Source organism: Arcicella sp. GW821-FHT09D11, assembly GCF_059416265.1.
The window spans coordinates 57,672-115,342 of record NZ_JBWKOV010000006.1; the positions used below are offsets into that span (position 1 = coordinate 57,672).

General features: G+C 36.2%; 31 protein-coding genes (2 of these 31 cut by a window edge). 22 read left to right on the forward strand and 9 right to left on the reverse strand.

Annotated features, from left to right (window positions below):
• The 8 genes from AC07N0_RS17425 to AC07N0_RS17460 all read right to left on the reverse strand — a co-directional run.
• Positions 1-1,544, reverse strand: the 5' portion of a protein-coding gene (locus AC07N0_RS17425; protein WP_494590199.1) for an exo-alpha-sialidase. Its footprint begins 301 nt before the window's first position; the window shows 1,544 of its 1,845 coding nt (coding positions 1-1,544); it begins with the start codon at positions 1,542-1,544; the stop codon falls past the left edge of the window.
• Positions 1,545-1,554: 10 nt separating this feature from the next.
• Positions 1,555-2,478, reverse strand: a complete 924-nt coding sequence (locus AC07N0_RS17430) for a glycoside hydrolase family 43 protein (protein ID WP_494590200.1) — start codon at positions 2,476-2,478, stop codon at positions 1,555-1,557.
• A gap of 7 nt (positions 2,479-2,485) precedes the next feature.
• Complete coding sequence (locus tag AC07N0_RS17435) at positions 2,486-3,895, reverse strand: glycoside hydrolase family 140 protein (RefSeq protein ID WP_494590201.1); 1,410 nt, start codon at positions 3,893-3,895, stop codon at positions 2,486-2,488.
• Entirely contained in the window at positions 3,892-7,065 is a 3,174-nt protein-coding gene (locus tag AC07N0_RS17440; RefSeq protein ID WP_494590202.1) for a DUF6298 domain-containing protein, read from the reverse strand. The genes AC07N0_RS17435 and AC07N0_RS17440 overlap by 4 nt, the downstream gene beginning before the upstream one ends.
• A gap of 447 nt (positions 7,066-7,512) precedes the next feature.
• Positions 7,513-9,153 (reverse strand): polysaccharide lyase, encoded by a 1,641-nt coding sequence (locus AC07N0_RS17445; protein WP_492803811.1) that lies wholly within the window; start codon positions 9,151-9,153, stop codon positions 7,513-7,515.
• 315 nt (positions 9,154-9,468) lie between these two features.
• The gene (locus tag AC07N0_RS17450) at positions 9,469-11,298 is read right to left on the reverse strand and encodes a RagB/SusD family nutrient uptake outer membrane protein (protein WP_494590203.1); all 1,830 of its coding nucleotides are present in this window, start codon (positions 11,296-11,298) and stop codon (positions 9,469-9,471) included.
• Positions 11,299-11,373: 75 nt separating this feature from the next.
• The gene (locus tag AC07N0_RS17455; protein ID WP_494590204.1) at positions 11,374-14,658 is read right to left on the reverse strand and encodes a SusC/RagA family TonB-linked outer membrane protein; all 3,285 of its coding nucleotides are present in this window, start codon (positions 14,656-14,658) and stop codon (positions 11,374-11,376) included.
• A gap of 275 nt (positions 14,659-14,933) precedes the next feature.
• The gene (locus AC07N0_RS17460) at positions 14,934-15,626 is read right to left on the reverse strand and encodes a DUF3826 domain-containing protein (RefSeq protein WP_494590205.1); all 693 of its coding nucleotides are present in this window, start codon (positions 15,624-15,626) and stop codon (positions 14,934-14,936) included.
• A 451-nt stretch (positions 15,627-16,077) separates the two neighbouring features.
• Here AC07N0_RS17460 and AC07N0_RS17465 point away from each other — a divergent pair, with 451 nt between their 5' ends.
• The 3 genes from AC07N0_RS17465 (at position 16,078) to AC07N0_RS17475 (ending at position 19,118) form a co-directional block, all read left to right on the forward strand.
• The gene (locus AC07N0_RS17465) at positions 16,078-16,947 is read left to right on the forward strand and encodes an AraC family transcriptional regulator (protein ID WP_492803805.1); all 870 of its coding nucleotides are present in this window, start codon (positions 16,078-16,080) and stop codon (positions 16,945-16,947) included.
• Between the two features lie 367 nt (positions 16,948-17,314).
• Positions 17,315-18,259: an AAA family ATPase gene (locus AC07N0_RS17470; RefSeq protein WP_494590206.1), complete on the forward strand. Its 945-nt coding sequence runs from the start codon at positions 17,315-17,317 to the stop codon at positions 18,257-18,259.
• Position 18,260: 1 nt separating this feature from the next.
• Positions 18,261-19,118 carry a hypothetical protein gene (locus tag AC07N0_RS17475; protein ID WP_494590207.1) on the forward strand — a complete coding sequence of 286 codons (858 nt, stop codon included), beginning with the start codon at positions 18,261-18,263 and terminating at the stop codon, positions 19,116-19,118.
• A gap of 86 nt (positions 19,119-19,204) precedes the next feature.
• Here the strand turns inward: AC07N0_RS17475 and AC07N0_RS17480 are convergent, their stop codons facing one another.
• Entirely contained in the window at positions 19,205-20,605 is a 1,401-nt protein-coding gene (locus tag AC07N0_RS17480) for a replication initiation protein (RefSeq protein ID WP_494590208.1), read from the reverse strand.
• A 1,391-nt stretch (positions 20,606-21,996) separates the two neighbouring features.
• Here AC07N0_RS17480 and AC07N0_RS17485 point away from each other — a divergent pair.
• From AC07N0_RS17485 to AC07N0_RS17575, 19 genes are all read left to right on the forward strand, one after another.
• Positions 21,997-22,587, forward strand: a complete 591-nt coding sequence (locus tag AC07N0_RS17485; RefSeq protein WP_492803800.1) for an RNA polymerase sigma factor — start codon at positions 21,997-21,999, stop codon at positions 22,585-22,587.
• Positions 22,588-22,648: 61 nt separating this feature from the next.
• Positions 22,649-23,776, forward strand: a complete 1,128-nt coding sequence (locus AC07N0_RS17490) for a FecR family protein (protein WP_494590209.1) — start codon at positions 22,649-22,651, stop codon at positions 23,774-23,776.
• Between the two features lie 211 nt (positions 23,777-23,987).
• Positions 23,988-27,449 carry a TonB-dependent receptor gene (locus tag AC07N0_RS17495; RefSeq protein ID WP_494590210.1) on the forward strand — a complete coding sequence of 1,154 codons (3,462 nt, stop codon included), beginning with the start codon at positions 23,988-23,990 and terminating at the stop codon, positions 27,447-27,449.
• A gap of 19 nt (positions 27,450-27,468) precedes the next feature.
• Positions 27,469-29,358, forward strand: a complete 1,890-nt coding sequence (locus AC07N0_RS17500; RefSeq protein WP_494590211.1) for a RagB/SusD family nutrient uptake outer membrane protein — start codon at positions 27,469-27,471, stop codon at positions 29,356-29,358.
• A 28-nt stretch (positions 29,359-29,386) separates the two neighbouring features.
• Positions 29,387-30,091 carry a DUF3823 domain-containing protein gene (locus AC07N0_RS17505; protein ID WP_494590212.1) on the forward strand — a complete coding sequence of 235 codons (705 nt, stop codon included), beginning with the start codon at positions 29,387-29,389 and terminating at the stop codon, positions 30,089-30,091.
• Positions 30,092-30,216: 125 nt separating this feature from the next.
• Positions 30,217-31,749: an MFS transporter gene (locus AC07N0_RS17510; protein ID WP_494590213.1), complete on the forward strand. Its 1,533-nt coding sequence runs from the start codon at positions 30,217-30,219 to the stop codon at positions 31,747-31,749.
• A 49-nt stretch (positions 31,750-31,798) separates the two neighbouring features.
• The gene (locus AC07N0_RS17515; protein ID WP_494590214.1) at positions 31,799-35,368 is read left to right on the forward strand and encodes a PVC-type heme-binding CxxCH protein; all 3,570 of its coding nucleotides are present in this window, start codon (positions 31,799-31,801) and stop codon (positions 35,366-35,368) included.
• A gap of 34 nt (positions 35,369-35,402) precedes the next feature.
• Entirely contained in the window at positions 35,403-36,173 is a 771-nt protein-coding gene (locus tag AC07N0_RS17520; RefSeq protein ID WP_494590215.1) for a ThuA domain-containing protein, read from the forward strand.
• A 37-nt stretch (positions 36,174-36,210) separates the two neighbouring features.
• Positions 36,211-37,338, forward strand: a complete 1,128-nt coding sequence (locus tag AC07N0_RS17525) for a Gfo/Idh/MocA family protein (protein WP_494590216.1) — start codon at positions 36,211-36,213, stop codon at positions 37,336-37,338.
• A gap of 11 nt (positions 37,339-37,349) precedes the next feature.
• Positions 37,350-38,276, forward strand: a complete 927-nt coding sequence (locus AC07N0_RS17530; RefSeq protein WP_494590217.1) for a sugar phosphate isomerase/epimerase family protein — start codon at positions 37,350-37,352, stop codon at positions 38,274-38,276.
• A gap of 342 nt (positions 38,277-38,618) precedes the next feature.
• Positions 38,619-41,381, forward strand: a complete 2,763-nt coding sequence (locus tag AC07N0_RS17535) for a family 78 glycoside hydrolase catalytic domain (protein WP_494590218.1) — start codon at positions 38,619-38,621, stop codon at positions 41,379-41,381.
• Between the two features lie 22 nt (positions 41,382-41,403).
• Positions 41,404-42,507 carry a glycosylase gene (locus AC07N0_RS17540; protein WP_494590219.1) on the forward strand — a complete coding sequence of 368 codons (1,104 nt, stop codon included), beginning with the start codon at positions 41,404-41,406 and terminating at the stop codon, positions 42,505-42,507.
• Between the two features lie 29 nt (positions 42,508-42,536).
• Positions 42,537-44,948 (forward strand): beta-galactosidase GalB, encoded by a 2,412-nt coding sequence (gene galB, locus AC07N0_RS17545; protein ID WP_494590220.1) that lies wholly within the window; start codon positions 42,537-42,539, stop codon positions 44,946-44,948.
• 74 nt (positions 44,949-45,022) lie between these two features.
• On the forward strand, positions 45,023-48,448 hold the full coding sequence (locus tag AC07N0_RS17550) for a glycosyl hydrolase (protein WP_494590221.1): 3,426 nt from the start codon (positions 45,023-45,025) through the stop codon (positions 48,446-48,448).
• Between the two features lie 235 nt (positions 48,449-48,683).
• On the forward strand, positions 48,684-49,757 hold the full coding sequence (locus tag AC07N0_RS17555; RefSeq protein WP_494590222.1) for a mandelate racemase/muconate lactonizing enzyme family protein: 1,074 nt from the start codon (positions 48,684-48,686) through the stop codon (positions 49,755-49,757).
• Between the two features lie 53 nt (positions 49,758-49,810).
• Positions 49,811-53,098 (forward strand): glycoside hydrolase family 2 TIM barrel-domain containing protein, encoded by a 3,288-nt coding sequence (locus tag AC07N0_RS17560; protein WP_494590223.1) that lies wholly within the window; start codon positions 49,811-49,813, stop codon positions 53,096-53,098.
• Between the two features lie 28 nt (positions 53,099-53,126).
• Positions 53,127-55,160, forward strand: coding sequence for an aceric acid hydrolase (locus AC07N0_RS17565; RefSeq protein ID WP_494590224.1), 2,034 nt, complete (start codon positions 53,127-53,129; stop codon positions 55,158-55,160).
• A 7-nt stretch (positions 55,161-55,167) separates the two neighbouring features.
• Positions 55,168-56,412, forward strand: a complete 1,245-nt coding sequence (locus AC07N0_RS17570) for a ribulose-bisphosphate carboxylase large subunit family protein (RefSeq protein WP_494590225.1) — start codon at positions 55,168-55,170, stop codon at positions 56,410-56,412.
• Position 56,413: 1 nt separating this feature from the next.
• On the forward strand, positions 56,414-57,671 hold the 5' portion of the coding sequence (locus tag AC07N0_RS17575) for a four-carbon acid sugar kinase family protein (RefSeq protein ID WP_494590226.1). 83 nt of this gene lie beyond the right edge of the window; 1,258 of the gene's 1,341 nt are visible here — the first part of the coding sequence; its start codon is at positions 56,414-56,416; its stop codon lies beyond the right edge, outside the window.

A 57,671-nucleotide genomic window follows, 5' to 3' on the forward strand; every position in this document is an offset into this window, starting at 1 on the left:
TTGGCTTTAAAAGCACTATCAGCATCAAATATTAATCTTACTGCTGGTGTGCCTTTGGCATCTACAAAATCTATATGCAATAGTCCTTTATCTGATTGTTGAGGAATAATGGTAAATTCAACGGCTACCTTCTTAGATTCTGGAATGACTCTTTCAGCTTTGGCAAAATCAAATTTATCTTTATCTCTTAAAACCAATGCTTTTGAACCATCACCAATTTTTTCGATAGCCACAGGGGCATAAATAGGGCTGAAAATATTCCAATACTTTAACTCTTCCCCATTTTTCATATTAGCGAAAATTTCGTTAACATGGTTTTTTACTTCGTCAACTATAGGTACTGGTACTTTACTAACCCAAAGGTCTTCTTTATTCATACTGTAGGTAAGCCACATATTTCCATCAGGCACTACGCCATCACCTTCTATGATTCCACGTACATATTGCGGTCCATAAGACTTAAAGTTTCCGCCATAACGCATCGAAGAAATTTCACCATTGACCAACAATAAATTAGTATAATTTAAGCCATCCTTGCTAGTAGAAACAGCCAAAGGCCAGCGAAATTCAGAAGGATTATACACGGTAGCATATTTACCATCCGATGTTTTTTGTCCCCAAATTTTGGCATTACTATTTACAAACCCCGGTGCTCTTAATGGATTATACTGCCAAGTTTTGCCTTCGTCCGTACTAATTGAAGTAAGAGCGTGTTTCCATAAACCCACTACCCTATTATCAGGCAAATGATAATAACTAAATGCTTTGGCTTCTCTTTTCAGAGGAATCAAAGGGTCATCTCTATCGGCTTCTTCTACCCATTGTTGCATCATTAAAGGGGTAGCCAATAGTTCGTCACAAGCTTCTATGAATCCTTTGTCTTTACTGGCTGTATATAAAGGATAAATAGATTTACTTTTATCCCATGAAGCATTGTTTCTAATAAAATATATTTCTCCAAATTTACCGTCTGCCAGAACTTCTCTCACTACCCTTCCAATGCCTTTCCCATCATTAGGGTCATCTTTTGCATCCATTGTTATGCCATAGTAAGCTAACGTCAATAAACGTTTTTTCTTTGATACATAAAAGCCCATTCGTTGGTGCATGACGGCATATAAATCTTTGGCTACGCCTTTATATCCTGTCTTAGTCCAACCGTCTGGGATTTTATAAGGTGGAAAAATAACCGTTGGGGTCGACCAATGATAGCCGTCTTTTGACGTTAACAATAGGGTTTGTCCGGGTGGAATATGCTCGCCTGCAGGATTACTCAAGTATTGTAAATAAAAAGTATTATTCCAATATGCCAACATTGGGGCATGATTATATGTCCAATTATTACCTCCTGCTAATACAGGATTTTCTCTATTCGCATGAAATACCTGAATATTGTGTACGCCAACCGCTGGACTTAGTTGCCCGTGATGATAATCTACATTTGAAAGTGTTTCTCCAGTATAACGCACTGTATCTTGGGCTTTAGTAACTGTAAAGCTCAAGATGATAGACAAACAACTTAGTATATATTTTAATCGATTCATATTTATATGGCTATTGTTTGGTTGGCTGAACCTCTTTTTGTAATGATTTAAAAATGCTTTTTTTAACTTTAAAAATGGTTCCATGCTTATGCCCTTCAGGAACAGAAGTTTGTGACGAGACTTCTGTGAAATTTTTAAAGTCACTCGTTTTCATTGAGCCATAGTTTTTATCATGATACGAGTCGTAATAAATCAACCAATCATTCCCTACTTTCTCTACGCTTGGTCCTTCTGTGAAATTTTTAGTAAAGGGTGCTGAAACGTTGGTATAAGGTCCAATGGCACTTTCGCCAAAGGCAACTTTTATATTTCTATTGGGACGAGTATTGTCTTTTAAAACCAATACATAATCTTTTGCCTTTCGTTTTACAATTACCGCATCTATCACACTAAACTTTGGATCAATTAATAATTTAGTCGGCGAGAAGTTTTTAAAGTCTGTCGTAGTCGTATAATACATTCTATGATTATTATCTTCTGCTTCTTGGTCTTTTGGAAAACGAAAAGGAATACACGAAGCCCAAATGATAATAAACTGTTTGGTTTCGTCATCATAAAATAATTCAGGAGCCCATACATTCACAGTAGTAGGTTCATGTTCCATGACTGGTATCATTTTTTGTTCTGACCAATGGATTAAATCCTTTGAACTAGCATAACCAAAGCCTTTATCCCCTTTCCAGCTACTCGTCCAAACTAAATGGAAAGTGCCATCTGGCCCTTGGACGATGGATGGGTCACGCATTACTTTTTGATTTCCAATCGTAGGTTTCAAAAAAACATGGTTCATATCTATCCATTTGTAACCATCTTCGCTATATAGAAATCGTAATCCATCAGTAGCTGGCTCATGAAATGAACTAAACATATATACCTCTTTCGAGCATGAACTCAATAAAAGACTGAGCAATAATATTCCAACTATTTTTTTCATGAAAGGCTTATTTTGAATCTAATACCAATACCCAGTCATTTCCGTCTTTTGGTTCCGCAGGAGGATTAAAAGCTTGTTCTCCTTTATTTTCAAGTACTCCTATTTCAATACTTTTCCCATCTCTTGGGCTATACCAAGATGCCTTCACTTGGTCGCCTGCTATTTTACCCATGCTTACTTTGAAATTTCTGCCTGTATACGTATAGACTAAGACCGTATTCTTTGATTTTGTGGCCAATAGATAATTATACCTTACTCCTTGATCAAGTATCAAACTTTGGTCTGGAACAAAATCAAAAAAATCTTTAGAAAGCATCAGGTTTTTTAAATGAATCATCTGGCTTGAACCTAATGCTTTCATCCCAACCGACCATTTTTCTCTTGGTCCAAAAGAAGTAGATGCTGAAAATCCTTTATGCATTTGCATCACTTCATTTTGTCCATAAGTGTATCCAAAAGCCCCCGCCAAAACTGACCAATATGCATATCTGCGAACATCGTCTGCTGTCCATCTTGTAGCCAACGAGTCATGTAATCCATGTGGAATTCCCTCATAAGACGGTTCACCATCAATTGTTGGTTTAGTAGGTTTTAAGCGATAATCATCATTGATAAATTTCCAATTATCTTCCCCAAAATGACGTGTTTCATTCGCAGAAGTATCTTGTTCATAAGATTTATGCCCCGACTGCACCATATTGAAGTCTAGCCATTTTTCATTATGAAACCAGTCTGATGAAGACGTTCTACCTCTTGGATGAAAAGTAATTAAATGTTTATCATCAATCTCATTAATGGTTTTTCCAATCGTTTTCCAAACAGCCAAAGAGTCACTTCCTTTAATATCACCACCATTCAGCCAAATAATATTTGATTGATTCTTATAACGATTTGCCAAAAATGCAGCATATTTTTCGCCCTGCTTTTGTGAAACATGACCTGCTTTTACATTACCACCCCAAACAGGTACTAATGCGATATAGATACCTTTTTCCTCAGCTTTTTTGATTACAAAGTCGATATGGTCCCAAAAATCATATTGTTCAGCATTCGCAAAATCATTGCCCTCTGTCACTTTAGTATTTGTTACATCTTTTTTTACCAAGGCAGAATCACCGTATACATTCACAGCTTCAACAGTATGTAACACCATTACTTGAATCACATTAAAGCCTTTTTGCTTTCTGTCTTCAAGATACGTTTCGGTTTCTTCACGGGTCAATTTATTGAATAATAACCAGCCTGTATCTCCCAACCAAAAAAATGGTTTTTCATCTTTAGTAGCAATAAATCTTCCGTTGGCAGATACTTTTAAGTCTGGCAATTGTCCCACCTCTTTCACTGGCTTGCATGACGCCATAGCCATTAGACAACAAAAAACGATGATTAAACCTTTATGCATAGCATTGTATTTCATGATATTTTTCTGAGCCAAATCACCTCTGTTTCTGATGATTTATTTTTTAGTTGAATAATCTTTCCTCCTTTTAATTTTTCTTCCTCTTTGTTAATTTGTCCCGTTTTCGGATTAATATAGTTTACTTTGAAGGTCGATTTTTGTTGGGTCAGGTCAAGCTTTATCACATTTTGAGGGTCATTATAAATGATAAAGCCTTTCTCTGGATTTCCTAATGCCCATTGACTCGCTGTTTTATCCGTTAATTCAAAAGGCTTCATTGAGCTAGCATCTTGTAAAAATTGTGGATTCTCAACTACAGGGATATTTGCCAAAGAACCTCCTGCCATCAACACTGCCCAACCCATCGCATCAAAACTATCTGCTGAATAGATGACAGCTTTCTCTGGAAATTTTTGTCGGTATTCATCTACAGCACGGTATACTTGTTCAAATGAGCTCTTTTTAGGATTTAGTAGTCGAGCATGTTGACGAGGTGCTAAATTTTGTCCTCCCAAGGGTGCATAAGCATTGCCATTTGCTTGAAAATGCCAATAACGAATATCTATTAAATTAACAACAGAGGCTCTCTCAGCATCAGCGAGAATCGCATCTTGCACATCTTTTGTCGTACTTAACCCAACAATTACCTTTTTACCCGTCTCTTTTTCCCATTCCTTAATAACATCAATCCAGAACTGAACAAAATGCAGTGGTCCCGTATATTCAGCACCGATTAATTGAATGACACCAGTATTATCTTTGAAATTATCGAGACACTTACGTATATACGCTCTATGGATTTCTCGACGAATAGGATTTGAAACATCATAAAACTGTTCTGCCATAAAAATTCGCTTATCTCCTGCATAAGGCACTGGTTCAGGAAAACCAGTATTATTAATATTATTAGCAGGACGCCAAGGGAAATCGGCATAATGCGCTCCTGCCTCAATGATATTGTGTTGGAAATAATTCTGATGAATCAGCAACAATCCTTTCTGATCAGCTAAATCAGCATATTGTTTTAATCTGTTCCAATACCATTTATTATATTTTGTCAAATCATATTTGCTCAACCCATCATAAGCTGTTTCTTTCCCACTTCTGGCAAAAGGTAATTCATAAAATGGAGGCCAAACATCGCCATCAATTCTACGGATTCGCTCATGGTCATCACGACGACGCTCATACCAAAGTCCATAGTTATGGTCAATAGCTTTTATATTATTGGTTTTCATCCAATTTGTTAATTCTTCCAGATTATCCGTCAAACCTTTTCCTGTTTGTCCTGGTACAAAACGAGTAATATGGGCTTTAGCATTTTCTAATCCATAAGGTCTAGCACTTCCCGACCACCAAGGCACTTCTTGTTTTCTTCCAATAATCAACTCTTTCCCACGCACTAGCCAACCATTTGTAATTTGTAAAGCTTCTGCTTTTGTAATTAGCGTAGATTTTTTAAGCCCAAGTTGTTCAATCGTTGGCACAGTTGCTTGAGTAGGAATATCTTCTCTGTCTTTTGCTTGTGCAATAAATTCTTGTAATGTTTGGGCAGGCTTTTTCGCCTGTTCGGTCAAAGACATGGCTACTTCAACTTTCGGACTACTAGATGCCTCAGATGGTATTGGTAGCAAAATAGCTCTATTGCCTAATTTGCTACCAATACGGTCTTTTAGTTGTGCATAATATAAACTTCGGGGGTTAATATGTTCGTTAGACATATCCCAATAGCCATTTCCAGTAAATTGTGACCATGTACCAAAAGCCCAGTTTTGTGCAGTAGGAGCTTGAAAACAATCGACTCTTGAAGCAGAACACTGCCATAAAACAGAATTGGCGGCTGTCCAGCCTGCTCCTTGTCCATCTTGCCCACGATTAGTATAGCTTAATGCTTGTCCATCGATATTTACTACATCAAACAAAACACCCGAAGCCCAACTATCAATTGTTCCGCTAAAACTAAAAGGCAAATGCGCTTCGCATTGTACGAAAGCATTTGGTCCTGCGGCACAAAAACCAAGGGCATAATCATGATACCCAAATTCTGAATATAATCTTTGAAAGAGCGTCTGTTGACCTGTAGTAAAAAAAGTGAAACGACGCTGCCCACCGATTTCTGAAATCGGCGCTAGTGACTGACAATCTTCAACAGTAATGCGTTTACCCGTTTCTAAAATATTTACAGCCGAACCTGCAAAATGTTTGAATACAATTTGTCTAGCCCAAGCATCAGTAACATTTTCAAATGAAATTGCCCCCCAGCGATGGTCTTCATCTTTTGGATTATTTAAATCATAAGTAGATGCTAACCTCATATTTTCTACGCCAACCTGTGCAATTCTGCCATTCCAACTATATTTTGAAAGATAAGCACCGCCATAATTAGCATCCAAGGCTGTAGTGATGGGTGCGTCTAATGTAATTTCATTATCATTAATGGCAACGATTGTTCTATCCCAGAAAACATCTCTTTGACCAGCTTTCCATCCTAAGGCAGTTACTCCACCACCAAAATGGTCTGCTCCTAATTTTTCAATCCAATCTTTCGTCGATGGTCTATGAACAATTACTTTATCACCAATCTTGAAATGACCATTTGCATCAACTTTTACTTTCGCTGAATTAACAGGAACGTAAGTATCAATAATTTTTACTGCGCCCTCTAATACTTTATCATTTTTTCCAGCAACAGTAATCAACGTCTCACGGATGTCACCTTTCCCTAGTATGGTTGTTTCGCTCTCTCCCATTCCACTTCCACGCAATACAATTCCAGAGTTATTGATTCTTAAATTACCTGCTACTTCATAAATGCCTTTTTCTAATAAAACTACCCCTCTAAAACCATCTTTATTTGGCGTTAAAGTAGCCACGTAATCAATAGCAGATTGTATCCTAACCGTCGCATCACCAGTTTTTACAGGAACAATAACTTTTATAGCTACATTGGGAATGGCTTCTTCTCCTGCCATATAACCACAATATGAAAAATCTGGAATACGATTTCCCTGTTCGTCTGGCGTGTAACCTAACTTCGCATTTGCTTCAAGATAAGCAGGTGGAAGAGGTTTAACAACTTTAGCTTTCTGAGCAGAAAGCTGGATACTGTTCAGTAAAACAGCAAGGCATACAAATGTTATTTTCTTTATTAAACTCACCATATTCATTTGGTAATTTCTACCAATCAATCCTTTTAAAATTCAATTACAATTAAGCATTTAAAGTCAAGAATAATCATTTCATCCTTAAAGAATATCATTTATTTTATTTATTCTTTTGCTATTTCTATACCTCAACACAAAATTAGAAAGAATCAATCTCATGTATTTATATCATTTTCTCAAGCTATTATACAATATTATCAAATCCTTTCTAGTATAAGAACCCTATAAATCAGGTCAAAAATAAGGGGAGTTACTTTCTAAGTTCATCTTATATTCCCTATAATTTCTTTAAATATTTCAATATATACTGATAATCAGTGTTTTATTACGGATTTATCAATATATAGTAAGAAGCGAAAAAACATCATCTGTATACTGTATTTTTGGGTAATTTCTTATAGGATTATTTAAAAAAAGTAAAAGGGAGACTGATTCAACAATCTCCCTTTTACTTTTAAAAGCTTTTCAATATTATGGTTTTACCGTTTTTAACGTAACCACGCTATTTAAATATTCTTCAATGTTTGTGTAACCATCTTTGTTTCTATCTTTGGCTGCATCAGAAGCATCTTTAGGGTTTAATCCATTTTTTAGCTCCCAAGCATCTGGCATACCATCATTATCTGAATCCTTGTATGCTACTCCTTTATACTCAGGGTATCCACCCACTTGACTAATTTCAGTAATAATACCTTGCTTGTATGAGTCAATTGGTAAACGACGGTGCTTAAATTGAGTTTCTGGTAATTTAACACCTTCTGTATACTTAATTTTTCCTGTACGAACTTGTTCAATTACACGAGTATCTACGGCATCTCTGATAGGTAATATTGCTCCTGCATTGGCTAATACATAATCACGTGCTTGTGTTGCAGGTAAGATTGTTAGCTTAGGCATTGGTAATGGACTATTCCATTTTATATCTGGTGTATATTTGTCTGCATTCGCAAAATTCTCTACTTGAACTCCGCCGTCCCAGTTATCCTTGGTTACGCGTTCATTGCCTTCCATAATGTTACCATGCACATAAGCACGCCCGAACGTTAAATAGCCTAATTTACTTCTACCAGACTCAGGCTTTAAGATACGATATCCAATCGGCGAATCCTTTGGTGTAAGCGGTCCTGGCTTATAATAGTTATTGATAATATTATACATGGCACGGTAGTCTCCTCCATCTGTCGAACGGTGTACCCAGTTGAACATTACATTGTTTACAAAATTGAAAATACCAAACCATCCGATTGAAGGATTACGACCAGCATTATCTGCCCAAAGGTTTCTCATAAACGTACAGTTTTCACCACCTAACGTACTTCCAAAAGCGTGATTCCAAGTATCTAATGCTTCAGAGAAAATAGAGTTTTGAATCGTAATGTTAACAGTAGGTAATTTATCTTCAATTTTACCAGTACTATCATTGTACATGTGACGATACATCGACATATTTTCATCCAAGCCCCAACTTGCTGAAACGTGATCAATCATGATGTTACCAATTGGATTTCCTCCGATTGAATCATCACGACGGCCAACATTGGTTTCTCCTCTTCTAAAACGCATAAAACGAATTACTACGTCGTGTGTATTAATCCAAACAGACTCACCCGCCACACACACACCGTCGCCCGGAGCTGTTTGACCTGCGATTGTGATGTAAGGAGCACGAATGATAAGCGGTGTTTTTAAACGAATAATACCCGAAACATTAAAAACAACTGTTCTTGCACCACCTTGCTCACACGCTTCACGCAAAGAACCTGGACCATTATCTTCAAGACTTGTTACGACATATACTTTTCCGCCACGACCACCAAAAGAGTAAGCGCCACCACCTTCAGCACCCGGAAACGCAGGAATACTTGCTTGCGGTAAATCAATAGGACGAGCAGCCCAAGGAATATAGGGTTTACCTTCACGCGATTCTTTCTGAATAATAGGCAAAGCCTTTTGCCAAGCAATATCAGATTGTTTTCTACTTGCATTAAGTAACGAGTCGCTTTGTTTTTGGATATCGGCTGGAATTTGAGGATACTGCGCCAAAACCGATTGCTGTAATGTTAGCATAACCAATACTACTCGGAGTATTGTTGAGAAAGAAATCTTTTTCATCTGTGATTGTTAATAAATTTAGTATTGATTATCAGCTACAAACCTCTTCATATGACTATCAAAACCAAGCATGTTGAGTTTATGAAAACTTTCGCTAAACCAATAATTATAATTAGCTAAAAAAGTATATTATTTCCAAAATTAGTACTAATTAATGATAATTATCTATAAAAAATTTTCAATTTAATGTATGATATTATCTCTATTTTATCCTGTTTTTTTATGAAATAATCAAGACAGAGCAGGACAAATATAACAAAAAATAAAGGCTTCGAATGAAGCCTTTATTTTAATATCAACAAGATTTAACCATAATTATTGTAGAGGGTCAAACGATCCTCCCCAAGTATTATTTTGAATAATCAATGGATTATTATTGATAGCTGCTTGTGGAATAGCAAAATAATAGTATTCTGGTTTCCAAGCAATCGCATTTCTAGTCATTAATGCATTTGGCGTTATTGTAACGGTAAAATAGTTGGTATAAATATCATCTAATTTTAAACCATCACGAATGGCAGCAAAATCAGCTGGTACACCTGTCGTTTTCAATGCTATCACCACTTTTGTTCCTTTAGTACCGTTCAATGTTTTTTCGATAAGTTTCCAACGTCTCAAATCCCAAAAACGTTTTCCTTCAAATGCAAATTCAATTTGTCTTTCATCTAAAATAGCTGTAAACATTTCTGCACGAGTCATATTTGCTTTCAAACCATACAAACCATCAGTACCTGCTTCAATGCCCGCTCTGGCACGAATAGCTTTCAATTGCGTATAAGCTTCATCTATTTTTCCCACGCCATTCGCAGCTTCTGCTAAGTTTAATAATACTTCTGCAAAACGAATTTCCATCCAATCTGTCCCTGAATAAATAGTGTTTGAAGCATCAAGCGTTGAACCTGCTACATCTGATGTTTGAAGGGCTTTTTTGCAATAGAAACCTGTATTACTACCGTTTGTTCCACCATTTTCGATACTCTTACCAGCTACTTGGTATGTCCATAATCTATTATTAGTTACGTTAGTCATTGGCCAAGTTGAGCCGTTATAAGCGATTGTTTTCTCAAAACGTGGGTCACGGTCTTTATAGAATAGCTGGTCTGAATAAGTATATTTTGTAGAAGTACCTGCTTTCTTACCATCTTTCATTGGGTAAGCTTTCACTAAATCCCATGAAGGAATGTTTGACCCCCCTCCTGAACCAGTAGAATATTTTGGTCTTGTACTTGCTTCCCATCCGCTATTTCTTTTTTGTTGATCTCCGTTCGACGTATTATAACCAGTTAAAAAAACTGCCTCTGTATTACCCACCTCTGTGAACCACATTTTAGCATAGTCTGCAAAAAGTTTTGAGCCACTCGCAGTTAATACATCATAAGCTTGTTTATTAACATCATAAGCTGTTTGCCATTTAGATACCACGTCGTTTGGATTAAACTGAGGGCTAGCAGCATACAATAATACTCTACCTTTCAAGGCTACTGCTGCTCCTTTAGTAACTCTACCCCAGTTAGCACTTGGTGAAGGCCAAACTGTTGGTAAATATTTCGTTGCTGAATCTAAATCTGCCGCTATTCTATTATAGCACTGTGTTGTTGTATTTCTAGGAATAAATGATGCATCACGTGCTTCTTGTCCTACGGCATCTTGAGGGGTTAATACCAAAGGCACACCACCATACAATTTAACTAGTTCAAAATAACGCCAAGCACGGAAAAAATATGCTTGAGCCAACAATCTGTTTTTGGCACCATTATCCATCAATTTATCATTTCCTAAATCGAAAAGAAAAGAATTGATTGTTCTGATTTTTCCATAGTTGTTGGTTGCATTCAATGCCGTTCCAAAATCCGAAACGTCTGCTTGTGTAAGCGTTCCTTCTAAATATTTATTTTCAGAACTTCCTTGGTTATAAGACTCTTCTGAATAAACGCTGCCACCAAGACTACTGACTGCTGTTACTCCACCCCAGTCAGGTAAATTTTGGTTATAGACATAGTTCAATGCAATGTTGGCTAACACAGAGTCTCCTGCAATTAAATCTGGAGAGGCCGCGCCTAAATCGGTTTTATCTAACACACTTTCGCAACTCGCTAGAGCAAGCATTGAACAAAGTGCTGTATATAAAATATATTTCTTTTTCATTTTTCTGTAATAATTAAGTTTTCAATATCATTGATAAAAAATATATCAATTGTATAAGAAAAAAGGGGTAATTAATTATAGATTCAAATTTAAACCTACTGAGAATGAACGTAATACAGGGTATACATCATAAGAACCTGAATACTGCTTATAAGTATAAGGATTGTATAGGTTCAATGGGTTTGTTGATGTTAAGTATACTCTTGCTCCGTTAACATTCAATTTTCTAAGCAAGTTAGCTGGCAACTCATATGATACATTCAATGTTCTAATTGACATTTGGAATGAGCTAACAAACCAGAAATCTGAATCTAAGCTATTTTGACCTCTATAGTTTGGTGCAGGATATTTAGCATTAGGATTCTCTGGCGTCCAGTGGTCTGTTAAAATTGATGGCAAATTAGTAATTGCTGTTACTTGTGCTGAAGTTCCCCAGCCTCTTGCACCAGATTCAAGAACATCTTGTCCACCAAACGAGCCACCCATTGCTAACGAGAATGTAAGACGTTTATAACTTGTTGTGAAGTTCATTCCAAAACCATAGTGGTTATCCTTTTTATTGGTTAAGTATTGTCTATCACTATCATCAATTTTTCCATCTGGTTCAGCATAAGAGTACGTACCGTCAGGATTAGCTGTTGCACTTTTTGCTCCACGAACATCTTCATAATAAATCATACCAACGGCTGGTTTTGTGCCATAAATAGTATAATTAGGATATTTAGCTAAAAGTGCATCTAAATCTGCCTGAGTTCTTAACATCCCTGCACTACGAAGACCAAGGAAGCCCATATCTGTGGATTTTCCTGTTGGGTCAAGGTATGTACCAGTAAGTCCTTTGTCATAATCCACTTTAATTTGCTTGTTATCACTCCATGAGAAGAATCCTCTTACTTTATATGACCAATCTTTATTGATTTTACTAGCCCATCCTAATGAAATCTCTGTACCGAAACCATCAATTGTAGCGAAGTTTTCAGAAGGAAGAACCGCACCAACCGTCAAAGGAACAGACGATGCTAGCGTAACTAGCATATTGTAACGGTGATCATAAAATGCATCTAATCCTAACGAAAGTCTATTGTTCAAGAAATTAGCATCAATACCAGCATTCAATTTAGTGTCACTATCCCACTGTACATCTGGGTTAGGAATAGCATTTTTCAAACGGAAGATACCAGCACGGTCAAGGTTTCCACCAAATACAGGACCATTACCTGTCTGGATTAGGTTATAACTTTTCAACCAGTTATAAGCTTTTGTGTTATCCATACCAGTAAGACCACCTGACAAACGTAATTTCAAGAAATCAACAAAGCGTACATTGTTTTTAAAGAATGGTTCTTCTGAAATAACCCAACCTACTGAAAGAGAAGGGAAAGTACCCCAACGATTCCCTGGTGCAAAGTTGGTAGATGCATCTCTACGAATTGCAAATTCAGCTAAATACTTACCAGCATAGGTGTAATTAACACGACCTGCAAATGATAATCTTCCTGATTCAGATTCAGATTCAGAAATAGTTCCTACACCCGCACCTGAAGCTGTTCCTCCTAAAGCATATCCAGCATTATCTTGTGCACCATCTACTAAGTTGTCTAAGTATGAAGTGATACCATCTGAATAAGTCTCTGCTTGTTCAAATAATGCTATTGCGGAAATGGTGTGTTTACCAAATGTACGGTCGTAGTTTAAATAACCATTCAACTGATATACATCAGAATAGTTTGGTGCAAAATAAATACGGTTACTGTTGCTAATTGAGGTAGTACTTTTTACACCCCCACCATAAATATGTTTGTTTGTTCCCAACATATTAAAGTTGTAAAGAGTATATTTTGTACCAAATTCTTTTCCGAAGTTATTATCAAATGTTCTATTGTAAGTAGCTTTTGCTTTTAATCCTTTGATGAATGGAATGTCATATTCGATATAAGCATTGATGTTTAATCCATTATTTTTTGCTAACAAATAGTTGTTTGATTTCTGAGCTTCAAAGAAGTGAAAGTTTTCACTCGTTGAACCCCCACCCGTAGTATTCAATGGTAGGCCGTCTACATACGCAGGTCTGAAAGGTGCTGCATAAATTAAAGATTTAAAATCTTTTTCATTATCAGACCCCCCTTGTTTCAATAAATATCTTTTCTTTTCAGATAAATCACCTGATAAGCCCAAGCCAACTCTTACATTGGAAGATACTTTAACGTCTGTACTTGCTCTGAAAGTCCATCTGTTAAAATCAATTTTATCAAAATTACCATTTTGGTTGTTATATGTAATCCCCGCAAAATAGGTTGCTTTTTCTGTACCCCCACTCACATTCATTACATGACGGCTCACTGTTGAAGCTTTCCATGCATCGCTTAACCAATCTTGGCTGTGCGTTTTGAAATAATCTAATTCATCTTGTGTATAAATTACAGAGTTATTATCTGTAGCTTTTTTCCCAGCCAGTAAGTTATAGTCATTTGTGTAGGTTGCAAGCTCATAACCATTCATCATGGTAGGTAAGTTAGCATCCGATGTTCCATAAGAAGTGCTATATGAAAATCTTGGTGTACCAGTCTTTCCTCTTTTAGTCGTCACTACAACAACACCGTAAGCACCACGTGCTCCATAAATGGCTGCGGCAGCATCTTTCAAAATAGAAATGTTTTCTACTTCGGATACATCTAATACGTTAAAATCGTCTTCCGTACGAATTACGTTGTCAATAACGTATAATGGACGTAACGAACCTCCGTCTTTAGATAATAATATTGGGTTTCGAATAGTAATAGAAGCATTATCTCCTGGACGACTCGTTCCTCCAGACACCCCTACTCCTGGCTGTTGACTTACTAAAGCAGCTGATAAACTTCCTACAGGTAAATCTTCAATCGCCTTCATATCAATTACTGCTACAGCTCCTGTTAAGTTTATTTTCTTTTGCTGTGCATAACCTACTACAACCACTTCATTCAATGATGAAACATCCTCTTCCATCGTTAAATTTATTTCTGAACGGCCCTTCACTTCTATTTCTTGAGGTTTAAGACCCACCGAAGTAAATACTAAAGTTTCATCCCCTTTAGGTAAATCTAAACGGTAAGCACCTGTAGCATCAGTTACTGCACCTGTTTTACTTCCTTTCACTCTTACACTTACTCCCGGAATCGCTACTCCAGAAATATCTTTCACAACTCCCTTAACAGGAGTAGTTGCTTTAGAAATTACTGAAATTGATTGTGTCGAAGAAACGACCTCTCTATGTTTTGTTGCAAAGGATGTTCCTGAGAACAAAAGTAAAGCCAAAATCGGTGAGTAAGTCATCAATGACCTCTTTACCAAATTAGGCTGTGGTTGTAAAAATAATTCCATAATTACGTTGGGATCTTAATTTTTTTAAAATGATAAGAATCACTTGATTGCTACTAAAGCGAGTGACAAACTAAATTTTATGTGGTTTTTTCACAAAATATTTATATTCAAAAAAAGGCAAAATTATAGCGCTCATGAATAAAAATATTACGCATCAAAATTAGGCTAACAAAAGCCTAATTTTGTATATAATTTTTTCAAGATATTATGAGATATTATCATGCACTATTTTTTCTATGATAATATTAAACATATTTTGCCTTTACTTAGTACTATTAATTTTGCTTTGATGCCTTAGCAGCCGCTATTCTCTGTTCCCATTCTAAGCCTGCTTTTTTCATATCTATCCCTGCAGCTGATAAATAATTGTTGATTCTACCTTTATATTTCCCAAACCAAGCATGTTTTTTTTCTGACGATTCCGCATCCATAGCATGCTCCCGAGCCTCAGTAAGATATGCTAATATCTGCGTCTTTTGTTCATTAGTCAGATTTGGAAGCATCTCTTGATAACCTTTGTAAGTAATAGGCAAAACTTTATACGTCATGCCATCTTTTACCATCTCTACTTGATTAGCTGAAAGTTCTTTAGATAGTTTTTTCAGGTATTCTCCATGTAATTTATCCATTGCAACATTAGCGTCAGCTTCGGCTTGCTTTATATCGGCCTCACTTTTAACTTTATCATCTTTCGCTATTTCCTTGGCTAATTTTAGTTTTAAATTCCTAGCTTCATGTATTTGACTTAAATCACTGTATTGCTGACTGATAATATCTCTTACTCTGATACTCGCTTCTGCATTCGTTACGCCAAGGGTAGCTACAATTTTAGCAGCACGGTCAGTAATCATTTTCACGTAATTAGCATCTTTTTGCTCTTTTGTTTGTACCTCCTGAGCCCAAAGCATTGTTGATGTTGAAGTAATCAACATCATTAAAATCATCATTTTTCTTCCTATTCTTTTCATATTAATATTTGATAAAGCTGTTGTTTTCTGTACTAATTTATCATCTCTATTTCTTCAAGATAAAAATCTATCTCAAAGCAGGCTAATCTTAAAATTCCCAATTTTCTAACACTCATTCCTGTTATGCAGTAAGTATATATTCTACTTTTAATGCTTTTATACTTTACTGAGAAAATGCTATAATAAGTTTATCCTTCGTAATCATTATAATATCTTATCTTTTTTGAAAATGAGGTATTATTAGATTTGAATACAAATTTCATCAATCAAAAAGGAATTTTAGTGTAAATTTTTACCAACTTAGTATATGATATTGTCATAATTTAACTACGAATTATTATATTTGATGCATTAAAGCATAATTTCAAGGAATTTTCGTTCTTTTCTTTGTGCATTATAATAGTTCAACTCTTTATCAAAAAAATTATTTTAAATAAAATATATATTATAAATGAAGCCACTTTTTCATAAAGTTCCTGTAAAACCCGAAAGCTCATTCAGCATTCGTCATGATATAAGGCCAAACTTTGATACTATCTGGCATTATCATCCAGAAATCGAATTGCACTATATCATTAAGGGTGAGGGCGTTCGTTTTATTGGTGATAATATCAGCAACTTTTCTTATGGTGAAATAGTACTTATTGGTGAAAACCTACCTCATACATGGCGATGCAAAGAAGAATATTTTGAAAACAATCCCAATCTCGGTGTTGAGGCAATTGTCATTCATTTTTTACCAGATTGTTTAGGAAAATACTTATTGACTTTGCCAGAAGTGTACATGATTCCTAAATTATATGAGAAAGCAAAAAGCGGAATGGTGATTGGCGGTGAAGCCCGCGAGAAAGTAGCCAAGTTGATGCTAGAAGTAACCAAGGCAAGTAATCTGGAACGCATTATATTACTATTATCTATTCTGAATATTCTTGCTGAAACAGATGAATATACTACCATTGCTACTGATCATAGTTTTTATCAGTCAAATGAATCAGATACTATTCGTTTGAATAAAGTGTGTACTTATACGTTATCAAACTATAAAAAGGATATTACCCTGGAAGAAATCTCTGCTATCAGCAATCTTAGTGTTACGTCGTTCTGTCGTTATTTTAAATTGATGACTAAGAAAACTTACTATGATTTCCTTATTGAAATCAGGATAAGTCATGCTTGTAGGGCCTTAGTAGAAGATAAGCTCCCTACAGAAGTTATTTGTTTTGATTGTGGTTTTAATAATGTTTCCAACTTTTATAGACACTTCAAAAAAGTAACAGGCATCACTCCGTTGGAATACAAAAGAAAATATTTAACTCAATAACAAAAAACAAAAAGTAAAGCAGTTTAATAGTCTATCAATAAATACCGTTAAACTGCTTATTTATAACAACTTACATCATTTTGTTTTCAAATTTAAACGCCTGAGAAGCCCATAAAAAATTAAATGAATATCTTTGTTAAAGATTTCAGCCTTCATATGTGGTTTAATCGGCAATATAATCCCTGCTTTATTTTACATCTCCCTCCTACTCGGCATATTTTTCACTTCATCCCAAGCTCGTTTTTCTACGAGAATTACTATTTTCAATATTTCTTTTAATTTTTAAGTAAGTTTTTATCAAAATATTTTTGGATAAAAAAAGTTATTTTTACATTTACAAAAGATAATTTTTTATCCCTTCTAACAAATGATTACACAAGAAAAAGTTGTTAAGTTTTTACGCTCAAAACAAGCACTTAACTTAACTCAAATTGAAAAAGAAGCTGGGATTCCTTCTAAAACCTTACATAAAGTACTTGCTGAACAGAAAGATATTCCGACAAAACATTTACCCGCCATCGACGAAGCCCTCAGACAATACGGTTATTCTGAAACAATGTTTGATAAAGCAACCGTTATCTCTATTGTAAATCATAAAGGTGGCGTTGGAAAAACTACTACAACTATCAATGTTGGTAAAGCATTAAGTTTACTTGGCAATAAAGTATTGATGGTAGATATGGATTCGCAGGGTAATTTATCCCAGTGTTTTGGTATTCATGAACCCCAAAGTCAGGTAATAGATGCTTTATTGAGTAATACAGAACTACCCGTTATTCCCATTACCGAAAGTTTATTTTTAGCTCCTTCTGATATCAGAATGGCTTATAAAGAATCTGAATTAGCCAATGCTATTGGAGCAGACAGACGACTTTCTTTGAAGCTTGATGAAGTGAAAGAATTTTTTGATTACATTTTAATTGATTGCCCGCCAAGTTTAGGTATTTGTACAACTTGTTCGTTAGTCGCTTCTAGTTATTGCGTAGTACCCATTCAGCCAGAAGCCAGTGCTTATCACGGTGTAGAAAGTTTATTTAACAGAATTGCCGAAGTACGTGCTTATATTAATCCGACTCTAACGGTTAAAGGTATCGTATTTACGATGGTACATAAAAACCAAAGTGTGCACAAGAGTATGATGACGCACATTGAAGAAAAATTTAAAAGTTTTCACATTTACAACACTATTATTGAAGGCTCAACCGTGATTAAGCAGTCGCAAGTAGCCAAAGAAGATTTATTTACTTATGCCCCAAAATCGTCCTCTTGGCTTCAATATCACAATCTAGCAACAGAAATAATGGTCCTTTAATATGGCAAAAAAAGATTTTATGAATATTATGAAAGAGAAAACCAGCGACCTTCGCCCTTCTCTTTTATCATCAGAAGAAAATATAAAGAGTCAAATTGTAATACTTGATCAATTGCGTGATTTAATTCCGCCACTTACTGTGGATGAATTACACCAATTAGAACTTAACATTCTAAAACATGGCGTAAAAGATCCGTTATCAATTTGGGAAACTACAGCGGCCATTGCTCAGATTGATGATAGCAATACGCCTGTATTTGTGTTGATTGATGGACACAATAGGTATGACATTTGTAAAAAGAACCGTTTAGATTATCGTATCAATCTGTTGAAATTTACTTCATTAGATGAAGTGAAAGATTACATGATTGATTTTCAATTAGGACGTAGGAATTTAACACCCGAACAAGCTTCCTATTTAAGAGGGCTTCGTTACCTTCAACAAAAATCAATGCGTGGTGGCGATAAGTTTGCGAATGAAGGACAGCAGGATGTATCCGTAGCACTTGCTACTGAATATGGTGTTAGTAGCAGAACGATAAAAAGAGATGGAGAATTTGCTTCTGGTTTGAATAAATTATCGACTGATTTAAAGCAAGAAATTCTGACTGGAAAACAAAAACTACCAAAATCTTATATCAATGCTATTTCAAAGCTAGAAACTACTAGCCCTTTAGAAAGTATTGAAGAGATTAATAGCCAACTATCAAAAATTAATTCTGCTTCTCCAGAAAAGCAATTGAGCCCTCAAGTCGTTCAATTACAAAGTGAAATTAGAGAAATTGCAAAAGGTAGTTTAAATAAAAATGATTGCGAGTCTATTTTGAATAGAATTAATCAATTATTAGACATCTTATAGCAAAGTGACACGTTGTCACTTTGGTTTTTTGTCAATATCAAACCAACTAAGAAAAACCAAAGTGACAGCGTGTCACTTTGGTTTTTTTATATCAATTGTACTCCTAAACGATTGGCCACTTTATCAAATTGAGCTTTTACGGCTACAATATCTGGAAATTCAGAAGACATCGCATTCATTACACCAGCAAAAAAAGAAGCATCATCAGAGAAATATTTTATAAAAGATTCGTTAGACAATTTCTTCTCACAATAATTCATGTAACTATTATAATTCATTTGCCCCAATAAACTTCCTTGTAATTTATTCAACACCAATAAGTATAACTCTGGATTGGTCTGCAAAATTTTTAAAGCAACTTCTCTTTTAGCATTTGAATAGGCAATTTTTAGTTCTTCTCTGTTAGCTTCTATTTTTTCAGCATCATCTTGCTTTTTTTGTACTTCTTTTTTCTGTTGGGTTTTCTTCAGCTCCTCAGCTTTATCTAATGTCTTCTTTTCAAATAAAGTAGGATTTCTAACCATTTGATTCAAATATCCCCCGACGTTGGTAATTGGCTTGCCTGATTTTACTTCTTTCAACACATAATCTATCCCCAATAATATTTGTTCTTCTGGCAATTCCTTAACCCAATGCTCAACTGTTTTTAGCGTAATTTCATATTCCTTGACTTTTGCAAAAATTTGCTCCACAATTGAAGACTCTTCGTTTTCAATACCATCTTCGGAATCATTATTTTTAATGATAGAGATAGTTTGAATATCATCGTTGATGATGATATTCTTTTTGATGATAAATTCAATGCTTTCTACTTTCTTTCCATTTTTGATTTCTTGAAACTCAAAATATATTTCTGCATTTTGCGAAAGTTCTTTCCGTGCTTGTTCTATTACTTTTTTCTTGAAGTCAAAATAGTTTTTATACCTAGCCGATAGCCCTAAAGTTGCTTTCAGTTCTTCGACGTCAAACCTGAATTTACCAAATCGTTCATACTCTTTACAGAATTCATAAAACCTCATGGCATATACGCTATCGAGCCTTAAAATATTACGAATATCTAATACCGTAAAATTCTCTTTGATTTGTAAGAGGAAGGGGTGGAGTGCCTGCGGGATTTCTAAGGTAAAATATCCTTCGTCTTTATAATATACAAAAGCACTAATAAGGTTGGCATCAAAGGTGATTTTATTGTTAGAGAAAAAAATACGTTTTTCTCTCATCTTCATTGCTTCTTTCTCTACGTGTGCATAAATATTGTTACTATTGATACCCGTAAGTCGCTGAAAATCTTTTACAGTTATTTTTATGATAGGGATTGAATCTTTGGCTTGATCAATACTGGCAATCATGTGCAAAAAGATTTTCATTTGAATGGCTGAAATATCAAATTTTGCATTAATAATTGGGTTACCTTTGATTATTCTATAAGGATCGTTTGATATCGCATTGATTGCTTTGTCTCTTTTATCACTTTTCTCTTTGCTCATTCGCTTTCCAACAGTTTGAGATGAAAAATAGAATACACGACTTATAACTTTGTCGAGTCGTTTTACAAAAAAAATAGATAAATTTATAAAATCAAAATAAAACGACAACAAATAAGAGATGGTCGTTTATGATGCCCCATAAAGGTCGTTATTGTAAACCCCATAAAAGTCGTGATATACCCCATAAAGGTCGTTGATACACCCCATAAAAGTCGTGATGTACCCCATAAAGGTCGTTGATGTACCCCATAAAAGTCGTTGATATGCCCCATAAAGGTAGTTTTAAGGGTATTCAATAGGCTCAAAATCAATCATTTATGAACGCTGAAAGACAAAAGAAAAGAAAGATAAAAGAAATACAACAAATAGATTTTGATGTTGAATAATTCTTATTTTTTAAAATGTTAAAAATACCAATAAGGAAAACAAACCCCATAAAAGTCGTTTTCAAATGCTAATGTTACAGGATGTGTTTTCAAACCTCTTGTTGAATGACATTATAGTTTTTTTAAAGATAAAAATAGTACTTACCCCATAAAGGTCGTTATTATAAAATTGAATTAATTAAAAAGGTAATTTATTCATCACCCCATAAAAGTCGTTTTTTCAAAAGCCTATTTATTAATGTTAAATGCTCCTCTAGATTGTACAATTGCTAAAATGATTTATCATAAGCTAAGTTGCAATAAGGATAACATCTGAAAGATAATAACAATTAACACCCCATAAAAGTCGTTTTTGATTATTATCTAGGTTTAGTGTGAGCTATATAAAAACGACTAGTACTTCACCCCATAAAGGTCGTTTTTATATTTTAACAAGTTCTTTTTCAATGAATCAATACAATTTGAGTAATCTATTCTTTGAAGCCCCATAAAAGTCGTTTTAAGTAATCGATATTTTATTTTTATAATAGGATAAATCGAATAATAAGTAAATCATCACCCCATAAAGGTCGTTTTTATGAGTTATCAATATTCACTTATTGATGTGATATCAAAGATTACCCCATAAAAGTCGTTTTTAGATTTTTAATAATGATGTAGAATACTTACCCCATAAAAGTCGTTTTTGTTTATTTGAAATGAATTAAGCATAGATAAGTAATATAATACTGTAAGCCGTATTTTTAAAAACACAATGAATTTGATTAAATGTTTCAAAGTTTATTCAATATGTCTCAAAATAGATGTTTCCAAGTAATATTTAGATAAAACGAAGAAATGGTGCTTTCCTAAATTAGCATTTCAACCTATCTTTACTCGATATATAAGTAATATTAAATTTATTATTATTAAAGTATAATTTGATAGAGTAATTAACTCGCTTCAATATTAGCTTTAAATAATAGGAAACCGAAACCTTTAACTTTAAAAGCACTACTGACAATAATGAATCAAATCACCGAAGAACCAAATAGGGAACAGGAACTGTGGGAGGCCTTCCAATTAGGTGATGAAGAAGCTTATACTCAACTGTATCGACTACACGTAAAAGCCATGTATAGATATGGCATGAGTCTGGTGTCAGTTTCAGAAGCTTTCGTCTTTGATTGTATTCATGATGTATTTACAGAAATATGGTTTAAAAGGAATAAACTGTCTGTTCCCGACAATGTTCGCTACTATTTACTAAAATCATTAAAGGTCAGAATTTTACATTTATTAACCCGAAAAGAACGTCCATATCAGACGTTAAATGAAGATTTTGACGACTTTTTAATAGAACCATCGGCCGAAGAAATATTTACACAAAAAGAAGAAGCCAGCACTAGGCAAGAAATGATTACAAAGCTAGTCAGTCAATTATCACATCGCCAACAAGAAGCAATACGATTACGATTTGCCGAGAATATGAATTACGAACAGATTGCCGAAATAATGTTGGTAAATAGACAATCGGCACAGAATATCGTATTCAGGGCTGTAGAAAAATTGAGGACTTGGTTAGCAATAACAATTTTTGTCTTTTTTCAAGAATAATTTGATTTTAGTGAGTATGAAAATATACTTTCGGTTATCTACTGTTAAAACATCATAATCTGTGAATACAAACTATAATCATTTCAGTACTTCAGACTTTGTTTCAGATGATGCTTTTTTACAGCATTATTTACGACCAACAGATTCTTCAAAAGTATTTTGGGAAAACTGGTTAACGGAACATCCTGAAAAAAAGGAAGAATGGTTAGCGGCACAACAATTAATTGAAGCAGTTCTATTAGGTTTGAGTGAATATGTTCGCACGTTTTTATCAGAAGAAGCAGAGCAACATTTATTAGATAGAATTTTGAGTACTAATGAAAGCCACAAAGTAAATAAATCTAGTACTTTACCAATATGGAGACAATCGTGGTTTCAAGTAGTGGCTGCTTGCTTTATCCTTTTTATAGGAATGAAAGGTATTTATTTTAATAAGATTTTTACTCAGCAATCTATCTATCAAAAACAAATTGCTGTATTATCTGAGGAAACGATTATTGAAAAAAGTAATACCAAAAGTACAATTGATACCATAAAATTACCTGATGGGTCTCTGGTTTTTTTATCGCCTAATAGCAAGGTATGTTATGTTAACAACTTTAATACAGAAGCCAGAGCGGTATATTTATCAGGGAAAGCAGTTTTTGATGTTGTAAAAATGCCTTCAAAGCCTTTTTTTGTCTATGCCAACGAAATAGTTACTAAAGTACTCGGGACGAAATTTGAAGTGTTTTCATACGATAATGATAAAAGTGTAATCGTAAAAGTATTAAGTGGGAAGGTGAGCGTGTATAAAAACCCAAAGTTCGATCAGGTTAATGATGCAACGATTGAAAAAATGGGCGTACTGTTGAAGCCAAATCAGCAAGTTATATTTTCGAGAGACAAAGAATTATTTAAGAAAGCTATCGTTGAACAACCCATATTGGTTATTGCTAGTGATGTTCAGAAGCCAACGTTTATTTATGATGAAACGCCCGTTATAACCGTACTGGATGACATCGCAAAAGCCTATGGTGTTGAAATAGTTTTTAATAGAGACATAATGCAGTCGTGTCAACTAACATCATCTATGGAAGATGAATCTCTACAAGATAAGCTAAATATTATTTGTAAATCTATCGGAGCAAGTTATGAAATTATTGATGCTCAGATAGTTATTAATTCAAAAGAATGTAAACCAAATTAACTAAAATAAATAATTTCATCTTTAACTCCCTCTATTTAACAAATGAAAACATAATTACTCCAAACTTCTAATTATTTCAAAAAAGAAAAAAGCCAACAGTGTTCGTACCACTATTGGCTTGTAACTCCGCAAAGCAGCTTAAATAAATTTAGGCTGGATGGGAATTCTTTTGCTCGAAAATTAAGTCATTACGATCAAAACAATCAAAAGTATGAAACAATTTAGAATTTTACTATTCCAATGTATGAAAATATCGTTGGTTCAACTCTTCATGGCTTGTTTGTTCATTAGCGTATCTTGGGCGAGCGAATCAGCTGCTCAGGAGTTATTAAACCGCAAAATGACACTACAAGTATCAGACAAAAAGATAAAGGCTGTCTTGAAGGATATAGAAAATGTGGCAGGTGTCAGATTTTCATATAGTCCGCAAATTATTCAATCAAGTCGTTCTATTACGCTAAATCTTCCCAATGTTACTTTAGGTGAAGTGTTAGAAAGACTTCTAAAACCCCTCAATTTACAATATGATGTAGCTGGGAAACAAATAATTCTGAGTACGCAAGGAAAAGCAACTCAGATACTTTTAAAGGAAGAATCCTCTAAAGAAACGCTTCAGAACGTAGAATTTACTGTAAAAGGTACCGTAACAGACGAGTCGAATATTCCAGTGCCTGGCGTTAATGTATTGTTGAAAGGCAGTACAAATAAGGGAACATCAAGCAATAACAAGGGCGAATATGTAATTTCGTTGCCCAATGGCAATGCTACGCTTGTATTTTCGTCTATTGGCTACATTAGTCAGTCTGTTATCGTTAACAATCGTGCGGTGATAGATGTTAAATTATTGCCTGATAACAAAGGACTTGAGGAAGTAGTAGTAGTAGGTTATAGCAGTCAGAAAAAAGAGTCTTTAACAGGCGCGATTTCAATCGTAACAAGCAAAGATTTAGAAAAAGTGCATGGTGGGTCTACAGTAAGTTCGGGTTTAGCAGGAAAAATTCCAGGAGTATCCTTCAGAATGGCTGATGGTCGCCCAGGGGCTAGTGCTAGTATCCAAATTCGTAACATGGGTAGTCCATTATTTGTAATTGATGGAATTCAACAAGATGCTGGTCAGTTCAATAATATTGCTCCAAATGATATAGAGAGTATTTCTGTACTAAAAGATGCCTCAGCGGCGATTTATGGTGTTCGTGCAGCAAATGGAGTCGTGGTTGTTACGACTAAAAGAGGTAAATCGGGTAGCCCTAATACTGTAAACATTGATGCGTATACAGGCTTTCAAAATTGGTCAAGATTTCCTGACGTAGTAAACGATTCTTATCAGTGGCAATTAGGTAAAGCAGATGCTGAAATGAACCAGTTTGGCAAAACAGCCCTTACACAAGCTGAATTAGACAAATATAGAGCAGGAACAGAGCCTGGCTATCAAACATTTAACTGGAAAGACTTTATTATTAAAGGGAATTCTCCTTTAACTTCAATCAACATTAATACATCTGGAGGTTCTGATAAAATCAGTTATTATATTTCTGCTACCCGTTTAAGTCAGAATTCAGTGTTGGGGCGCGAATTTACTTTTACTAGAAGCAATATTCAAAGTAACGTAGATGCTAAGATTTCGTCAAATCTTAAAGTGGGTGTACAGATTAACGGGCGTGTTGAAACGAGAGACCAGCCAGGGATTCCAGGAAGTGATGATTATTGGTTACCACGTTTTGCTATTTTAAGAAACAGACCGTTTGAACGACCTTATGCTAACGATAACCCATTGTATTTGAATGATATAAAGCATAATGAAACAAACTGGGCTTATAACAACAAAACATTAGGAGGATACTGGCGTGAAGATTGGAGAGTATTACAAACCAACTTTAATGCAGAATATCAAGTGCCTGGGGTAAAAGGATTAATGTTGAAAGGAATGTATTCATATTACATTGCTGACAAAGTAATGAATGGTCATGAATATACGTATCAAGCATATACTTACAATCCTGCGGATGATACTTATAAAGTGACAGGCGGTAGTACAAACCCTTGGAGAGAACGTGGTACGACCAAAATTATGAGAAATATTTATCAAGGGCAGTTAAATTATAATAACACATTTGGTAAACATACAGTAGGTGGAGTATTTGTAGCAGAAAGACAAGAACAGCGCACACAAGACCAATGGGTGCACTCTGTGCCTAAAACAAACGTGTTACCTTTGATTTATTTCCCGACGGTTGATACCTACAATGATGCTGATAATCAAGAAGCACGTATAGGCTATATCGGTAGATTTAACTATAATTATTCAAATAAGTATTATTTTGAAGTTTCGGCACGAAGAGATGCTTCATGGAAATTTGCACCAGATAGAAGGTCAGGTACTTTCCCATCGGCTTCGATTGGGTGGAGAATTAGTGAAGAAGACTTTGTGAAGAATCTGATAGGAGGAAGCTCTATTTTAGATGATTTAAAAATCAGAGGTTCTTATGGTATCCTAGGAGATGATAACGTGGGGATTGGTGCTTACGACTATCTTTCAGGGTATAACTACAACGTAGGGAACGTGATTTTGAGTGGTGCGCCAGTAGTAACTTCAAGGGATAAAGGACAAGTAATTAATAATATTTCTTGGTTCAAAAGTAAAATCACTGATATTGGGGCTGATTTCTCATTCTTAGGCACTAAATTGACGGGTAGTGTAGATTACTTCTACCGTTTAAGAACAGGCTTAAGAGGGCGTAAATATGATTTATTGGTGCCTAGTGAGTTAGGATATAACTTACCAGATGAAAACGTAAACAGCGACGCACAGTTTGGTGGTGAGTTTTCTTTGATTTACAATGGCAAATCTGGTGATTTTACGTATTCACTTGGAGGAAATATGTCATATTCTCGTAGCGAATTTATTTCTTCTTATAAGCCGATTTTCAATAACTCATGGGACTATTACAGAAACTCATCTGAAGGACGTTACAGCAATATTTTCTGGGGTTATGAAACCATCGGACAGTTTCAGTCAAGAAATCAAATCAATGAATATCCAGTAAACATTGATGGTCAAGGTAACAAAACCTTAAATCCTGGTGATTTGATTTATAAAGACGTAAACGGCGACGGCAAAATAGATGGTTATGACCAAAGACCAATTGGTTATACAACTACTGGTCAGCCAAATGTAAACTTCGGTTTAAACTTTATGTTAGGTTGGAAAGGCTTTACTTTCACGGCTGATTTCTCTGGTGGTGGTATGTATTCTTGGAACCAAAACTGGGAACAACGATGGGCATATCAAAACGATGGTGCTTTGAATCAACTATTGACAGACAGATGGCACAGAGCGGATGTATTCGATGTGAATAGTGAATGGATTCCAGGCAGATTCCCTGCTTTCCGCTATAATGATGGAGGACATAGTAACTACAACAAGAACTCAACATTTTGGTTACACAACGTAAAATATCTACGTGCTAGAACTCTTGAAGTGTCTTATTCTTTGCCAAAAACATTACTCGACAAATTGAAAATTAAGAAAGCAAGAGTGTATGTGAATGGTTATAACTTGTTTTCAGTGGATAACTTAAAAGAGTATGGTGTTGATCCAGAAATTGCAGATGATAACGGTTTGCAGTATCCTCAAAACAAGTTTGTGAACATTGGAATCAATCTTTCTCTTTAAAATATAAAAATAATTTGCAATGAAAAAGATTTTATTGATAAAACTATTAGTCTTACTAACAATAAGCTGGGGATGTAATGACGAAGGATTTTTGGATAGACAACCTACCAATATTCTAACGAATGAACAAATATGGAATAGTCAAGAGCAAGTATTGTCTGTTTTAGGAGATTTGTATAATCGCTATAACGATTATTCTAGCTTAAAAAGCTGGACATCAATGGCTGACTTTAATGAAGCTTTTTGGTCGGAGGCAGGGCAATACGGTAATTTCCAAAATACTACTTATGATTATGGTGCATGGGGAATTTGGGATTATGCCTACATCCGTGACATCAATTTATTTATCCAAAAATGTGCGGCAGCGGATAAATTGGATATTGCTACTAAAGATAGATTTTTGGCAGAGGCTCGTTTCTTGCGTGCTGCCTATTATTTTGAATTGGTAAAACGCATGGGTGGTGTACCATTGATTACAGAACCTATGACCTACGATTTCAGTGGTGACCCAAGCTATTTACGCAAGGCAAGAGCCAAGGAATCAGAAGTATATGATTTTATTATCAAAGAAGTAGATGAAATCAAGTCAAAACTTCCTATCAATGTTGCTGAAAAATCAAGAGCAACTGCAGGAGCAGTATTAGCCATGCAGGCTCGTGCAGCCCTTTATGCTGGGTCAATCGCTAAATATGGCAATAATACACCGCTAGTAACTTTACAAGCAGGCGAAGTAGGGATACCAGCTAGCATGGCAACTGGATACTATACCAAAGCTTTAGCTGTGGCAAAGGAAATTATTGAAGGTAAAGCAGGTGCTTATGCTTTATACAATAAAAAGCCTGATTTATCAGAAAACTTCTCAAGCATCTTTTATGATAAAGCCAACAATCCAGAAGCCATTTTTGTAGAAGATTTTAAACTACAAAGCGGGAAAGTACACAATTTTACGATTGTAAACCAACCTAGATATGGTGCTGAGGAAGAAGAAGGAGGAAGAATAAATCCTTCACTAAACTTGGTTCAATCATTTGAAAAGTTGGATAATACTTTTGCTCCTTTTGAAACCAACAACTCGTCAGGGGGATATAATTACTATGATAACATCGGTGATATTTTTGCCAATAGAGATGCCCGTTTAGCAGGTACAGTAATGTTGCCAGGCACAAAATTCAAAGGAAGAAACGTGGATATTTGGGCAGGGTTTCAGTTGGCAGATGGAAGTATTATTAGTGGTGATGACCGTGGTTCACAGAAAACATTACCGGGAAAAACCACACGTGAGCAAGTAGTAGGTTTTGATGGTCCTATTGATGGCTTTGAATTTACAGCTCAATCGGGTTTTTATTTACGTAAATACTTAGACCCTGTAACAGGTTCGGGTCAGCGTGGAGTACAAAGCGAAGTTTGGTTTATCCGTTATCGTTTTTCTGAAGTATTGTTGAATGCAGCAGAAGCAGCTTTTGAATTAGGACAACCCGCACTAGCAGCTACTTACATGAACCAAGTGCGTACAAGAGCGGGGTTAATAAAACCATTGGTTAGCAGTGATATCACTTTTGATAGAATTGCACATGAAAGAAGAGCAGAATTGGCTTTTGAGGGGCATTATTTCTATGATTTGAAACGGTGGAGAATCGCCCATTTAGTATTAGATGGAGGGGCTATTTCACCAACAGATTTAGTACAAGACATCGAAAAAGCAACCAAAAGAAGCACTCAGCCTTATGCTTTATGGCCTTATAAAATTTATAGTCCTAGTTCAGCGAATGATGGAAAGTGGATTTTCAAGATTGTGAAACTGAGCCGTGTAACTGCTGCTGACAAATTCCAGTTTGGGAATTATTATTCAAAAATCGGAGATGATATTATTAATAACAATCCGAAAATTATTAGAAATCCAAATCAATAGATACGATAACATCTAAACGATATATATCATGAGATTATCAATTTATTCTTTATTTGTCGCTGCATTGGGTGTTTTTATGGCATCTTGCTCGATGGACAATTATGTAGCACCTAATGTCGATTTTAAAGGTCGGATTGTTTACAAAGGGGAGCCAATAAATGTTGAATCAAACCAAGTGCGTTTCCAATTATGGGAACCGGGTTGGGGAAAGCTTGCTCCGATAGATGTAGCTATTTCACAGGAAGGCAATTATTCAGCCATACTTTTCACGGGAAAATACAAAATGATATTTCCTAAAGGAGAAGGCCCGTTTATGACAAACATTATTAATACTACCGTAAAAGATACCCTTTATTTAGATATTAAAGGTAGTCAAACGACTGATTTTGAAGTAATTCCTTATTATATGCTTAGAAATGCAAGTTTTTCAAAAGGAGAGAACAAAGTAGTTGCTTCTTGTAAAATTGAAAAAATCATTACTGATGCCAATGCTAAAAATATTGAAAGGGTTTCCTTATACATCAATAAAACACAATTTGTGTCGGGTGCAAACAATATTAAAGTAGTAGATATAGCAGGGAGTGCTATTACAGACTTAAATAACATCAATCTATCGCTTGATGTACCTGCTATTTCACCCAGTCAAGATTATGTATTTGCTAGAATTGGCATAAAAATCAGTGGAGTAGAAGACATGATTTTTACACCAGTTCAAAAAGTACAATACAAGTAAGATTATCTATTATTATCCAATTTAATTTTAATAAGCCCCTTCTCTTAATACTTGAGAAGGGGCCAAGTAAACGCTTGCCTTTTTCAAAAAATACGAGCCTGTTTACATTATACTGAGTACATACTATGGAATCAATCATCAATAAAAGAGAAGAAAATTATTCAACAGACCAAAAGGCAAACCAACATCTATTTTGGGGTTGTTTTATGGTATTGGTGGCGTCGGCATTTGGCTTTGTTTTTCGTGCTTTTTTGATGGCAGAATGGGGAACACAATTCGGGTTGAGTAAAACCCAACAAGGAGAAATTTTTGGAGTAAGTTTCTGGCCTTTTGGCATAAGCATTGTCTTTTTTAGCCTTATCATTGACCAGATAGGCTATAAGAAATCAATGATTTTTGCTTTTGTTTGCCATACATTATCAGTCATCATCACGATTTTAGCAGATGGTTACTGGATGCTATACGTAGGGACACTTTTGTTCGCATTAGGCAATGGTGCTGCCGAAGCTGTGGTCAATCCTGTAGTGGCTACGATGTTTCCTAAAGAGAAAACAAAATGGCTGAATATTTTGCACGCTGGGTGGCCAACAGGGATGGTATTCGCAGGGTTGCTAGGTATTGCTATGCTCCATCAACAATTAAACTGGAATATTATCATCGCCTTTATTATGTTGCCAACGCTTATTTATGCATGGTTGATTTTTAAGCAGGAATTTCCAGTAAATGAGCGCGTTAAGGCAGGCGTTAGCTATTTAGAAATGCTTGAGGAAGTTGGTATCGGTGGAGCGTTGATTATTGTTTCTTTGTGTACGTTCCAGTTAGGAAATCTATTTAGCTGGTCATTGATTACAATACTTGCAGTTATCATGACGCTCATTAGTATTTTCGGTTACTTTGTCCGCACTTTAGGACGTCCCCTCTTTATTCTATTACTGCTAATCATGATTCCATTGGCTACTACCGAGTTAGGTACTGATAGCTGGATAACTGATTTAATGACCCCAGAAATGAAAAAAGTAGGTTTGCAAGGTGGTTGGGTGTTGATTTACACTTCATTAATTATGGCAATACTTAGGTTTTATTCAGGGCCGATTGTGCATAAATTTTCACCTTTAGGATTATTGGCTGTAAGTGCTTTAGTAGCCGCTATTGGCTTACAATTTCTATCGCTTTCTACGGGTTTTGCTATCATTATTGCTGCCACAATTTACGCGCTTGGCAAAACCTTTTTTTGGGGTACGATGCTTGGCGTCGTTTCTGAACAATTCCCTAAAGGTGGAGCTTTAGCACTAAACTTTACAGGTGCTGTTGGTCAAGTAGGAGTGGGTGTTATCGGAGCAGTCATTCTTGGTTTTGTACAAGATAAAGAATTTGATAAAAATCTTTTTGTTAATCATACAGAAATACATTCAACGTATGTGAACAAAGAAAAAACTGGTTTATTTGGTTCCTATAAAGTACTAGATTTAGATAAACTGTCAGAGGCAAATCCAGCAATAGTACAAACAATAGTACATACCCAAGAAGGAGCTAAAAAAGATGCTCTCAAAACGGTAGCACTCTTTCCCATCTTAATGTTGGTTTGCTATATAGCCCTAATTTTTTATTTCAAATTAAAAGGAGGATATAAGCCCATTTTATTGGTCGATAAAGAATAATCAAGCATTTAAACCTATTACCTCACCATCATTTTAACATTCAGTAAATATGAGAAAAAGTATTTTACTGGTACTGGTCGGATTGTTTTTCCAAACCTGTACCAATAATAAGAATTTGTCTGGAAAAAGCGTAAACAATGAGGTTTCCAACCAAAAAGATGCAAGACGAGCAGAAGTATTATTTTTAGGGCATAATAGCAAACACCACGACTCTGGTAAATATGCTCCTTGGCTTGCGATTAAACTTTTCAAAAGTGGTATCAACTTAACGTATACCACAACAGTAAACGATTTGAATGTCGAAAACCTAAGTAAATATGATGGATTGATTATTTACGCAAACCACGATTCGCTTTCTGCGTCGCAGGAACAAGCGTTAAAGAATTTTGTTGAAGGAGGAAAAGGTCTTATCCCTTTACATTCTGCGGCAGGTTGTTTTAAAAACTCTGATTGGTATATTAAAACCATTGGCGGTCAATTCAAGTCGCATGATGTTGATACCTTTTCTGCCACTATTGTGAATGCTTCACATCCTATCATGAAAGGTATTACCAGTTTTAGTACTTGGGATGAAACCTATGTACATAAAAATATCAATCCTGATAGAAAAATCCTTACTGAAAGAATTGAAAATGGGACTCATGAAGCCTATACTTGGATAAGAAACCAAGGAAAAGGCAGGTTTTTTTATACTGCTTATGGGCATAATGATAGCACTTGGACCAACAAAGGCTTTTTGGATTTAGTGAGAAACGGCGTGGTGTGGGCATTAGGCGACGACGTAAAAAAGCGCATTGAAAAATTAAACATTCCAGATGTAGATATTTATAATTCAGACTCTATTTCCAATTATGCTGTCCGTCATAATGTTCCTAAGATACAAGAAGCATTATCTCCAGAAGAATCTCAGAAACTGACACAAGTAGCTGTAGATTTTGATGTAAAACTTTTTGCCTCTGAACCCGATATTATTAACCCAATTGCCATGGCTTGGGATGAAAAAGGGCGTTTATGGATTGTAGAGTCTGTTGATTATCCTAATACTTTCAAAGAGAGTGATGGGGTTGCCAACGACAGAATTAAAATTTGTGAAGATACCGATGGGGATGGGAAAGCTGACAAATTCACTGTTTTTGCCGACGATTTGAATATTCCGACGAGTATGGTTTTTGCCAATGGCGGAGTAATCGTTTCGATGGCACCCCATTTTGTTTTCTTGAAAGATACTAATGGTGACGATAAAGCAGATGTTAAAGAAATCATCATGTCGGGTTGGGGTAAAAATGATACGCATGCAGGGCCTTCAAACTTACAATATGGGTTTGATAATAAAATCTGGGGAGTGTTGGGCTTTTCAGGCTTCAATGGCGTTGTTGATGGAAAAAAACAGAATTTTGGACAAGGCGTGTATCGTTTTAATCCGAATGGAAAAAACCTTGAATACTTATCCTCAACGAGTAACAATACATGGGGCTTAGGTTTTTCAGAAGAAAACAATGTATTTATTTCAACTGCCAATAATACACATAGTGCTTATTATTCAATGCCAGCAAGGTTGAATCAGCGAACATTTCAAGGAGGAGTACAGCCTGTTCAAAAAATTGATGGTCATTATGATGTGCACGTAATGACGCCAAATTTACGTCAGGTAGACGTAGTAGGAGGGTTTACTGCCGCTTCAGGACATCATTTATATACGGCAAGAAACTTCCCGAAAGAATATTGGAATAGAATTGCTTTTGTGACAGAACCAACGGTTAGATTAATTCACAATGCTGTAATAGAGCCAGATGGAGCAGGATTTAAGGAAAAAGACGCTTGGAATTTAATGGCAAGCTCAGATGAATGGTTTGGACCAGTGCATGCAGAGGTTGGACCAGACGGTGCTGTTTGGGTAGCAGATTGGTATAACTTTATTATTCAACATAATGTGTTTGTGCCTGCGCAAGCCCCTTCAGGGACTATTTTGCCCCCTAATACTAGTCAGCCTCATGGAAAAGGAAATGCATTTTCGAGTCCATTAAGAGATACCAATCATGGACGTATATATAGAGTCGTTTATAAAAATGCCAAGAAAGAAAAACCGTTAAAATTATCTAAAGACGATATACAAGGGTTGTTGGCTGCTTTAGAAAACGATAATATGTTCTGGAGAATGACGGCTCAGCGTTTACTAGTAGAAACCAACAATACATCTGTTGCACCTGCGTTATATGCCATCATCAACAAAACCAATGTTGACGAAATCGGGTTAAATAGCCCAGCAGTACACGCCCTTTGGACGCTCCAAGGCTTAGGCTTATTAGATGGTACACATCCAGAAGCTTTGCAGGTAGCCTTCAAGGCAATGTCGCATCCTGCATCGGGTGTTCGCAAAGCAGCGATTGAGGTTTTGCCAAAGTCACAAGAAGTTTTTGATAACATCTTGAAAAGCGGAATGCTTTTAGACCAAAATCTAAATGTTCGCAAATCAGCCCTATTAGCAATTGCGGATGCCCCTGCTTCGGAAACGCTAGGAGAGCTATTGTATACTGCCTCAAAAGATGAAAAAAATGTAAAAGACGAGTGGTTATCAAAAGCATTGTTTGCTGCCGCCATTACCCATGAAAATGGATTTATAAAGGCTTACCAAAGGAATGCAAGTGCTGAAATCCAAGAATCGGCTTTTACAAAAAGTATTATCGAGACCCTTAACAAGGAAGTATATGTGTTGGGTAGAAGAAATGTGATGCAATATTCACCAAATGTGGTAAGCAAAGAGATTATCATAAAAGCCAACATCACTAAACCGAACAATAATCGTGAATTGCAAGGAATGATTTTGGCTCAAGGTGATAAAAACAACGGTTACGCATTGTTTATTCAAGAGGGGAAAATAAAGCTAGTGTACAGTAACAATGGGAAAGTAATTCAAACAGAAAGTAACGAACCTTTGCCAGAAAAATTTGAATTAGTAGCAGAGCTTTCTGCCAATGAAGGGGCAATAATAAAAGTAGATGGTAAAACAGTCGCTAATATTAAAGGAGTTGACTTATTCGAAAGTCCACTAGTAACATCTTTGAGAACAGGGTTTGATTTTGAAGATGAAACCAAGATGGGCAACTATCAAGGAGCTTTTAACTTAAATGGAAATCTGCAAAATATTTCTTTAGAACTTAGAAAACCGAAAGTAATAGAACACCATCACGATAACCATGCTATAGCCTCATCTGAGAAGGTAGAATCAAAAACTGTGGCTACGTCATCAACTATTGATTTGAAAATTGAGAAAGAAGTAATGCAGTTTGATCAAAAATTGATTCAAGTAAAAGCAGGACAGAAGATAACCATCAATATCGAAAATCCAGATGGAATGCAACACAATTTTGTCATCATCAAACCAGGAACACTCAATAAAGTAGGAGCTGCTGCCGATGCCCTAGCTCGTGACCCTAAAGGTGCTGAAAAGAATTATGTCCCTAAAATGCCAGAGGTATTGTTCGCTACAAAACTAATTAATACCGATGAAACTGTAACCCTTGAATTCACTGCACCTACGCAAGCAGGAGACTATACGTTTGTGTGTACTTTTCCCGGACATTGGCGAGGAATGAATGGTATCCTGAGAATTGTAAAATAGCGTTAATTGAACCTTTTATAAATGTATTTTTAGTATGAAAAATAACAAGTCTTACTTTTTTCAAGAACTCGGATATAGCCGTTTCCTACTGTTTTTGCTATTACTTTCAGTATGTAACATGGGTGAAAGCATGGGTATTCCGCCAAATAGCAAGAAAAAAAATAAATCTATCAGGGCGTTAATTGTGGGCGGTGGTTCATCACATGATTTTGACAAATGGTATAAAACTGCCGATGTCGAAACGTTGGAAAAGGACGGTTTAGCAAAGGTTATTTATACCGATAATCCTAAAACGATTTTAGCCACTTTACCCGAAATAGATGTACTGATATTATGCAATAATCAGCCAATAGCAGACGAAGCAACCAGAAAAGCCATTTTTGATTTTGTAGAGGCGGGTCATGGATTAATGCTATGTCATGCAGCACTTTGGTACAATTGGGCAGATTGGCCTGCTTACAATACCAATTTGGTAAGTGGTGGTACTCGTGGGCACGACCGTTATGGGGCGTTTGACGTGAATATTGTTAATCCAAAACATCCCATAACAAAGAAAACCACACCACAATTTAGTTTGAAAGATGAATTGTATCATTATCAACTAGATACTAATGGCCCTGGGATAGAAGTATTGGCAACAGGAAATGTGGCGGGGTCAGATAAAATATATCCTCTTTTGTTTGTCGTAAAACATCCAAAAGCGAGAATTGTAGGCTTTACTTTAGGGCACGATGCCGAATCGCATAATATTTTGCCTTATCAAACACTGCTCAGAAATACACTTAAATGGGTAGCCAAAAAATAAATTAAAACATACAAAGAACAAAGAAAAATTTACAGTTATGAGTCAGAAAAAAATCACTGTGGTTATTGTAGGAATGGGTTTTGGTAAAGAGTTTATCCCTATTTATCAGAGCCATCCAAATATCAAAGCCGTTGGAATTTGTACTAGAAATCCAAAAACATTAGATGAATTGGCGACTAAATTCAACTTGGATAGAAACTTATGTTTTGAAAACTTTGAAGATGTCCCTAAAAGAGATGATGTAGATGCGATTCATATTGTAACACCTGTGCCAGAACACGCTCACATGACGCTCGCTTCCTTGAATGCCAACAAACATACAGCTTGTACTATTCCGATGGCGATGACTGTTGAAGATTGCAAGGCAATCGTTGAAGCAAAACGGAAAGCGAAAAAGGTGTATATGATGATGGAAACAGCTTTGTATACACGTGAATTTTTATACGGTTTGAAATTAGCAGAAACGGGACAATTGGGCAGAATTCAATTTGTAAGAGGTTCGCACATTCAAGATATGAGCATGGAAGGTTGGGGAGAATATTGGAAAGGCTTTCCACCAATGTTAAATGGAACACATGCTATCTCGCCCTTATTGCGTATTAATAATACCAAGGCTGAATCTGTAGTTTGTCACGGTTCTGGTAGACTAAGTGAAGATTTAGCCAAACGCTATGGTTCGCCATTTGCGGTTGAAACGGCCACTTTTACCTTGAAAAACTCTGATGTAATTGCAGAAGCAACCCGTTCATTGTTTGATGTCGTGCGTCAATACCGTGAAAGCTATGATGTATATGGCGATAAAATGTCATTTGAATGGGAACAATTGCAAGATGAATCTCATGTGATTTTTGACGGAGGAGAAAATGCTTCAAGAATTGACGTGCCAGATACCGATGAATTATTGATTGAAGAAATTGCCCATTTTACCAAAAGAGAGAAAATAGACGACCCAAATCACGTGTCCTTTTTACAAGGTGCTGGTCATGGAGGCTCTCACCCACATTTAGTGCAAGAATTTGTGGCAGCCATTATTGAAAACAGAAACTCAGTGGTTGATGCTGATGTAGCGGCTAATTATACTTGTGCAGGAATTTGTGCGCATGAGTCGGCCATGAATGGAGGTAAGAGAGTGTTGATTCCTGATTTTGACATAGAAGAAGCTTAACAGACAAAAGGTTGAGAATTAGATTAGTTTTTACTGAACGGAGGGTGAATTTCATTCTCCTGTTTTCACCATTAAATGATAATTTAGTTATGTTGTTTGGAGCAAGTACTTTTGTTTGGACTTCACCATTTTCAACGGAAACATTTGATATTGCTCATACGATTAAAAAAATGGGCTATGATATCATTGAAGTAGCTGTAGAAGATGTCGATGCCATTGATTGGGTAAAACTCAAAGAGATTGTTAAAGAGATAGATTTGAAAGTTACCATCAGTGGTGCTTTTGGGGCAGAACGTGATATTTCGAGTACCGAGCAGGCTTTTCGTAAGCAAGGGAAAAAATACATCATTGACTGTATCAAAATTGCCCATTTTATGGAGAGTCCCATTTTTGGTGGGCCCGTCTATTCAGCAGTGGGGAAAACCCGTTTGGTAGCTGATGAACAGAAAAAACAAGAAAGAGCATGGTGTGTAGCAACGTTGCAAGAGGTAGGAAAAGTAGCCCAAGACTATGGAATAGTGGTAGGAGTAGAGCCCTTGAATCGTTTTGAAACCGATATGATAAATACAGTTGACCAAGTAATTTCACTGGTCAAAGAAATATCGAATCCTGCAATACAAATTGTGATGGATACTTTTCATGCTAATATTGAAGAAAAGAATATTCCAAATGCCATTCGAAAAATTGGCAAGGACTTACTCTGCCATATACAAGGCAATGAAAGCGACCGAGGAACCCCTGGGGCTGGTCATATAGATTGGTTAGGTATCAAAGAAGCACTTGTAGAAATAGATTATCAAGGAGCTATCGTACTCGAAACCTTTGGCGCTCCTTCCAAAGAATTGGCAAGAGCAGCCTCCATTTGGAGACCTCTGGCCAATAGTGCAGACGAATTAGCACAAGAAGGATTAAATTTCTATCAATCTGTTTTTAGATAAATCAAAATAAGTAATTAGGAATATACCTTTTATGCTTCCGATAATTGACAGCATCTCTTCCTGTTGATTATCGGAATTTTTATGTCCCTTCGAAAATTAACCAATATTTTCACTGCTGTTTCCTTATTTTATTACAATGCATAAATTGTACAATTGAGCCTTTTGTTTTAAAGATAAAATTGTATAATACATTGAGAAAATGGTACAAATATGTATTTTTGGCTATTCTTAACTTTGTATGCTGACAGAACTATTCCAAGAAATTAACATAACTTTTATTTTTTGAGATAGCCAGTCAACAAAAAAATCACATATAGCTAAATGAAGAGCAATACATTTTGTATGAAAAAAATTACGTTGATATTTTGCTGTTTACTCTCATTAAATACGATTGCTCAAACTGTGCAAATCAGTAATTTACGTTGCGAGTATCGTTTGAACCCTCTTGGCGTTCAAACTACTTCTCCAAAACTTAGTTGGCAAATACAATCTTCACAACGGAATGTTTTACAAAGTGCCTATCAGATTTTAGTGGCAGATAGCCCTGAGACATTGGCTAAAAATCAAGGTAATGTTTGGGATTCTGGCAAAATATTTTCAAATAACTCTCTTCAAGTAAATTATCAAGGAAAGCCTTTGCTGGCTACTAAAAACTATTTCTGGAAGGTGAAAATTTGGGATAACCAAGCCCATGCTACTAGTTGGAGTAAAGCTAATTTTTGGCAAATGGGCTTATTAAACAAAGCCGACTGGAAAGGTGCTCATTGGATTACCAACCAAAAGCTAGCAGATACCTTGGTAAGCATTTTACCAACAGATGGGAAAAAAGACAAAATTCAAGGAAGTAATATTTTGCCAATTTTTAGAAAAAGCTTTGCGATAACCAAGACTGTAAAAAAAGCAACGATGTTTATAGCTGGCTTAGGGCATTTTGAAATGAGTTTGAATGGCAAAAAAGTAGGAGACCATTTCTTGGATGCAGGTTGGACTAAATATGATAAGCAAGTACAATATGTAACATTTGATTTAACCCAACAGCTACAAAAAGGGGAGAATGTAGTAGGGGTAATGTTGGGAAATGGTTTTTATTATATCCCTCCTGTAAAAGACCGTTATAGAAAACTGAAAGTTTCTTTTGGTTACCCAAAAATGATTTGCCGTTTAGCCTTAGAATATTCGGATGGTTCTACCAGTACAATTGTAAGTGATAATTCGTGGAAAATGACAGCTAGCCCTATTACTTTTTCAAGTATTTATGGAGGAGAAAACTATAATGCAAACTTAGCACAAAAAGGATGGGATACGCCAACTTTTAATGACCAAACGTGGAAACCAGCCATGGTTGTAGAGGGAGATGTTGAACTTACTTCACAAATGCAAGAACCTGTAAAAGTGTTTGATAACTTTTTACCAAAAAGTATCAAGAAACTTCCTTCTGGTAATTGGATATACGATTTAGCCCAAAATGCTTCGGGAATTATTCAGCTAAAAGTAAAAGGGAAAATGGGCGATACCGTTCGTGTGATTCCAGCTGAGTTGATAAAGGAAGATGGTTCTGCCAATCAAAAAGCTACGGGTAGTCCTTATTATTATGAATATATCTTAAAAGGTGATGGTATTGAAACTTGGCAACCTCGATTTTCATATTATGGGTTCAGGTACTTAGAAGTAAAAGGCGGCGTTCCCGAAGGACAAGAAAACCCTAACAATAAGCCAACAATCATTGAATTGAAAGGATTGCATATTAGAAATGCTGCCGAAACAGCAGGTAATTTTACTAGTTCAAGCGAATTGTTCAACAAGACAAATAAATTGATTGACTGGGCTATCAAGAGTAATATGGTTTCTGTTTTTACCGATTGTCCACATCGCGAAAAATTAGGCTGGTTAGAAGAACTTCATTTGATGGGAAGTTCGGTGCGATATAATTACAATATTCAAAATTTATTGAAAAAAGGCATTGAAGACATGAAAAACTCTCAGACTGCTGAAGGACTAATTCCTGCCATTGCACCAGAGTATGTAAAATTTGAATGGGGGGGTAATGATATGTTCAGAGATTCACCAGAATGGGGGAGTAGTGGTATTATTGTTCCGTGGTATTTATATGAATGGTATGGAGAAAAAAGCACATTAGAAGAAAATTACCCGATGATGCAACGCTATATGACTTACTTAGGAAAAAAAGCAAAAAATCATATCTTATCACAAGGGTTAGGTGATTGGTACGACCTCGGTCCAAAGCCTCCTGGGGTATCACAACTTACTCTGATGGGTGTTACGGGAACGGCTACTTATTATTATGATTTAACAATTCTGGAGAAAATAGCTACTATTTTACATAAAACGGATGACGCTCAAACATATAAAAATTTAGCCATTGAAGTAAGAAAAGCCTTTAATGATACCTTCTTCAATAAGGTAACCAAGCAGTATGCTACTGGCAGTCAGACGGCTAATGCCATGGCTGTTTATATGCAATTAGTGGATCCTGCTGATAAGGATGCAGTAGTTGAAAACATGATTCAAGAAATAAAAGCGAGGAACAATAGCCTAAGTGCTGGTGATATTGGTTATCGCTATGTATTAAGGGTTTTAGAAGATGCAGGGCGTTCAGATGTGATTTTTGATATGAACAATCGCTCTGATGTGCCTGGATATGGCTATCAATTAGCGAAAGGAGCTACTGCTCTGACAGAATCTTGGCAAGCATTGCCTTCGGTTTCTAACAATCACTTTATGCTAGGGCATTTAATGGAATGGTTCTATAGCGGACTATTAGGCATCAAACAACCAGAAAATGGACATGCTTTCAAAAGTATTGAAATAAACCCACAAATCGTTGATGGACTTAATTTCGCCAAAGGGCATTACGATTCCCCTTATGGTATCATTCGCTCGGAATGGAATAAAACCAATAATTCCTTTGAATTAAAGGTCAGCATCCCAGCCAATGCTTCTGCTACGATTTATGTGCCATCAAAAAATACCTCAAACATTAAAGAAACGACTTCAATGAAAGGAATTGAAAAAGTTGGATTTAACAATGGTAAAACAATCTTGAAAGTTGGCTCAGGAAATTATCATTTTGTGGTGGAGAATTAATAAAGTCTTTAAAGAATAAAAAATGAAAATTACTAATACCCTAATAGGATTGTTTGTCCTATGCGCTATTACTACCTGTGCTCAAACAGTAAAAAACGATATTTCTGATGGTGAAATGGAAGTCATTTATCAAGCCGTGAAAACGCCTTATAAATATGGATTAGTGATGACGCCTGATGATAATAACCAGAAAATGGACTGTCCAACTGTCTTTAAAAAAGGGAAGAAATGGTACATGACCTACTTGATTTTTGGAGGCAAAGGGTATGAAACTTGGTTAGCCCAAAGTAATGATTTATTGAATTGGGAAAATGTAGGGAAAATCATGTCCTTTACTGATTCTACACAGTGGGACGGAAGCCAAAAAGCAGGGTATGTAGCTTTGCAAGATACCCAATGGGAGGGGAGCTATGCCTTAAAAAAATATGATGGAAAATATTGGATGTCATATTTCGGAGGAAATACGCGTGGTTATGAAGCAGGTGATTTATCGGCAGGAATAGCCTTTACGACCGAAGACCCCACTACAGCACATGAGTGGAAAAGAAAACCTACGCCAATTTTAACAGCAAAAGATGATGATGTAAGATGGTGGGAAAATAGGAAACTATTTAAAAGTACCGTTATTGAGGATAAACAAAGACTTACAGGCCACCAATTTGTAATGTTTTATAATGCTAATGGCGATTCTGCTAAAAACAATGTGAAAACTCGTTGGTTCGAACGCATCGGCATGGCAGTCTCTGATAATATGCTTGATTGGAAGAGAATGATTAATGAACCAATCATTCAACACCCTGTGGGCATTACTGGCGACCCTGTTATTCAAAAGATAGGCGATACTTGGGTGATGTTTTACTTTGGAGCTTTCTGGAAAGATAGAAAAGGCGCCTTCAACCGTTTTGCCGCTTCAAAAGACTTGATTCATTGGACAGATTGGAACGGAGATAATCTGGTGCAGTCTTCCGAGCCTTATGATGAATTGTATGCACATAAATCTTATGTCGTTAAGCATAAAGGGATCGTTTACCATTTTTACTGTGCTGTGAATAAAAAAGACCAACGAGGAATAGCAGTAGCTACTTCTAAAGATTTAGGGAAAAGTAAAAAGACTTTTGTGAAGTAACTGTTAGCATTTAAACCACATCAATTTCTATGAAGAAATTCTTTTATATATTATTACTAATTGCAATCACTATTGAAGGGTTTTCCCAACAAAAAAGTAGAGAAATAACTGACTTTAACAAGTCTTGGAAATTTTCATTTGAAAATAACGAAAAGGCTATCACTAATCAGTTTAATGATGCTCATTGGAGAGTCCTGAATCTTCCTCACGACTGGAGTATTGAAGGACAATTTAGTGCAGAACACTTGTCTACTACTCAGGGCGGTGCTTTGCCTACTGGCTTAGCATGGTATCGTAAAAGTTTTTTAATGCCGTCAACAGCACAGCATAAAATAGTTTGGATTGAATTCGATGGCGTTTATCGCAACAGTGAAGTTTGGATTAATGGTCATTATTTAGGCAAACGCCCAAATGGCTATGCTAGTTTTCGATATGAACTGACTAAGTTTTTGAAATTTGGGAAAGAAAAAAATGTAATTGCCGTAAAAGTTGATAATTCTGAACAACCCAATTCTCGGTGGTATTCAGGCTCAGGGATTTACAGAAATGTAAGAATAATTATCACTGCCCCGATTGCTATTGATCAATGGGGCGTTTTTGCAACCACTCCTAAAATAAGTGCTGAAGAAGCGGAAGTAAGCATAGAAGTCAATCTGCTCAATAAAACTAACAAAACTCAATCAATTTCTATCACTTCAAATCTTATTGATGCGGATGGAAAAACGATAACGAGCGAAACATCGAAAAACATTTCGATAAAAGATAGTACAGGTAAATATTTTCAACAATTGAAAATTGCTAAGCCCAAGCTTTGGTCAATCAACGCCCCTTATTTATATAAAGTAGTAACGAAGGTTTATCAGAATAATCAAGAAATAGATGTGAGCGAAACACCTCTAGGTATTCGCTTTTTTAGTTTTGACTCCACAAAAGGATTTTCATTGAATGGAGAACCCACCAAGATTCAAGGTGTTTGTATGCACCATGATTTAGGGGCATTGGGTGCTGCCGTGAATGTGAGGGCGATGGAACGTCAGCTAGAATTATTAAAAGCTATGGGTTGTAATGGTATTCGTACTGCTCATAATCCTCCTGCACCAGAATTTTTAGATTTATGCGATAAGATGGGCTTTATCGTCATGGATGAAGCTTTTGATATGTGGAAAAAAAGAAAGTCAAAGAAAGATTATTCGGCTGACTGGAATGCTTGGCATCAAAAAGATTTAGAGGATTTTATTAAAAGAGACCGCAATCACCCCGCTATTTTTATGTGGAGTATAGGCAATGAAATCAGAGAACAGTTTGATAGTACAGGGGTTACTATTACTAGAGAATTAGCAGGAATTGTGAAAAAACTAGATAATACTCGTATTGTTACTTCTGCATTGACAGAAAACGAACCCGCTAAAAACTTTATCTTTCAATCGGGGGCTTTAGATTTATTAGGATTCAATTATAAACATGAGGGCTATCCAGATTTTCTCAAGAATTTCCCTAATCAAAAATTTATTGCTTCAGAAACAGCTTCTGCCTTAGAATCGCGAGGACGTTATGAAATGCCTCAGGAAAAAATTCAATTTTCATCAAGAGATGTAAAAACACAGGCTAGAAATGCTGATTGGACAGTTTCGGCCTATGACAATGTAGCAGCGTATTGGGGAACAACCCACGAAGAAGCTTGGAAAGCTGTAAAAAATGCTCCTTTTATCGCAGGCACTTATGTATGGACAGGCTTTGATTACTTAGGGGAACCACATCCCTATCCTTGGCCAGCTCGCAGTGCCTACTTTGGAATCATTGATTTAGCAGGCTTCCCCAAAGATGTGTATTATATGTATCAAAGTGAATGGACTGATAAACCCGTTTTGCATTTATTACCACATTGGAATTGGGAAAAAGGCAAGACCGTTGATGTATGGGCGTATTATTCACAAGCGGATGAAGTAGAGCTATTTTTGAATGATAAATCTTTAGGGATTAAACAAAAAGGAACTGATGAATTCCATGTAAAATGGTCGGTCAATTATGAAGCAGGGATATTAAAAGCGGTTTCAAGAAAAGCTGGGAAAATAATACTGACACAAGAAATTAAAACAGCAGGAAAAGCTTTTAAAATAAAAGCAACAGCAGACCATCAATTGATAAAAGCAGATGGCAAGGATTTGTCCTTCATAAAAATAAGTATCGTTGATGAAAATGGAAATACAGTTCCTGAAGCTAGTCATTTAGTGAATTTCAGCATAGAAGGAGAAGGGACTATTGTGGGAGTTGATAATGGTTACCAAGCAAGTTTAGAACCTTTCAAAGCCAATTATAGAAGAGCATTTAACGGTCTTTGTTTAGCCATTGTCCAAGCTTCTGAAACAGCAGGAAAGATAGTTTTAAAAGCAAGTGCAGAAGGTTTACAGTCAGATACAATTATTATAGAAACTAAGAAATGAGCGAGTCTAAACATACATTTTTGAGTAAAAAGAATATACTTATCAGTAAAATCAGTAGACTTTTATTAATAAGCATGCTTTTTTATTTCAGTGCATATAATGGTTGGGGACAATCTAAAGGAGGATTGGCTACTATTATTCCTCAAAATCAACAAAGCATTAAAGCGGCTAAACCGTGGGTCTTTTGGTATTGGATGCAAGCGAGTGTTTCTAAAGAAGGTATTACCGCAGACTTGGAAGCCATGAAAGAGGCTGGAATAGGAGGAGCATACTTAATGCCTATAAAAGGTGCAACAAATCCTCCCATTTTTACCCCAGTAGCGGAACAGTTAACACCGTTTTGGTGGGACATGGTAAAACATTCCATGAATGAGGTCGCTCGATTAAACCTAGAAATGGGGATGCACATTAGTGATGGGTTTGCTTTGGCAGGCGGACCGTGGATTACACCTGAACTTTCTATGCAAAAAATAGTTTCTTCAAAAATGTATATAAAAGGCGGTCAACGTATAGATATACAGTTGACCCAACCTAATAACAATGAGCATTATTATAAAGACATAGCAGTATATGCGTTTCCTTCTTTAACGGGAGCAGGGCAATCTACTAAAAACATTGTACCCATTGTAAGTTCAAACAAACCCGACATAAACCCTCAGTTTTTAGTAAAAGAAGGTAACAAAGAAAGCTTTAAAAGCGATGAGCCATGCTGGATTCAATATGCTTTTGAAACCCCTTTTACTTGTAGAACTATTGTTGTAAAAACGGGAGGAAACAATTATCAAGCTCAACGTTTATTGATTGAAGTTAGTGATGATGGAAAGAGTTTTAGGTCTATTGGAAGACTAGAATCTCCCAGACATGGCTGGCAAGATACAGATGCTAATATTACTCATTCCATCGTGCCAACAACGGCTAAATACTTCCGTTTTATATATGAAAAAACAGGAAGTGAACCAGGTTCAGAAGATTTAGATGCAGCAAAGTGGAAACCAAGTTTTAAAACTGTCGGTATTGAATTATCATCTGAACCAAGTATTCATCAGTTCGAAGGCAAGGCCGCAGAAGTATGGCGAATAAGCAAGGAAAGTTCATCAGAGCAACTGCCTGATAATCTATGTGTTCCATTCAATAAAATCATTAATATCACTGATAAACTTACGAGAGAAGGAAGGTTAGTCTGGGACGCTCCTGACGGTTCTTGGACTATTCTGCGTGTTGGTCATACTTCTACAGGACATACTAATGCTACTGGTGGAGCAGGTAAGGGATTAGAATGTGATAAATTTAACCCGATTGCTATCAAACTACAGTTTGATAATTGGTTTGGAGAAGCTCAACGTCAGCTTGGACCAGAACTGAGCAAAAAGGCTTTGAAAGTTTTTCATGTAGATAGTTGGGAATGTGGAAGTCAGAATTGGTCATCCGTTTTCATAGAAGAATTTCAAAAAAGAAGAGGGTATGATATATTGCCATATTTGCCTATCGTAACAGGACTTCCTGTAGAAAATAATCAATTTTCAGAACAGTTTTTATATGACTTTCGTCAGACGGTTTCAGAATTGGTGGTTGATAAATTTTATAAAACGCTGGCAGATTTAACCAAAGCAAATGGGTTGAAATTCACTGCTGAAAGTGTTGCTCCAACCATGACGAGTGACGGATTAGCACATTACAAATTAGTTGATGTGCCAATGGGCGAATTTTGGTTAAATAGTCCCACGCACGACAAACCAAACGATATGCTTGATGCCATTTCGGCGGGACATATTTATGGTAAGCCCATCATTCAAGCGGAAGCATTTACTACTTTAAGGATGACATGGAATGAACATCCTGCAATGTTAAAAACCTTGCAAGACAGAAATTATGCATTAGGAATTAATAAATTAGTATACCATGTTTTCATGCACAATCCTTGGATGGATAGAAAACCCGGCATGACGTTGGATGGTGTAGGTTTATATTTTCAAAGAGACCAAACTTGGTGGAAAATGGGAAAAGCGTGGGTTGACTATGCACAACGCTGTCAGCAGTTATTACAAATAGGTGTTCCAGTTGCCGATTTAGCCGTTTTTGTAGGAGATGACATTCCAAGACGTTCGGTTTTGCCAGACCGACTAGTACCAACATTAAGCGGATTATTTGGCAAAGAGGTCGTTGATGCAGAAGCCAAAAGATTAACCAATGAAGGACAACCTTTAAGACAAATTCCTACAAGCGTTACACATTCGGCTAACATGGCTGACCCTGAAAACTGGGTGAATGCGTTAAAGGGTTATGCCTATGATTCTTTTAGTCAGGATGCTCTTTTAAATACCGCTAAAGTGAACAATGGGAAAGTTATATTTGGGGATGGTACTAGCTATAGTGTAATAGTATTGCCTAAAAAGCATCAAATGACACCCAATGCCAACGATATGTCTGCCCAAACGGCTCAAAAATTATTGGCGTTGGTAAATGAAGGAGCGACATTGATTATTGGTGACAAACCAATAGTTGAATTCGGAACAAAAAGTAACGATGCTGTAGCAACCTTTGCAAAACAATGTTGGGAAGGAGATTTTGAAGTAATGTTGGATGGTGAAAACAAAATTTTCTATAAAACAATCGGAAAAGGGAAAGTTGTAAAAAGTCCTTACGAGGCTAGTACTTTAGCCAAAATCGGTATTGAGCAGGACGTGATTATCAAAGATGAACATGGAAACTATGCCAAAGGCATTGCTTATACGCATAAAAAAGCACTGGATTTGGAATTGTACTTTCTTGCTAATCAAGAAAATAAGGAAAGAGTATTAGATTTTTCTTTAAGAGCAAAAGGGAAAAATATTCAATTGTACGATGCTGTGAATGATAAAACTTTTTCGCCTAATGCTTGGAAAACTGAAAACGGTAGAACGAATTTGAGGTTAAAATTGGATGCAAATGCCTCAGTTTTTGTGATTTTTAAAGACTATTTTGTTAATGTTTCAAAAGCTGACAAAGCTAAAAACTGGCAAGAATTTAAAGAAATAAAAACTCTAGATAAAGCTTGGAACGTAGATTTTGAGGATACTAAATCGAACAAAAAAATTACTAAAACATTTGAAAAATTAAGTGATTGGACAACCAATGCTGATTCTTTAATTCGTTATTACGCAGGTACAGCCGACTACCATCAAAACTTTCAGATGAATAGTTTGCCAAATAAGAACCAACAAATTTGGCTGGATTTAGGAAAAGTTGCTAACCTCGCCGAAATAAAAGTAAATGGAGTTTCTTGTGGTATTGTCTGGACAGCACCTTATCGAGTAGATATCAGCAAAGCATTGAAAGTTGGCAACAATGAATTAACGATTGACATAACGAATACGTGGGCGAATAGATTGATGGGCGATATGCTTTTACCAGAAGATAAAAGAACTACTAAAACTACTGCGCCGATGAAATATTTAGAAGGAAAGCCCTTGTATGAATCAGGTTTATTAGGACCAGTGAAGCTCTTAGAGAGTCAACCATAAAAAAACGATTGTTCAAATTTTACTATTAGGGTGCCACTTAAGTCGCACCCTAATAGTAAGATGGTATTGATTAGGTACCTGCTCAATTAATATATCTCAAACATTTGTACATCTATTGAATGCTGAAAAACGCTATTGACTTTCATGCAAACATCCTACAATATCTTGTGAAAATATTATATATAATACAGGTATATTACTATTAATTTTGATTTTTTATACAATCGCTTTTAATATGTATTCAATCCAAAAATATTCAGTTTTTACTGCAAAAGCTACATTAGCAAAACCAATCTCTGATGCTACACATACGCTGACTGAAATCTCCTTTTTAGTATTAAGAATCGAAACGCAAAATGGTATCATTGGAGAATCATATTTATTAAGTTTTCAGTACAGTCCTAGAGCCATAGCAGGAGCCTTAAAAGACGTCGGTGAAATGTTGATTGGCGAACAGGTTTTTGATACCGTAAAAGTTTTCGAAAAGCTAAACCATGCCAATGAATATTTTGGAATGGAAGGTATAAATCGATGGGCACAAGCAGCTTTTAATATTGCGATGTGGGATGCTTGGTGTAAAATATTAAATCAGCCTATCTGGAAAGTTTTAGGTTCGTCAAGGAGTGAAGTACCTATTTATGGAAGTGGGGGTTGGATTTCATATACTACAGATGAATTAATTGACGAGGTTAGCAATTATAAAAGTCGTGGTTTCAAGGCAGTAAAAATAAAAGTAGGCAAACCCGAGTGGAAAGAAGATTTAGAACGCTTGAAACTGGTTCGAGAAGCTGTTGGAAATGACATCAATATCATGATGGATGCCAACCAAGGAATGACAGTGCCAAATGCTTTAGCCTTAGCTCGCGCGGCCAGAGAACTGAATATTCAGTGGTTTGAAGAACCAATCGACCATACGGATTTTGAAGGGTATAAATTATTAAGAACCCAAGCTGGTATTTCTTTAGCAATGGGCGAAAGAGAATATTCAACGCTACCCTTACGCGAACTATTACAAAGAAATGCCATTGATATTTGGCAACCCGATATTTTAAGATTAGGAGGAGTAGAGGCTTGGCGGAATAGTGCGGCATTAGCGGGTAGCTATAATATTCCTGTTTTACCGCATTATTACAAAGACTATGATATTCCATTGCTTTGTACAATTTCAAATGGAGTAGGGGCAGAATCATTCGACTGGATTGACCCTTTGATTGATTATCCTTTGGAAATAAAGAATGGGATGGCAAAACCACATGATCGTGCTGGTTGGGGTTTTTCATTTAAAGATGAATACCTTACTGAAATCTAGTTTGCTTTTATCTTATTCATTATCAATTGTTTATTAGTATACATTAAATGAAGATGTTAAAATATTTACTTTTCTTAGGCTGTTTCATACATGTTGCAAGCTACGCTCAGTTGGTTGATAAAACACCAGCCGCTGTGCCAAATGCTCCAACCATTTATCAGACTGAGCCTTATGAAGACCCAACAGTCAGTGGGATTAATAGGGATGCATCAAGAGCAACAGCCTATTCTTATGATAATATTCAGCGTGCAATCTCGGGCAATCGTGAAAAGAGTAATCGTTATCTATCCTTAAATGGTAATTGGGATTTTAGCTTTGCACTAAAACCCGCTGATGCCCCAAAAGATTTTTATAAAAGTAGGGTTAGTGGTTGGAAAACAATCCCAGTACCTTCAAATTGGGAAATGCAGGGGTATGACAAACCTATTTATAAAAGTGCGGTATATCCTTTTAGGCCAGTAAATCCGCCCTTTGTTCCTAAAGATTATAATGGAGTGGGCTGTTATCAGCGTACATTTTCAATCCCTGCTAATTGGAAAGAAAGTAATGTTACCCTGCATTTCGGAGGCGTAAGTTCGGCTTATAAAGTGTGGTTAAATGGCAAATTTGTTGGGTATGCTGAGGATAGTTTTCTTTCTTCTGAATTCAATATTACGCCTTATTTACAAGAAGGAGAAAATGTTTTATCAGTATGGGTAATTCGATGGAGTGATGGTTCTTTTTTGGAAGACCAAGACCAATGGCGATTAAGTGGTATCCATCGTGAAGTATATCTTCATGCTGAGCCTAAAATCAGAATTGCAGATTTTTTTTATCAAACTAAATTAGATAAAGATTATAAAGATGCCTTGTTAAGTATCCGTCCAAGAATTGAAAACCTAACAGGGAAAGAAATAGTGGGCTATCAATTGAAAGCACAATTATATGACAAAAACAATGTACCTATTTTTGAAAAGCCTCTTGAAAAAAGTGTTGAGTCTATCATCAACGAAATCTATCCACGCTTAGATAATGCTAAATTTGGCTTATTAGAAAGTAAGGTTAAAAACCCTGAAAAGTGGAGTGATGAAATCCCTAATCTATATACGTTAGTGCTTTCTTTAGAAGATAGTTTGGGACGGGTGCTAGAAGCTAAAAGCTGTAAACTAGGTTTTCGTTCAATTGAATTTTCAAAAGAAAATAGCAAATTGTTAATAAATGGAAAGGTAACGTATTTGTATGGCGTTAATCGTCCAGACCATCATGCTACAAAAGGTAAGGCATTATCCAGAGAAGATATTCTACAGGATATTCTTACCATCAAACGTTTCAATTTTAACTGTATTCGTGCAAGTCATTATCCAAGTGACCCATATTTGTATGACTTGTGTGACGAATATGGTATTATGGTTATTGACGAAGCCAATCTCGAAACGCATGGACTAGGCTCAAAACTAAGCAATGATGCTACTTGGACTGGGGCATATTTGGAACGAAGTAGCAGGATGGCTTTACGAGATAAAAATCACCCATCTATTATATTTTGGAGTTTGGGAAATGAAGCTGGTCGCGGACCAAATCATGCTGCAATGGCTGCTTGGATACATGATTTTGACATTACTCGACCTGTACATTATGAACCAGCTATGGGAAGTCCCAATATGGAAGGATATATGGACAATAAAGACCCGAAATATTTAAAACCTAATGACCATTCGCATCGTCTCCAGAATCCGTTAGACCAATATTATGTAGATATTGTCAGTAGAATGTACCCAGCCATGTACACGCCTGAATTATTGGCAAATCAGCCAAATGGTGATACTAGGCCTATTTTCTTTTGCGAGTATGCCCATGCGATGGGAAATAGTGCGGGAAATTTAAAGGAGTTCTGGGACTTGTTCCGTAAAACGAAAAGAGTAATAGGAGGGTGTATCTGGGAATTTAAAGACCAAGGGTTATTCAAAAAAGACTCGGCTACTGGCAAAGAGTTTTATGCGTATGGGGGAGACTTTGGGGAAAAATACTTCGATAATTTTACTATTAAAGGTGTTGTTGCTTCAGATGGCAGACCTAAAGCAGCCATGTATGAATGTAAAAGAGTATTCCAAGGCGTGGAATCGGTATTAGAAAATGCGGAGAAAGGAATTATAAAAATAGCAAACCGCCATGCTACTAAATCTTTGAGTGATTATACGGTTTTATTATCAGTAATAGAAGATGGCAAAGTGCTTTTTACGAAGGAACTGCCTAAAATGAACGTTTCAGCAGGAAGTGATACACTGGTTAATATCCTACCATATTTGCCTAAATTCAAGACAAACAAAGAATACTTTGCAACATTACACTTTACCTTATCCAAAAAAGAAGCATGGGCAGACAAAGGTTTTGAAGTAGCTTCTAACCAATTTGCCTTAACTGAATTAATTGCACATCAATCAGAGAAGAAAGCCATTGTAACTGTCGATTTACAAGAAACAGATAATACATTTTTGTTAAGCGGCAAAAGTTTTCAAATTAAAATTGACAAGAAAAATGGCGCTTTAGCATCCTATTTATTCAAAGGTAAAGAACAGATTTTTAATCCATTATTGCCAAAATTTAGTCGTCCGCTGACTGATAACGACCGTCGTGGTTGGAAGGCTCAGCGCAAATTAAAACAATGGTATAATGTAGTGTTAAAAACAAAAAGCTGTACCGTGAAGATGAGTTCTAAAAACGCTGTCATAATTACTAGCTACTATACCTTAGTAAATGATAGTGCCTCTGTCCAAGTAAATTATACGATTAATGGCGATGGCGTTGTAAAAGTAAATTATGACTTTAAAGCGTCTCCTGCGTTACCTAACATTCCTAAAATCGGGATGCAGTGTGGGATTGAAAGAACTTTTGAAAATATAACATGGTATGGCAGAGGAGTATTAGAAAATTATATTGACCGTCGTTATGGATTTGATATTGGTATTTATCAGCAAAATATTCAAGATTTTATGGAGCCTTATGCTGTTCCACAAGAGAATGGTAATAGAACAGATGTTCGCTGGATGTATTTAGCAAACAAAAAGCAAGAAGGATTATTAGTAGTAGCGGATAGTTTGTTAAGCATGAGTGCCAGACCTTATACCGACCAAAATATCGAAACAGCTAAGCATACTTTTAACTTAAATGATGCTGGTTTTATCAACCTGAATATAGATTTAATACAAATGGGCGTAGGCGGGAATGATAGTTGGAGTGATGTGGCAGCACCTTTAGAGCAGTATCAAATAAAAGCGAAACCCTATCAATATACATTTTTCATCATGCCATTTAATGCTGTAAAAGAATCGGTAGGATTAAAAGCAAAAGACCTGAGGTTTTAGTTGAGAAATTTTCAATGATTAAAGAAATATGAACAGAATAATCAAGAAAGTGGGAACATTACTTATAGTGATGATTTCTTTCTATCATTTGCAAGCACAAAACAAAGGCTTGGTGAATACCTCTAAAAGTCCAAATGCTAAATTACAAAGCATTGATTTTGGCGATGTAACGTGGACTTCTGGTTTTTGGGCAGACCGTTTTGCCGTTTGTCGTTCGGCTATGGTGCCAACTTTATGGAAAAATTATACGGATGCTAACCTAAGTCATTCTTTCAAAAACTTTGAAATAGCCGCAGGGTTAGAGAATGGCGTTTTTAAAGGACCATCGTTTCATGACGGTGATTTTTATAAAACCCTTGAAGCTGTAGCTAGTATGTATGCTACGACGAAAGATAAGAAATTGGATGAGTTGATGGATCATGCCATTGAGGTGATTGGTAAAGCCCAAATGCCAGATGGATATATTTACACCAAGGCGATTATTCAACAAAAGAAAACAGGGGAGCAAAAGATGTTTGATGACAAACTGAGCTTTGAAGCCTACAATTTCGGACATTTAATGACTGCCGCTTGTGTACATTATAGGGTAACAGGCAAAACAACTTTATTAAATATTGCCAAAAAAGCGACAGACTTTTTAATTGGGTTTTATAATAATGCTAGTCCTGAGCAAGCCAGAAATGCCATTTGTCCTTCACACTATATGGGCATTATTGAAATGTACAGAACTACAGGTGAGCAGAAATATTTAACGCTTGCTAAAAAACTTATCAATATCCGTGGACTTTCGGAAGGCACTGACGACAATTCAGATAGAGTACCGTTCAGACAAATGAAAAAAGTAGTTGGGCATGCCGTAAGAGCTAATTATTTGTTTGCAGGAGCGGCCGATATTTTTGCCGAAACAGGAGATAGTACTTTATTATCAACGTTAGATTTGATGTGGGACGATGTTATTAACCATAAAATGTATATTACGGGTGGCTGTGGTGCTTTATACGATGGTGTTTCACCGGAGGGGACATCATATAAACCTGATACGGTTCAGAAAGTACATCAATCTTATGGCAAATCGTATCAATTACCCAACCATTCAGCACACAATGAAACTTGTGCCAACATTGGAAATTTATTATGGAACTGGCGTATGCTTCAAATTACGAGCGAAGCCAAGTATGCTGATATAATGGAATTGGCTTTGTATAATAGCATTTTGTCGGGCATTAGTTTAGATGGTGATAAGTTTTTTTATACTAATCCTTTAAGTGCATCAGATGCTTATCCTTATCAATTGCGTTGGATGGGTGGTAGACAAAAATATATCAGTAAGTCAAACTGCTGTCCACCGAATACAGTAAGAACCATCGCACAAATAAATAACTATGCCTATAGTGTCTCTGAAAAAGGATTATGGTTGAATCTGTATGGTGCGAATACACTTTCTACTTCTTTGAAAGATGGTTCAAAAATTAGCTTGACACAAGAGACTAATTATCCTTGGGATGGAAATATTAATATATCCTTGAAAGAAGTGCCACAAAATGCCTTTTCAGTTTTCGTAAGAATTCCAGAATGGAGCAAAGGTGCGAAGATTAAGATTAATGGTAAACCTTTTACAGGAAAAATTGAAGGAGGAAATTATGTTGAATTGAATAGAAAATGGTCGGTTGCTGATAAGATAGAAATTGTTTTACCGATGACGGTAAAATTAATTGAAGCTAACCCTTTGGCGGAAGAAATTAGAAACCAAGTGGCAGTAAAAAGAGGGCCAATTGTATATTGTTTAGAGTCAGTTGATAACAGTCAATTAAAGTTAAATACCCTTGCCATTTCTCCAAAAAGCAAATGGAAAACAACCTCAATGACGATAGAAAATAGCCCAATCACCGCATTAGAAGGCGAAGCTAAAATTATTGATGGTTCAGATACGTGGACTAATAAATTATACAGAGAAGTTTCTGAACAAGTTCCCGTTTCAGCCAAGGTACGCTTAATCCCCTATTATGCTTGGAGTAACCGTGGGCATTCTGAAATGGAAGTATGGATTCCAATAAGTAGATAAAATTTTTATGGAAAGAATAACGGCAACATATTTTATAGAAACACCTTTTGCACCAGAGGCCGCTGCAACAGTGTTAGCAGGCGAACAATCGTCTGGCACTTTTACAGCAGTACCGGGTGAAACCGAAGAATTAAAACAAAGATTTGCTGCAAGGGTAGAATCTGTTGAGTTTTTAGAAACGGTTTCAACACCTGCTATTCCTGGGGCTGAAAGTACCACTAATCAATATCATCGTGCCATTGTCAAGGTTTCTTGGTCGATAGAGAATTTTGGATATAATCTTCCCGTATTGATTTCGTCATTACAAGGTAATTTATACGAGATTCGCCAATTTACAGGGTTGAAACTGATGGATATTGATATTCCAGCAAGTTATGCTACCCACTTTTCAGGGCCTAAATTTGGCATAGAAGGCTGTAGAAAATTGACTGGGGTTCAAAATCGCCCATTAATTGGAACCATCATTAAACCTAGTGTTGGATTAACGCCTCAGCAAACGGCAACTTTAGTAGAAACCCTCGCCGATGCGGGTATTGATTTTATCAAAGATGATGAATTACTTTCTTCAACAGTCAATTCGCCTTTTAATGAACGAGTTGACGAGGTAATGAAGGTAATCAACAAGCACGCTGATAAAACGGGCAAGAAAATCATGTACGCTTTCAATATCAGTGGAGAAATAGATGAAATGCTAGCACGCTATGAAAAAGTAGTCAATGCAGGAGGAACCTGTGCAATGATTAGCATCAACAGCGTTGGGATAGCAGGAACTAAAAAGATATGCGACCAAGGTGCTTTGGCGATTCATGGACATAGAAATGGTTGGGGAATGCTGACCAGACATCCATTATTAGGAATAGACTTTACTGCTTATCAAAAGCTTTGGCGTTTGGCTGGCGTTGACCAACTGCATGTTAATGGGATTCAGAATAAATTTTGGGAAAGCGATGATTCAGTTGTTCAATCGATAAAAGCTTGTTTAAAGCCTTTGTTAGGAGGATATTCTGTTTTGCCAGTAGTTTCGTCGGGACAATGGGGTGGACAAGCACCAGAAACTTATCGTCGTACACAAACTACCGATTTGCTATACATGGCAGGAGGGGGAATTTTAGCTCACCCTATGGGGCCAGCTGCTGGCGTAACGGCACTACAACAAGCTTGGCAAGCCGCAGTAGATGGTTTAGGAATTGAAGATGCGACTAAAATATATCCTGAATTTGCTAAATCTGTAGAAAAATTTGGTACAAAATAAGATGGTCAATCATAATTTACTTATAGCATATTACGGTGATGACTTTACAGGCTCGACTGATGCACTAGAATTTTTGAGTAAAGCAGGAGCAAAAACGGCACTATTTATTGATGCGCCAACAGCCACTCAATTGGCTGCTTATACTGATTTGAATGCTATCGGCGTGGCGGGTTTGTCTCGCTCTATGTCGCCTAGCCAAATGGAAGCAACCCTTTTACCAACGTTTTCTGCCTTAAAGCAATTAGGAGTAAAGCACGTACATTATAAAGTTTGTTCTACGTTTGATTCCTCTCCTGAAACGGGAAGCATTGGAAAAGCCATTGACGTAGGAATAGCCGTTTTTCAAAATACCTGTGTGCCGTTATTAGTAGCGGCACCCTCATTAGGGCGATATTGTGCTTTTGGTAATTTGTTTGCTAGAATGGGCATTGGTAGTACAGGGCAAATTTACAGACTCGACCGTCACCCTGCTATGATTAAACACCCTGTAACGCCTGCTGACGAAAGCGATTTGAGGTTACATTTAGCCAAGCAGACTGACAAAAAAATAGGATTGTTGGATATTCTTCAAGTAGCTAAACCTTTTCAAGAACTATCAGAAAGTTTAGCAAAACTGATAGATGAAGAAGCCAAGGTGGTATTGATTGATGCCATGTATGAAGACCAATTTTTGAATATCGGTCGACTAATAGATGAATTAGCTGAAAAAGAACAGCCGTTATTTTCAGTAGGTTCATCGGGTGTAGAAATGGCCTTAGGTAAGTACTGGAACGAAACTCAAACGTCGAAAGCTGTTACTTCATGGCAGGCATTAGAAAAAGCTGACCCACTATTAGTAATTGCAGGAAGTTGTTCGCCTGTTACATCCAGACAAATTTCTTGGGCTTTAGAACATGGGTTTAAAGAGATTATCATTGATGCTCAGTCCATTTGTAATGGTGAAATCGATGCTTTACGAATTGAAGAATATATTAAAAGAGCAATAGATGTCGCTCAACAAGGACAACATCTTATTGTGCATACGAATGGAAGTAAAGAGAATATAATTACAACATTGTCTTCAGAAAAATTAGGGAAAGCCTTAGGCTTAATTGCCAAAAAAGTAGTGGAATCTACTAATGTCAGGAGAGTAGTAGTTGCAGGAGGAGATACTTCTAGCTACGCAGCCAGAGCCATGGAAATAGAAGCGGTAGAAATGATTGCTCCTTTAGTCGCGGGAGCACCCTTATGCAAAGCTCGTTCTACAAATCCTTTGATTA

Coding starts and splice junctions, on each gene's coding strand:
- AC07N0_RS17430 (WP_494590200.1), bottom strand. CDS start 2,478: ATGAAAAAAATAGTTGGAATATTATTGCTCAGTCTTTTATTGAGTTCA.
- AC07N0_RS17435 (WP_494590201.1), bottom strand. CDS start 3,895: ATGAAATACAATGCTATGCATAAAGGTTTAATCATCGTTTTTTGTTGT.
- AC07N0_RS17445 (WP_492803811.1), bottom strand. CDS start 9,153: ATGAAAAAGATTTCTTTCTCAACAATACTCCGAGTAGTATTGGTTATG.
- AC07N0_RS17450 (WP_494590203.1), bottom strand. CDS start 11,298: ATGAAAAAGAAATATATTTTATATACAGCACTTTGTTCAATGCTTGCT.
- AC07N0_RS17455 (WP_494590204.1), bottom strand. CDS start 14,658: ATGGAATTATTTTTACAACCACAGCCTAATTTGGTAAAGAGGTCATTG.
- AC07N0_RS17460 (WP_494590205.1), bottom strand. CDS start 15,626: ATGAAAAGAATAGGAAGAAAAATGATGATTTTAATGATGTTGATTACT.
- AC07N0_RS17465 (WP_492803805.1), top strand. CDS start 16,078: ATGAAGCCACTTTTTCATAAAGTTCCTGTAAAACCCGAAAGCTCATTC.
- AC07N0_RS17470 (WP_494590206.1), top strand. CDS start 17,315: ATGATTACACAAGAAAAAGTTGTTAAGTTTTTACGCTCAAAACAAGCA.
- AC07N0_RS17475 (WP_494590207.1), top strand. CDS start 18,261: ATGGCAAAAAAAGATTTTATGAATATTATGAAAGAGAAAACCAGCGAC.
- AC07N0_RS17480 (WP_494590208.1), bottom strand. CDS start 20,605: ATGAGCAAAGAGAAAAGTGATAAAAGAGACAAAGCAATCAATGCGATA.
- AC07N0_RS17485 (WP_492803800.1), top strand. CDS start 21,997: ATGAATCAAATCACCGAAGAACCAAATAGGGAACAGGAACTGTGGGAG.
- AC07N0_RS17495 (WP_494590210.1), top strand. CDS start 23,988: ATGAAACAATTTAGAATTTTACTATTCCAATGTATGAAAATATCGTTG.
- AC07N0_RS17500 (WP_494590211.1), top strand. CDS start 27,469: ATGAAAAAGATTTTATTGATAAAACTATTAGTCTTACTAACAATAAGC.
- AC07N0_RS17505 (WP_494590212.1), top strand. CDS start 29,387: ATGAGATTATCAATTTATTCTTTATTTGTCGCTGCATTGGGTGTTTTT.
- AC07N0_RS17510 (WP_494590213.1), top strand. CDS start 30,217: ATGGAATCAATCATCAATAAAAGAGAAGAAAATTATTCAACAGACCAA.
- AC07N0_RS17515 (WP_494590214.1), top strand. CDS start 31,799: ATGAGAAAAAGTATTTTACTGGTACTGGTCGGATTGTTTTTCCAAACC.
- AC07N0_RS17520 (WP_494590215.1), top strand. CDS start 35,403: ATGAAAAATAACAAGTCTTACTTTTTTCAAGAACTCGGATATAGCCGT.
- AC07N0_RS17525 (WP_494590216.1), top strand. CDS start 36,211: ATGAGTCAGAAAAAAATCACTGTGGTTATTGTAGGAATGGGTTTTGGT.
- AC07N0_RS17535 (WP_494590218.1), top strand. CDS start 38,619: ATGAAAAAAATTACGTTGATATTTTGCTGTTTACTCTCATTAAATACG.
- AC07N0_RS17540 (WP_494590219.1), top strand. CDS start 41,404: ATGAAAATTACTAATACCCTAATAGGATTGTTTGTCCTATGCGCTATT.
- galB (WP_494590220.1), top strand. CDS start 42,537: ATGAAGAAATTCTTTTATATATTATTACTAATTGCAATCACTATTGAA.
- AC07N0_RS17550 (WP_494590221.1), top strand. CDS start 45,023: ATGCTTTTTTATTTCAGTGCATATAATGGTTGGGGACAATCTAAAGGA.
- AC07N0_RS17555 (WP_494590222.1), top strand. CDS start 48,684: ATGTATTCAATCCAAAAATATTCAGTTTTTACTGCAAAAGCTACATTA.
- AC07N0_RS17560 (WP_494590223.1), top strand. CDS start 49,811: ATGTTAAAATATTTACTTTTCTTAGGCTGTTTCATACATGTTGCAAGC.
- AC07N0_RS17565 (WP_494590224.1), top strand. CDS start 53,127: ATGAACAGAATAATCAAGAAAGTGGGAACATTACTTATAGTGATGATT.
- AC07N0_RS17570 (WP_494590225.1), top strand. CDS start 55,168: ATGGAAAGAATAACGGCAACATATTTTATAGAAACACCTTTTGCACCA.